The sequence below is a fragment of the Marinovum sp. 2_MG-2023 genome (assembly GCF_030548265.1).
Taxonomy (GTDB): Bacteria; Pseudomonadota; Alphaproteobacteria; order Rhodobacterales; family Rhodobacteraceae; genus Marinovum.
Genome location: NZ_JAUOSD010000010.1, coordinates 56,990 through 114,660, shown reverse-complemented (window position 1 = coordinate 114,660; position 57,671 = coordinate 56,990). Strand labels below are relative to the sequence as shown.

Genomic DNA, 57,671 nt, shown 5'->3' with positions numbered 1-57,671 from the left:
TCTTTCGCGATCCCATCGGCCGCTTTGCCAAAATCGAAGAAGACACCGATCCAAAGCATCTGTTGGTCAGCGATTACCAGACCTGGCTGGGCTGACCGCCCCGCATCCCGCGTGGGCGACAGATTAATTTGCCCGCGCGGGACCAGAAATCAGGCTGACACCAGCCGGACAGCAGATCAAAGATCCATCGCGTGCCCCGGATATCCGGGGCACAATTCGTTTTGGTCGGCAACGGTCGTTTGAGCCCGCAACAGCAGGGCCGCGAAACCGGAAATGGCCGATCAATGCGCAGATTGGTGCAGCATTTGGCCCAGCTGTTTGGCGGCATCGACCGCCGCCCTGCCCCGCAGCGGCCAGGTCTGGGTCAACCCCTCAAGGATCAAGAGAAACGCCGTGCCCGCATCCGTTTGCTGGCCGTCTTCGGCGCGCGCCAAGTCGCATACCTCCGCGGCACGTTGCGCCACCTCTGCCTTGTGACGGTCCAGCAAACCGCGCAGCGGAGCGCTGCCCGGATCCGCCGCGACAGCCGCATGAAAGAGACAGCCATGCGCCGTCTCGGTCGCCATCCAATCCCCCACACGACCAAAAATCGCGTCCAGCGCCCTCTGCGGATCTGACGGCAGCCCATCAAACACATGGACAAGATAACGGCGGTGGCGAAACTCCAGCGCCGCAAGCACCATTTCCGCGCGCGAAGGCGTGTATTTGTACAAGGTGCGCAGGCTGACGCCCGCAGCGTCGCGCAGGTCATCAACGCTCGGCTCGGCAAAGCCGCGGCTGGCAAAAGCGCGCTCTAGTCCTGCCGAGATCTTGCCCATCGTATCTGTCATGCTTGACCATGTAGAACGGGCGCTCTACATACGCAAGTAGAGCGATCATTCTACACTGGAGAAAACAGCAATGGCCCTTCCCGAAACAATGAACGCCGTTGTGCTGACCGGTCACGGCGGGCTGGAAAAGCTGGAATGGCGCGACGATATGCCGGTTCCCCGCCCCAACGCGGCAGAGGTGCTGATCCGCGTTGGCGCTTCTTCGGTGAACAATACGGATGTGAACACGCGCACCGGCTGGTATTCCAAATCCGTGCGGGGCGACACCGCCACAGCGGCCACTGATGGATATGGCGGCCTGTCGGATGGTGATGGCGGCTGGTCCGGGGCGCTCAGCTTTCCGCGCATTCAGGGTGCGGATTGCTGCGGAGAGATTGTGGCCGTCGGCGCGGACGTCAACAGCGCGCGTCTGGGCCAACGCGTGTTGGTGCGACCAATGCATCGCCCCAGAGGCGCGGAGCCCGACACGCTTGTCACCTTTGGATCGGAATTGAACGGCGGTTTCGCCGAATACACCTGTGTCGATGCCGACCATGCGGTGCAGATAAAAAGCCCCCGCACGGATGTCGAGCTTGCGTCTTTTCCCTGCGCTTTCTCCACCGCCGAGGGCATGATCCAGCGGGCGGCCCTGGGCGGCGAACGGGTGCTGATCACCGGGGCCTCTGGCGGGGTTGGTTCGGCGGCGGTGCAGCTGGCAAAACGGCGGGGGGCGCATGTCACGGCTGTGACCAGCACGGCCAAGATGGCGGCGCTGCGCGCGCTTGGGGCCGATGCCGTTCTGGACCGTGACGCTGCCCTGCCCGAAGATGCCTTTGACGTGGTGCTGGACCTTGTGGGCGGGGCACGCTGGTCCGAATTGCTGAATGCGCTGGTTGTCCGGGGGCGTTACGTGACCTCGGGGGCCATTGCCGGCCCGATTGTCGAGCTTGATCTCAGAACGCTCTATCTGAAGGATCTGACCCTGATCGGCAGCACCCGTCAGGCCCCGGACGTCTTCACCGATCTGATCCGCTATATCGAAGCGGGTGAAATCCAACCCATGATCGCAGAGACCTTCCCCCTGCGTGATCTGCGCGCCGCGCAAGAGGCATTTTTGGCCACGACACATCTGGGCAAGATCGGGATCAGGATTTCCCGCTGACGTCAGGCCCAAATTTGGCCCGAAATCTGGCCCTTGATTTGGCCTGTGTTTTAACCCCTGCTTCACCCAGCGGTCTGGCGGATCGCTCTATCCAGCGGCCCGGCATATCCCGGTTACAGCATATCACCGTCAAAGCTCGGCCGCGCCCGCAGGGCACGCACCCGCACCCGCTGCGCCGTTTCGATATGGGTGCGCATCGCGCTTTCGGCGCGCTGACCATCACGCGCCTTGATCGCCTCCAGAATGTCCATGTGTTCCCTGGCGGCTTTTTCAAACCGATCCGGTTCGGTCAGGGTGGTCGGGCCAAGGATCATCAGCGCCTTTTGCAGTGTCTTGATCGACCGTGACAGAAACCGGTTCTTGGCCGCATCCAGAATCGCGGCATGGAATTGCCGGTTCAGGACAAAGGCCTCTGGGCCATGTCCGACCTTGGCCAAGGCATTGTTCATATCAAAAAGCTCGTCGATTTCGATATCCGACGCGGCCCGCGCCGCCAGCCTTGCTGCTGTGCCTTCCAGCACCGCGCGCATTTCATACAGATCCATGACCTCGGCATAGTCGAGGGTTCGAATGCTGGCCCCCTGACGCGGGATATGTGTCACGATGCCGTCGGCCTCCAGCTGGCGAATGGCCTCGCGCACAGGGGTGCGGGACACGCCGAACTGTTCCGCCAGCTCGGTTTCGCGCAGCCGGTCACCGGGGCCGATACGGCCCGCGCGCAGCGCATCCAGCAACTTGATATAGGCGGCATTGCCCTGCGGGGCGCTGTCGTCATCGTTGGGCATTTCAGGTTCATCCATATTGCATACAGGTGGATACAAGCGTATGCATCACGGGTCAAGCCGCAGAGGAGACTCGTTTGCGCAAGGATCTGCACCACCCCGCCATCAGCCGCGGCACAACCGTCATTCTGGCCCTGGCCGGCACCGCATTGTTCTGGTGGCTGGACCTGCCGCTGCCCTATCTGTTTGGCCCGATGACATTCTGTCTTGTCGGGGCCTTGCTGCATGTGCCGCTAAAGGGGTTCGGCCAGGTTTCGATTGCGGCGCGCACAATTCTGGGGGTTGCCGTTGGTGCCTCGGTCACGCCGGACGTTCTGGCCGAACTGCCGCGCATGGCGCTTTCGGTCGCCTTGATCCCGGTGTTCATCTGTATGATCGCCCTTGTCGGCGTGCCCTTCTTTCGAAAGGTCTGGGGGTTCGACGCGCCAACCGCCTATTACGCCGCCATGCCCGGCGGATTGCAGGACATGGTGATTTTTGGCATCGAAGCGGGCGGCAATCCGCGTGCATTGTCGCTGGTGCACGCCACCCGCGTGCTGATCATCGTGGCGGTCGCACCGATCATCCTGACGCAATTATACGGCGCAACCCTGAGCAACCCGATAGGCGCACCAATGGCCAGCCTGCCGGTGCACGAACTGGTTCTCATGGCCCTTGCGGCCCTGGTCGGTTGGAAAGGTGGCGAAAGGATCGGGTTGTTCGGCGCATCCATCCTTGGGCCGATGATCGTCACTGCGGCGCTGTCGCTGTCGGGTGTGATCCACTTTCGCCCCCCGGCCGAGGCCATTCTGGTGGCGCAATTCCTGATTGGTTGCGGGATCGGGGTGCAATTCATCGGCGTCACATGGGCCGAAGCCACACGGGTGGTGGCGGCGGGGATCGCCTATGTTCTTTTGCTGGCGGTGCTGGCGGCCGGGTTCGCCGGTCTGGTCACGATGGCGGGCCTGGGGTTGCCGGTGCCGGCCTTCCTGGCATTCGCGCCGGGCGGACAGGCCGAAATGACCGTGCTGGCAATCGTGGCGGGGGCGGATCTTGGCTATGTGATCACGCATCACCTGACGCGCGTTGTCATCGTGATCATCGGCGCGCCACTGGCCGCGCGCCTTATGCGCCCCACTCCACAGGACGGATCACCGGACTGACCACAGCCCAAGCGATCCGCCAAAAGGCTCAGGCCGCCTGCGACCGCGCCCCGGGCATACGCCCCAATGCATCGACAAAGAAGGGCCGGAACCCCGCCGGGTGTTCGCTCATCGGGAAATGCCCCAGCTCGTCCATGACGGCAAGTGTCGCCCCGGGAATGGCGGCGGCGGTGCGCCGGGCATCTTCGGGCGTGCAGGTCAGATCATAGGCCCCGACGATCATATGCACCGGGGTGTTGTCGGTCTTTATCTGGCCCAGCCGGTCAATCAGGCTTTTGTCCTGGGTGTAAAAGCTCAGATCGCCGCGAAACACACCGGGGCCGCTTTGCATGAACATCCAAAGGGTGTTCCACCGCTCTTGATCGGGGGCAAAGGGCGAAATATTGGCTGACACCAGCGCCGCCCCCATTTCGCCACCATGGGCGTCGGGGCGGTGAAACCAGTCGATGTCATACCAGGCCGATTGAAAATCCGACGCCTCGATCGCGATGAAACCACTGAACCTGTCGCCATGCAGCGCCGCCAGTTGCAATGCAATCCGCCCACCCATCGAACAGCCCGCCAGCACCGGTTTTTCAAGCCCAAGCCCGTCGATCACCGCCAGAACGGTTTCGATATAGGCCCCTGTGGTCAAAAGATATTCTTCGGTTTCAAACCCCTCCGGCGGCAGGGATTTTCCATGCCAGGGCATGTCAAAGGCAATCAGCCGATGCGTGGCGGTGACCTCTGCATCGTTCATCAGATGCCGCCATTGGCGGCTGTCCGCGCCAGCGGTATGCAGACAGAGAACAGCCTGCCCCTGACCGGCTTCTTCAAAGTAAATCCGCCGGGGCGCGCCCGCGACATCAACGGTCAGATAGCGGCCTGTGATCGGTTCTATGCTCATGCGGTGACCCCTTCCTTGTGACGCGCCAGCGCCATGACGTCTTTGAAAAACCGCAGGTTCTTGACGAGGCACAGAATGTCGCCGTCGATCCGCCCGCGGCCGATTTTGACCAGACCAAAGATGTCATGAAACCCCGGTTCGGGCCGGGCGCACCAGAACCGGTGCAGGGCCTCTGCATCGGTGCGCAGGGCAAAACGCCAGGGCGTCTTGCGGCTGGGTCCGGGGGTGACATCAACCAGCCGGCCCCGATCAAAGCGCAGATAGAATTCATCGCTGTCGATCTCGATCAGCACGGTTTCCGAAAACAACCGCCCAAGCCGCATCAGGTGGGGTGTGTCGTTCAAACGGGCCTGAATATCTTGGAAAATGGCCAGCACTGGGGCCCTCCTTTGGCATAAGTGTCGCGCAAGGATGCCACGCCGGACCGGCCCGCGACCATGCCGGGGCGGGTATCGGGCAATACTCTGGCGGCGGATGAACCGCCGGAAATGCGGCGCCACCCGCCCAGATCCGAACCGGTCCCGCACCTGTCCCGCCGGGGTATCAAGCGATACCGGCGGCGGCATGGTCGCAGGCCATCAAATCCCCGAGGATGGATCGCAGGGAAACGCGGGGAGGCCCCCGCAACAATCAGACAGCACCATTTTGGAGGAGAGACCATGGGCATCGTCAATTATGAAAACATCACGGATGTGGTGACCGCCAGCCTTGGCAAATACGGCGACGTGACCGACCGCCAGCGCGAGATCATGACCTCGGCCATCAAACATATGCATGGCTTTTTCAAAGAGGTGAACCTCCAGCATGACGAGTTCATCGAAGGCTGCGAATTCCTGCGCCGTGCCGGGGCAACATGTGATGAAAACCGCCAGGAATTCATCCTGCTTGGCGACATCCTCGGCCTGGAGGTTCTGGCCGATATGCAATCCAACCGCGTGGAAGGCCCGGAAAGTGAATCCACCGTGCTGGGGCCGTTTTACCGCGAAAACCCGCCGGTGCTGCCCAAAGGCGCCTCCATCATCCAAAAGCATTTCGACAACGAGGAAACCGCCTTTTTCGAAGGTTACATCCGCGATGCCGAGGGCAAGGGCCTTGCCGGTGTGACCATCGACGTCTGGGAAGACGCGCCAAACGGGATCTATGAAAACCTTGACCCGGATCAGCCGGAATATAACCTGCGCGGCCGGTTCGAAACCGATGAAAATGGCCAATATGCCTTTGTCGCTGTGCGCCCCGTGCCCTATCCGATCCCCGACAATGAGACCGCCGGCGAATTGCTGCGGTTCATGGGCCACCATCCCTACCGCCCCGGACATATGCATTTCATCATTTCCAAACCCGGCTTTCGCCCCCTGATCAGCCAGATCTATGACGCCGACAGCGATTGGCTGGACAATGACAGCGTGTTCGCGGTCAAGGACAGCCTGATTGGCCGTTTCAAACCCGCCCCCAAGGAGCTTGGCACCGATCTGCATTTCGAATTCGACTTTGTGCTGAAGTCCGAAGCCGGTGAATGCGCGGTTGCCGCGGAATAGAACCACCACCCTCCCTGTTGGCCGGGTCTGATCCCGGTCCTGGCCCCCGTTGCTGCGGGGGCTTTTTTTATTCCGGCAAGCGGCTATGGTTTTCGCGGGGGGAAGACGCGCATGAACTTGAAACAAATGACCTATTTCATCGCCGTGGCAGAAGAGCTCAACTTTGGCCGGGCGGCGGAACGGCTGGATATGGCGCAACCGCCGCTCAGCCGTCAGATCAAACAGATCGAACAGGATCTTGGCGCAATCCTGTTCAATCGTGGCCGCAGTGCGATCACCCTGACCCAGGCCGGTCAGCGGCTGCTTGAACGCAGCAAATCAATTCTGAACCAGCTTGAGGATACCAAGCTGGAGGTGCGCAGGCTGGGCCAGGGGGCCGAGGGCCGGTTGCGGATCGGTTTTGTCGGCTCTGCCACGTTTGGAATTTTTCCCAATATCATCAAATCCTTCCGCAAAAATTTCCCCGAGGTGAACATGAGCCTCATTCCGATGAACAATGCCCAGCTGCACCGGGCCTTGGTCTCGCGCGAGCTTGACGTTGTGTTCGCCCGCCCGGCATTGAAGGATTCCGAATTTCTGACCCGCGAATTGATCGAGGAAAAGCTGATCCTGGCCTTGCCGGATGTCATCGAAACCGGCACCCGCACCGTGGCCAGGCTGGAACGTCTGGCGACCCATAATCTTATCCTGTACCCAGAGCGCCCCCGCCCCGGATATGCCGATTTCGTGCTGAATGCCTGTGAAGAGGCGGGGTTCCCGGTGCCGATGCGCATCTGGTGCAATGATTTGCAGACCGCGCTCAGCCTTGTTGCCGTCGGCGAAGGGGTGTGCATCGTGCCGCAATCGGTGTCCTCGGCGCCGCGCACCGGGATGAAGTTCCTGACAATCGAGCCCGAAATCGCCCGCACCAACCTGTCATTGAACTATCGTCTGGACGAACAGGGTGTGCACGTCCAGAACTTTGTAAAGATCGCGCAAAAAGTGGCGCGCAAGACATTCTGAGACCCGCCGCGCGCGCATCTCACATGGCAAATCGCAGGGCGAATTACAGGGCAAATCGCATGGCGAATGACTGGGCGAATGACAGGGCAAACAACTTGGCAAAAACCACGGGGCTCAAACCCCCAGCCATTTCTGTTGCGCGGCGGCATCTGCCCGGATCTCGGGCGCGCTGCCCTTCCAGACCACCTGGCCCTTGCTGACCACCGCGACATCATCGGCCAGCGACGTGGCAAAACCAAAGTTCTGTTCAACAAGGATCATCGACAGACCTTCGGCTTTCAGCGTTTGCAGCTTGTCATGGATCAGCTTGACGATGATCGGCGCCAGCCCCTCGGTCGGTTCGTCAAGAATAAGCAGACGTGGGTTCATCAACAACGCCCGCGCGATGGACAACATCTGTTGCTCCCCGCCCGACAATTGCATGCCGCCATTGTCCATCCGTTCCCCCAGACGCGGGAACAGGTCGATGGCCCGCTCCATCGTCCAGCCGTCTTTTGCACCCGCAAAACGCTTTGCCGCGATTTCAAGGTTCTCGCGCACCGTCAACGATGGAAAGATGTCGCGGGTTTCCGGCACATAGGCGATGCCGGATTTGGCAATGTCGAACGGACGTCCGGCGATGGGGCGGCCATCAAATGTGATGGTGCCGGATTTCGTCGGCAACAGCCCCATGATTGTCTTCAGCGTGGTGGATTTCCCGGCACCGTTGCGGCCAAGGATCGCCAGCACCCGGCCCTGTGCCGCCGTGACATTCATGCCGTACAGCACCTGGGTTTCGCCATAGCCAGAGTTCACCGATTTCAGATCAAGCATCTTCCCAGCTCCCCAGATAGATTTCCTTCAGAAGTTTCGATCCCCGCGCCGCTTCGGGTTGGCCGTCAAACACCACCTCGCCATAATTCAGCACCGTGATCGTATCCGCGACGTCAAACGCCAGATCCATGTCATGTTCGATGATCAACACCGTCAGATCACGCGGCAGATCGTTCAGCAGCCGGTGAAATCCCTTGGCCATTTCCGGCCCGACGCCGCTGGTGGGTTCATCCATCAACAGCACCTTGGGCCGGGTGGCCAATGCGACGCCAACCTCAAGCTGGCGGCGCACGCCATAGCTGATCTCCGACACCCTGGCCTGAAGATAGGGCAGCACCTGCACCTGATTGGCCACGTCCTGCACAATCTCTTGCACCTCTGGCCGGGCAAGGCTGTCGGACCAGATCCGGGTGGCATTTGACGTGTGGATCGCCGCCGCCAGCCCCAGGTTTTCCGCCACCGTCAGCCCATCGAACAATGTGTTTTTCTGATAGCTGCGCGACAGCCCCTGTCGCGTGCGTTTCGCCACCGGCAAATCCGTGACATCAACACCGGCCAGATGCACGCTGCCCTTGTCCGGTGTCAGCTCGCCGACCAATTGGTTGAACAACGTGGTCTTGCCCGCACCATTGGGGCCAAGGATCACCCGGCGCTCGCCGCGCTCCAGCTTGATCGAGACATCGCGCGTCACATGGACCGCGCCAAACCTCTTGTCGAGATTGCGTGTTTCAAGCATCGCTCCGGGCCTCCTCGGCTTGGGAAATATGCAGGGGGTCGGCGCTGCGCCGCGCGCCCCATTGCGCCGAACGCGCCTCGATCCAGCCAAAAATCCCGTTGGCGCGGCTCATCACCACGGCAATCAGGATGACGCCGACAACCAGATGCCAATAGGTGGTCAGCGCGCTGATTTCATGTTTGAGCACCACAAAGGCCGCCGCGCCCACCAAAGGCCCGACCAGCGTGCCCAACCCCCCAAGGATCACCACAACCAGCGCCTCGCCAGAGACCGTCCAGCTGAGCAGCCCCGGCGAAATATACATGATGTGCTGCGCCGCCAAAACGCCCGACAAACCGGCAATCATACCCGACAGACCAAAAACATCCGCCTTGACCCGCCACACCGTCAGCCCCAGGGCCCGCATCCGTTGTTCGTTGTGCATCACCCCGGTCATCGACCGGCCCAGCCCGGATTGCAGGATCACCACCGCCGCAGCATAAACCAGCGCCAGCGCCGCCAGACAGAACAACACAAAGGTCCGGCTGTCGTTCAGATCCAACCCAACAGCGCCCAGATCGGGCCGCACAATCCCACCCAACCCGTCGTCACCGCCAAAAATCGGCGCTTCGAACACATAGGAATAGGCCATCTGACCAAAGGCCAGGGTCGCCATGATGAAATAGATGCCATGGCTGCGGGCACAAATCGCGCCAATCACCCAGGCCGCCGCGCCACTGACAAGCACCGCGCCAACCATTGCAACCGGCGGCGCAAGCCCGCCCATGGTCGACAACAGCGCATAGCCATAGGCCCCGACCCCCATCAACGCACCATGGCCCAGCGACACCATGCCGCCAAACCCCGCAACCATGTCGAGCGCAAGCACCAGCATGGCCAGGATCAAAATCTCTGTCAGGATCTCAAGACCGAAATAATCGGCGGTAAACGCCTGAAACACAGCGGCCGAGGCCAAGAGACCAAGCGCCGCATATCGAAGAGCTGTGTGACGAAACATGGCTTATCCTTTCGCGGGAAACAGGCCTGTCGGCTTGATCACCAGGACGGCGGCCAGCAGGGCATAGATGAGAACAGAGGCCAGCTGTGGGGCCAGCACGGCACCAAATGTCTGGACGACGCCATAGATCAGCGACCCGGCAATTGCGCCTTTCAGCGACCCCAACCCGCCGATTACAATCACGATCAGCGTCGGGATCAGGATTTGCAGCCCCATCTCCGGCGTCACGCTAAGCAAGGGGGCCGCCACCGCACCGGCCAGACCGGCCAGGGCGCAGCCGACACAGAAAACCACAAAGAACAGCTTTTCAACATTGATGCCAAGACAGGCCGCCATCGCATCATTGTCGACCCCGGCCCGGATCATCGCGCCAATCTGGGTGCGGCCCAGGACAAAGGCCAGCGCAGCGAGAACCACCAGACCAAGCACAATGATAAAGACGCGATAGGTGGGATATTCGATCCCGAGAAAGGCAAGCCGCCCATCCAGCATCGCTGGCGCGTCCAGCACCTGGGGCAGATCACCCCAGAAAATGCGGGTCAGATCGAGCAGCGCAAATATCAGCCCGAAGGTCACCAGAACCTGTGCCATCGGCCCGGATTTGCGCATGCGTTTGATCAAACCCGAATACAGCAGCACCCCAACCCCGGCCACCGCAACAGGGGCCAGCAGGAACGCCAACCAAAAGCCGCCATAGGCCGCTAGCCAGGCCGCGAAATAGGCACCAAGCGCATAAAGCGCACCATGGGCCAGATTGACGAAATGCATCAGCCCGAAAATCACGGTCAGACCAATGGACAGCAAAAACAACAGCATGGACAGCTGAAGCGCATTCAACGCCTGCAACGTCCAGAAACCAAGATCAATTGCCATTTGTAACCTCCTCCCGAGGGGTGGGTGGGCCCGACCGCACATGGCCGGGCCGATTTGGCTTAATTGCTGATGGCGGGCATCGCACAGCCGTTGACCGGATCGGCCTCGGCCGGCAATTGCGCCAGGACACGTTGGGTCAGGCCGGTGTCGCCAGCGACGGTTTCATAGACATAGATCGGCTGGACCACATTGTTGGTCGCGGGATCAATCGACATCTGGCCGCGCGGCCCGTCAAAGCTGACACCGCGCAGCGCCGCCGCCAATGTCGCCCGGTCATTTGCGCCGGTTTTGCTGGCCTCGACCAGCGCCCGCGCCGCATCATAGCCATGTACCGCGAATTCCGACGGGACGCGCCCAGTCTTGGCCACAAAGGCAGCGACGAATTCCGCATTGGCCGGGCTGTCGATGGTCGGCACGTAATGCAGCGCGGTGATCACACCCTCGGCCGCCGGACCTTCGGCATTGACGTAAAGCGGCGAGGTCAGAAAACCCGCCCCATACAGCGGCAGATCGGCCTTCAGCCCGAAACTGTCGTATTGTTTGACAAAGGAAATCGCCTCGCCCCCGGCGTAAAACACATAAACCGCATCCGCGCCGCTGGCCTTGGCCTGCGCCAGATAGGGGCCGAAATCCTGGGTCTTCTGGAACGGGGTAAACTCTTGCCCGACGATTTCCCCGCCCGCAGCGGTGAAGGTTTCGACAAAGCCGTCGATCATCTGACGGCCCGCGGCGTAATCCGGGGCCAGCGTGTAGACCTTGTTGATGCCCTGCGCCTGCATCCAGGTGCCCATGGGCCGATTGACCTGACCGTTGGAAAACGACATCCGCGTGATAAAGGGCGAACAATCCATGCCGGTGGCCGCATCATTGCCGGCATTGGCCACGATCAGCGGCACACCCGCACCATGCACCATGTCGCGCACCGCGCCCAACACGCCAGAGCTGACAATACCCGCCATCACATCAACTTTGTCTTGCAGGATCAGCTTCTTGGCCTTGCCAAGCGCCACCGGCGGCTTGACCTCGGTATCCTGCGACACCACGGAAAAGGCCGCCTCGGTCTCGGCGCCAAAGTGATCAAGCCCCAGGGTGAACCCCGCTTCGATTTCATTGCCAAGCGCCGCATAGACGCCGGAAAACGGCAGCAACAGGCCGACCTTGATGTCATCGGCCGCCGCAGCAGGCATAGCAATACCGGTGGCAAGCCCAAGGGCCGCCAGAATGGTGCGTTTCATGTTGTTTCCTCCAGTTGGTGTAAAAGACCCCTCCTCAGGGCCTATCCAAGATCGCCCCCGCCCACCGGCACCGTGACGCCGGTCAGGTAAGACGCATCATCCGATGCCAGAAACAGGATCGGACCTGCCTGTTCATCGAGCGTTCCATAACGTTTCATGAAAGAGGACTGGATCGTCTGGTCGACGATGGTCTGATACCAATCCGCGGGCTGTTCGACCGCCGCATTTGCATTGCGCGGCACGACGCGGGGCGGGGCCTCGGTTCCGCCCGGTGCGGTGGCCACAACGCGAATGCCGCATTCGGCCACTTCCCAGGCAAGGCTGGCGGTGATGGCGTTCACCCCGCCCTTGGCCGCCGCATAGGGCACCCGGTTCAGACCCCGCGTCGCGATGGACGACACATTGACGATCACGCCGCTTTCGCGCGGCAGCATGTGGTCGATGGCAGCACGACAGCAATACAGCGTCGGGAAAAGCGAGCGCCGGACCTCGGCGTCGATCTCCTTGGGCGCGTAATGGGCAAACGGCTTGGCCCAGATCGTGCCGCCGACATTATTGACCAGAATGTCGATCCGCCCCCAAAGGTCGACGGCCTTGGCCATCGCCTTTTCACAGCCGCTCCAGGTTTCCAGATTGACCGAGATCGCCTCGGCCACACCACCGGCGCCCCGGATCGCCTTGACCACGTCCTTGCGCGCGGGGGACCGGTCGACAATCAGCACCCGGGCGCCTTCGGCGGCGGCGCGTTCCGCCACCTGACGGCCAATGCCCTGTGCTGCGCCGGTCACCACCATGACCTTGTCCGTGAACCGGGCGCTCATGCCGCTTCTGCCGCCGCTTCGGTGGGGTTGAACTTTTCAAAATGAAAGCTGGCCGGTGTGACCCCCAGCTTCGCCATATGCCCCCGCACCGCATCGACCATCGGCGGCGGTCCGCAGAGATAGACATCAACATCGCCTTCATGCAGATCACCCGCCGTCAGGTGATCGGTCACGAACCCCTTGCGGTCATGCGCATCCTCGTCTGCGGCCAGCACGGTGATCACCCGAACACTGCCGATCTGTTCCGCCAGCGCCTGAACCCGGTCCAACGCGACCAGATCCGCGGCACGCGTCACCGCATAATACAGCGTGATCGGCTGATCGCTGCCGTGTTCAGCCAACTGTTCCAGCATCGACAGGAACGGCGCAAGCCCGGTGCCACCCGCCAGCCACACCTGTGGTCGCACCATCGGGCGCAGGTAAAATGCCCCCATCGGCCCGGTCAGGGTGACGGCATCGCCCGGTTTGGCCTGTTGGCCCAGATAGGTCGACATCACCCCGCCCGGCAGGTTGCGGATCAGGAATGTGCCCTCGTCCGACCCCGGCGCAGAGGAAAAGGAATAAGACCGCTGCGCATCCGTGCCCGGCACCGAAATATTGACGTATTGCCCCGGCAAAAACCCGATCGGCCTGGCCAGTTTGACGCGCAGTCCAAAGGACGTTTCCGACAGGTGATCAACGGCCACGACCTCGGCTTCGATGGCTTCTGGCGCGGTCTTGCAAACCGCAGAAGAGGCCGGCACGCTGACCACGCAATCGCTTTGCGGCATCATCTGACATGTCAGAACATACCCTTCTGCCGCCTCATCCGCTGTCATCGCTTCGTCGAGATAGAATTCAAGCTCGTATTCCCCCCTTTCCGCCCGACATTTGCAGGTGCCACAGACGCCATCCCGGCAATCCATCGGAATGTTGATCTTTTGGCGAAAGGCGGCTTCGGTCACCATTTCATCATCGTCACATTGAATGACGCGGGTCACGCCATCCTCGAAATTCAGGGCAACGTTATAGGTTGTCATGGCATGCTCCTCCCCTGCCCGCGCAACCTGACAGAGCTGCGCGGTGGTCGTGTTCGGTTGATGTCGCGGCGATCAGATGTGGTAGACGTCGATCACATGATGGATGCGGTCGTTTTTCAGCACGACCTTCTTTGACGTGATCAGCGGCGTGGGCCCGGTGGTGTCGAGCGTGTAATACGACGTCCCCCAATGGGCATCGGTCTTGCCATAGCGATAGTTCAGATTGTGCCAGTTGAACCGCAGCTTGACGGTGCCGTTTTCCTGGCTCAGCACCTCGATATTGGCGAGATTATGCGAGGTGCGCGGTTCCGGCAGCGAGGTGGCCGAAGACCGGTCGGTCTGGATACGAAACACCCGATCCTCGATCCCGGATTTGTTGGGATAATAGATCAGCGACATTTCGTTCTGTGGATCTTCGGTCAGCTTGTCCTCATCGTCCCAGGCCGGCATCCAGAACGGGCAATCGGCGTGATAAAACGTCAGCCAGCGGTCCCATTCGCGGTCATCCAGCGCGCGGGCCTCGGCATAGAGAAAGGCCTGAATTTCGTCGAAACCCAGCGTGGTTGCGGGGCGTTCAAGTGTTTGGGTTGTCATCTGTGTGTCCTCCTCACTCAGCGGCCATCTGTGCGTCCGGCGCGGTTTCGCGTTCTTTGGCGATGGCGCGGGCCATGCGTTCGGACCATTGGCTGTGCTGGATCACAAACAGACCTTCATCTTCGGTGCGTGCGCCCGACAGGATCGGATTGATCCCCAGCGCCTTGGCGTCTTCGTCCGGGCCGGTGATCCACTGCGTGGCCCCGCGACAGATGTCGTTCCATTTGGCATGGGCGCCGCCGGCATAGCCGCGTTGGGTGGCGCGGAATTCCTCGGTGTCATCGGGGGTTGCCATGCCAGAGGCGTTAAAGAAATCCTCATACTGGCGGATGCGCAACGACCGGGCCTCCTGACTTTCGCCCTTGGGCGCGATGCAATAGATCGTGACCTCGGTCTTGTCGACGCTGATCGGGCGGAACACCCTGATCTGGCTGGAAAATTGATCCATCAAAAAGACATTGGGATAAAGGCAGAGGTTGCGCAGCACGCCAACCATCCATTCGGCTTTGGTCTGGCCGTATTGTTCGGTCCATTCGTCCAAACGCGGGTAATTCGGGCGGTTCGTCGGGTCCGACCAGGTGGTCCAGAGCAGCAGATGACCGTTCACATAGGAATGAAATCCGCCCTTCTGTTTCGCCCATTTCGACGCATCTGTAGCCTTGATCTGATCTTCCTTGCCATCCGCCGTGCGGTGGGCGGTGGTGGCGACATAGTTCCAATGCACCGCCGAAACGTGATAGCCATCCGCACCATTTTCGGCCTGCAATTTCCAATTGCCGTCAAAGGTATAGGTCGACGCTCCGCGCAGCACCTCCATCCCCTCGTCCGACTGATCCACAATCATGTCGATCATCTTGCAGGCTTCGCCGAGGTAGTCCTCAAGCGGTTCGACATCGCCATTAAGCGATCCAAACAGAAACCCGCGATAGTTCTGGAACTTCGCCACCCGCGTCAGGTCGTGACTGCCGTCCTTGTTGAACTGCTCCGGGTATCCGGCCCCCTTGGGGTCTTTGACCTTCAACAGCTTGCCGGTGTTGGAAAAGGTCCAGCCATGGAACGGGCAGGTAAAGGTTTTCTGATTGCGTTTCTTGAACCGGCACAGCATCGCGCCCCGGTGCGAACAGGCATTGACCAGCGCGTGCAATTCACCATCCTTGTCGCGGGTGATCACCACCGGCGTGCGGCCCATATGCAGGGTGAAATAATCGCCCGGCTCGGGGATCTGGCTTTCATGCGCCATATAGATCCAGTTGCCCTCAAAGACGTGTTTCATCTCCAGCTCGAACAGCTCTTCGTCGGTGAACATGTCGCGGCGGGCGCGGAACACGCCGTTTTCGGGGTCGTCCTGAACGATACCGTCAAGCCGGCCTTCAAGCGCGTCAAGATTGGATTGGGTGAACATTTTCGGGTCTCCTCCTTTGGGCCGGTCACATCGGACCGGACAAATGCGTGTCAGCGGCGTCTCAGGCGCCAACAGCGGTTTTCAGCGGTGTTCTGCGGTCGCGGCGAAAATGCGCGATCTTGTCCGGGTCCAGCGTGACGCCAATGCCGTGGCCCGTGGGCAGCTCGACACAGAAATCGCGATAGACGATGGGCGTGGCCAGAATGTCCTCGGTCAACAACAGTGGCCCAAAAAGCTCTGTCCCCCATTCCAGCGTCGTGACCGTCGAAAACAGCTGCAATGCGGCGGCGGTACTGAGACCGGTTTCCAACATGGTCCCGGCATAAAGCGCGATCCCGGCCGCCTGACCGATGGCAATCACCTCCGACGCCCGTTTCAGACCGCCGGATTGCGCAATCTTGACCGCGAAAACATCCGCCGCGCGCCGCCCTGCGACGGTCAGCGCATCCTCTGGCCCGTTCAGCGCCTCATCCGCCATGACGGCGATTTCGTAACTGCGCACAAGCTCGGCCTGGGCCTTCAGATAGCGGGCCTGCACCGGCTGTTCGACCAGCTCACAACCGACCTCCTGCAGGCCCTTCAACCCCCAGCGCGCCTCCTGCATCGACCAGGCCTGATTGATGTCGACACGGATGCTGGCATCTTCGCCAAGCGCCTGTTTGATCCGCGCCACATGGGCAATATCCTCGCGCACGGGGCGTTTGCCGATCTTCAGCTTGAAAATATTGTGCCGCCGCGCCGCGATCATCTGTTGCGCTTCGGCAATGTCAGTGTCGCTATCGCCCGAGGCCAGGGTCCAGGCCACCGGCAATTTTGTCGTCACCGCACCGCCGAACAACGTCGCCACCGGCACGCCAAGCCGCCTGCCCAATCCATCCCACAGGGCGATTTCGATTGCCGTCTTGGCAATCCGGTTGCCGCGCACCAGCTTGTCCATGCGTTGGATCGCGCCATTGACCAGATCGCCGTCGCATCCCACAAGCGCCGGCGCCAGATAGGTATCAATCGCCGAGCGGATGCTTTCGGGGCTTTCCGGCCCATAGCTGAGGCCGCCAATGGTGGTGCCCTCGCCCAGACCTTCGGACCCATCAGAGAACCTGATCCGAACCAGAACGGCGGTCTGGACCCGCATCGTGGCCATCGACAGCACATGGCCGCGAATGGTGGGAATATCGAGGATCATTGTCTCGATGTCGTCAATCTTGGGCACGCTCATCACCGCAACTGGTTGTTTCTATCGCAGCCAAGATTGCGCTTTTTCAGACGCTTGTGTCGATGATGCGGCGGGTCTCGGGTGATACCTTGGGGCGGCATGACGGGACAAAGACCCGCTGTGATCCGGGGTTTTGCGGGGCGGTCATGGGGTTGAATCCATCGGTCCGGGGCCGCGTCGCCGATCCAGATGGACCGCGCGCAAGACCGCGCACTGGGCTGGACACTGGGCCGGACACTGGGCCGTGCATTCACCGTCGCAGTAGGGCTGATAGGTGTCTGAAATCAATATACCTTTTCAGGATCGTGAAGGCCCCGACTTAACCAATGATCAACGCTGTTCCCGTTGCAGAAATGCGGTGATCGTCTCGTGGCCCGCCGGGTCGATCATCGTTTCACCATCCGCAACCAGATCGGCCAAGGACTGGGCCCGCAGGGCATCGCGCCAGACCGCTTCTGCCGACAACATCCGCGATTTGATGAAGCAATCTGACTTGTAGGCACAGGGGTCCGCGCTTTTGCCACAGCCCCGCTGGCGGATCTCGCGACAGACAAAGGACGGGCCCGGCCCGTCGATGGCCTCGACAATATCAAGCAACGTGATGTCCCCGGCCGGACGTGCCAACCGATAGCCGCCGCGGGGGCCGGGAATGGCCGCAACCACCCCCCGTGCCGCCAGCAAACGCATGTGTTTGAGCAGATAGGATTCCGACACGCCGTGAAATTCCGCCAGACTTTTGCCCGGAAGCGCCCGGTCTTTGTCAACGCCGGTCAGCAGCAACATGCAGTGCAACGCCGTTTCCACACCATCGCTCAACCGCCGCATTGCACTTACCTCGCATACATCTTACGCCTATCATGGATATAAACTATCCATGATTCGCAAACAACCCCGAAAGGACCCCAGATGACCCCCCGCATGAACATTGCCGCCCTCGCACCGGACCTCTTTCGCAGCATATTGGATCTGGACCGGATGATCCGGGAAAGCGGCCTCGACAGCCAATTGCTGCATCTGGTGAAGCTGCGCGCCTCGCAGATCAATGGATGCGCCTATTGTGTCGACCTGCACTCTGCCGAGGCCCTGGCCGATGGCATTCCCCCGCAAAAGCTGCATCTTCTGGCGGTCTGGCGTGAATCTTCGTTGTTTTCGGAACAAGAGCGCGCCGCGCTGCAATGGACCGAAAGCCTGACCCATATCGCAGACACCGGTGCGCCCGATGGGGATTTTGATGCTGTCAAAGCGGTGTTTTCCGAAAGCGAGGTCGGCAAACTGACCGTGGCCATCGGGGCCATAAACATGCTGAACCGGATGGGGGTCGCGGCGCGGCTTGAACACCCGACCCGGTAACGCGGCCCGGTAACCCGGCCTATCTAACCGCCTCCCCCCCGCGCCATGACGGCGACGGCGGTTCTTGTCCGACGGCTTGTTTTTTCGCTTGCGTCTGTTGATCAACAAACAAAAGACTATCTCGGGATACCGGGGCAGGCCGTCGGACGATATGCGAAATCCGTCAATGGATCGTTTGATCCTGACGACGGGGTCGATGCCCCCTTTCGCCCCTTTGAAAAGGCCAGACTGAAATGACAGATTACTCGTACTTCAAAATCGACGCCAACCTGATCGGTGGCGAGTGGCGCGGCCCAAGTGGATCGGACGGGATAGAGGTCACCAACCCGGCCACCGGCGAATTGATCGGGACGGTGCCCAAATTCGGCGCCGCGGAAACCAAGGAGGCCATTGATGCCGCCGCCAGCGCCTTTCCCGCGTTTTCCGCCCTCGACCTGAACACACGGGTCGGGTTACTGCGCAAATTGCACGATGCTCTGATGGATCATCAAGAAGCCCTGGCAGAGTTGCTGACACTCGAACAGGGCAAGCCGATGGCAGAATCGCGCGGCGAAATTGCGATTGGCGCGGCCTATATCCAGTGGTTTGCCGAGGAAATCCGCCGCACCAAAGGCGAAATCGTCCCCTCGTCCGTCAATGGGCGTCAATTGCTGGTCACCCATCATCCGGTCGGTGTTGTCGCCGCGATTACCCCGTGGAATTTTCCGTCTTCCATGCTGGCGCGCAAGCTGGGCCCTGCGCTGGCGGCGGGATGTACGACGGTTGTCAAACCCGCATCCCTCACGCCTTATTCCGCATTGGCCTGGGGTCGACTGGCCGAAGACGTCGGTTTTGCGCCCGGTGTCATCAATATCGTCACCGGATCGGCGCGCGACATCGGCAACACGATCATGGCCGATCCCAAGGTGCGCAAAGTCACCTTCACCGGCTCTACCGAGGTGGGCAAGGAGCTGATCCGGCAATCTGCGGAAACCGTGAAAAAGATTTCCATGGAACTTGGCGGCAACGCGCCGTTTGTGGTGTTTGATGATGCCGATCTGGACCGCGCGGTCGCGGGCGCAATGATCGCGAAATACCGCAATTCCGGGCAAACCTGTGTCTGCGCCAACAGAATCTATGTCCAATCCGGCATCTACGACGCATTCGTGACACGGCTGGCCGAGGCCACCAGCGCCTTGAAGGTCGGCAATGGTCGCGACGATGGCGTGGAACAGGGGCCCTTGGTGGATCAGGCGGCGTTCAAAAAGATCAAAAGCCTGGTTGACGATGCCACCGGTCTGGGCGCCAAGGTCATTGTCGGCGGCAAGGGCCATCCATTGGGCGGAAACTGGTTTGAGCCGACAGTGATGACCGGGATTACCCCGGACATGCAGATCGCCCACGAAGAAATCTTCGGGCCGATCTCGGCGGTGTTCAAATTCGACACCGAAGACGAACTTGTGGCGGCGGCCAATGACACCGACTTTGGCCTTGCGGCTTATGTCTATACCCAGGATCTGGGCCGGGCCTTTCGCATGAATGCCCAGCTGCAATATGGCATGATCGGGATCAACGAGGGGCTGATCACCACGGTCGAAGCGCCGTTTGGCGGTCTGAAAAGCAGTGGCATCGGCAAAGAGGGCGGCAGCCAGGGCATCGCGGATTATCTCGATACCAAATACGTCTGTATCGGCGGCCTGTAAGCTCTGCCCCCCACCGGGTTCAGACCGGGTGGGGGGCGCAACCGTTTCTGTCGGCGCTTGACCGGATCACCCATCGCCTAGGCGAGGACAGCCTCCCAAGCGGCGCGGGTGGTGGCGAATTCATTCGGAATCCTGACGGTCAAGGCATCCGCCTTGTCGCGCTCGCCGGTCTTGCAGGCCCGTTCAATGTCGCTGAACAACATCTGCATCCCGGTGGCCCCCATCATCCCGCACATGCCCGCCAATTCATGGCTGGCCGATTGCATCTGAGCGTAATCCCCCTGATCGCGGGCCACTTCGAGCTTGGCCATCAAATCCTGTGCATCGCGACAACAGGCATCAAACCGTTCGCGCAGCTGATCATGCCCCAACAACTCCAGCAAATCCGAAACCTGTTCGGGATCGAGCAATGGTTGACCCGACGTTCCCGGATCAGTGCCCGAATCCGTGCCCGACTCAGCGGCGGGATCATCCGATTGACCTTGGCCCGCATCCACGGCGCGATACTTCTTCTGCACACATTCCTGCAAAGCCTTGCGATTGACCGGTTTCAGCAGGAAACCAGACATGCCCGCCTTGCGAAAACCCTCTTGTTCCTGCGGCATCGCCTGGGCGGTAAACGCCACGATCGGGGTGGTCTGGTTCGGCCCGGCGGCGGCGCGAATCCGGCGGGTGGCCTGGGTGCCGCTGATGTCGGGCATGGAAATATCCATCAGGATCAGATCAAAAGGCTGCTCTGCCGCCATGTCGATCGCCATTTGCCCGCCATCGGCTGTGGTCACCTTATGCGAGGACAGTTCAAGCATCTTGCGCAGCAGATCCCGGTTGATGTTGTTGTCATCGACCACCAAAATCCGTTTCGGGCGCGTTGTGGATGCGGATTGCAGCGGATCGGCCTTTTTGACCTGGCTGTCGACCGTGACCTCGCGCAGCGGCAGTTCGACAATGAACGTGCTGCCCGCGCCCAATTCAGATTCGCATTCAATTGTGCCCCCCAGCTGCTCCACAAAGCGGCGCACAATGCCAAGCCCAAGCCCCGTGCCGCCGGTGCGGCGTTCATAACGGCTGTCGAGCGAGACAAAATCCTCGAAAATCCGTTTCTGATCCCCGGGTGCGATGCCGATCCCGGTATCGCTGACCTCAAACCGCAGCATCCCCTGACCGGGTTGATCGCCTGACGGGGTGTAATGGGCAAACAGCGACACCGCCCCATGTGAGGAAAACTTGATCGCATTGCTCAGAAGGTTGGTCAAAATCTGTTGAATTGCGCGCGGCGAGGTCAGGAAATGCCGATTCTCCAACCCCTTCTGTTGCAGATCAAACGCAACTTCGCCATTTCTGGCCATGGGTTTCAGCATGGCCACCATGCTCGAGGTCAGCGCCGCGATATCACAGGCGGAGGGCGCGAATTCCTCTTCGCTCTCGCTGCGTTCGATGGCCAGAACATCATTGATATGCGACATCAGGATATCGCCGGAAAACAGCGCGGTTTTCAGATGTTCGCGTTGCTCCTTGCAAAGCGGGCTTTCGTCCAGAAGATAAAGCGACGACAACACCCCGTTCAGCGGCGTGCGCATTTCATGGCTCATCATGGCAAAGAAACGCGACCGTTCCTTGTACGCCTGCAGGGCTGCATCGCGCGCCTGAATGATCTCTTGCTCGCGGCGTTTGTCGCCGGTCACGTCCCGAATATAAGAGATAAAGATCGGCCCATCGCGTGTCTGCGCCGTGGACGAGGTGAATTGACCGGGGAACTCTGTGCCATCGGCGCGGAGCATGTTCATTTCCTGGCGGCCCTGGTCCAGAAACTGGGTTTTTTCGGTGTCGAGATAGGCCTGCAAATCCCGTGTCAGCGCGTCATGGCTGCTGGCCGGGGTCAACAGTTCCAGACCGTTGCGCCCCAGCACGTCCTCTGCGCTGTAGCCAAAGATCTTTTCGGCGGAGCTGTTGAAATCAATCACCCGCTGGCGATGATCCGTCACCACAATGGCGTCAAACGATCCGTTCAGAACAGCGGTCAGCTGCTGATGCTTTTCCTCCGCCGAAATGGATGCGATCTGCAAGGACGCGGTGCGGCGTATCAAAAAGACGATGGACATGATCAGGACAATCGTCGTGACCACAATCAGGCCCAACATGGCCTCTAGCAGCCAGATGATCCTTTTGCGTTCCAGCGTTGTTGCGTCACTCACCCCGCGAATCGTTCCCAGCGCAATGAATCGGGGGGATGCTTCCTGGGTCGCCAGCTCTGAGCCGAGAAAATCCAATTGCGCGGCCAATTCCGCGTCTGATCCGTCGATGACCGGGATCAACCTGTCCAGCAGCGCCTGCATTTCAGCCAGCCGCTCGCTTGCCTCGGGTTCCAGCGTCTCTGGCCGGATCAATGGCAGACGGCTGTAAAAGACATCGAACCGTTTGCGCAGATTTCCCAGATCCGGCGTTTCTGCGTGTTTTTCCTTTTCTATGGCCGACGTCAGCTTGAGGTATTCAATCTCAAGCTGGGCCGCCCGCCACGAGACCTGATCCTGCTGCGCGACGGCAATCGCGCGCACATAGTCACGTACAAAAAACGACAGCCCAACCGTCAGCGCCAATGCAAGCACGGCCAGCAATCCAATGGAAAGCTGGCCGCGTCTTGAAATGCGTTCCGTGCCAAAAATCGACATGCGCCCCTAAACCTGCACTATGGTACCAGCACAATGTGACCTGCGCGGCGTTATTTGGCGATGTTAAGCCGGTCCATCTGCCAAATCGAGCGCGAATAAACCAGTTCCGTCTGAAAGTCGGCGGAATCGTCATAGGGGTAGATCAGCCAGAGCGGGCCTTTGGTCCGGCGTGACATCGTATCACCGTTCTGGTAGTAGGCCACAATCGGCGCAGTCTCGCCCAGCTCTTCAACCGGAATATCAACGGCATAGTCATTGATCGCTTGCACATTGGCCACGCCTTCGGTGACGCCCAATTCATTCAGCAACGCGCTCAGCGGCACACCTTCGAACACCTGCTCACCTTCGGTCCAGATGGTTTCGGTGGTAACCGTTAGCACCGGCAATTCCTGAAGCTGGGCAATGGTAAAGGACCGGGACATGCCATCAACCGTGGTTGTCAGCACGATTTCATCATCGGCATGGGCGACAGTGGCAAGCACCGCAAGAAGCACGCCGATCATTTGAGAAAAAACACGCATCTGTTATCCTTAGCTTACGTTGGGTTCTTTAGCACAATAGCCGCAAATAAAGGTGCTGGCTTTTGGGATTCAGGTTACTAGACTATACTAAAGTGTAGAAAGTATTGCCGCTGGGCCCACTCTGGGGATTGGAAAGGCGGCGCTTTTCGGCCAAGCTGCGTCCGGACACCGGCCCCAGACCTGCGCTGGGCTTGAAGAGCAAGACGAAGGAAGCAAACAACAATGGCCCTCAGAGTGCTGATTGCAGACGATCATGACATGGTTCGCGACACCTTCACCATGTATCTTGAATCCAGTGGCACGGCCCAGACGACGCCAGCGGGATCGCTGGACGAAGCATTGAAGCTGATGCAGCAAAAGGGGCCATTTGATCTGGTTCTGCTGGATTACACCATGCCGGGCATGAAGGGGCTGGAGGGGCTGCAAGCCGCATTGAAGATCAGCGGCGGCAATCCCGTCGGCATGATTTCGGGCACCGGCACCCGCCTGATCGCGCAACAGGCGCTTGATATGGGGGCGGCCGGGTTCCTGCCGAAATCAATGCCGGCCAAAACCCTGGTCAACGCCGTCCGCTTCATGGCGATGGGCGAAATATATGCCCCGGTCGATTTCATGTCCGGCAAGGATGACCCGGATGAAACCGATTTCGAAAAAGATCTGTCAGATCGTGAAAAGCAGGCGCTGCGCGGATTGATGGCGGCGAAGTCGAACAAGGAAATCGCGCTCGAGCTCGATTTGCAGGAGGTCACGATCAAACTGCACGTCAAGACATTGTGCCGCAAGATCGGGGCCAAGAACCGCACAGATGCGGCCATCATGGCCCGCGACGCAGGATTCGTCTGACCCGTCACACCCTTTACTGCGATTTATTCCCAAGACGGCGAAGCATTCCTTCGCCGTCTTTTTCTTTGCGCGCCATCTTCCTTGCGCGCCATCTGCTTTGCGCGCCCTCTGTTTTGCGCGCTATCTGCTTTGCGCCCTGTCTTCCTTGCGTGCCAAATTCCTTGCACGCCGCCATTCTGCCCTGATCCATCCGGCAACACGGCCCTGCACCCATCTCCACAAGAAGTAGCGGGCATTCCGAACTGGGTACCCCGCGTATACCGAAGGTTAGTCGCCTAGCTTTGCGCGGCTTGAATTAGCCATTCGCCACAGCATTTCGCCCTCCTTTTTCCGGCATTTCGATGAGGCAGCTCGGGTCAACACCCCAGCGCACTCTCAACCGCCGGTCCAGCCCCGGCTTATAAGGAAACGAACATGTCTTATTCTATCGTACGTGTCAGCCAGGCTTTGGTCGCCGGCCTGACGTTCAGCCTTGCCGCAAGCGCGGTTTCGGCCGAAGCACTTGAAAGCAATTTCTCTTACCGCATCGTCGAAATCGACGCCGCCGGCGCAGAGGTCCTGGTCGAACGCGACTCGGTCAAGCCCGGTGAAATCATTCATTACGAATTGCGCCACGAAAACAAAACCGACGGCGAAATGGCCGGTCTGGTTGTGGCAGCCCCGGTGCCAGAAGGCGTCACTGTCTCCTTGGACGGCCAGCATAGCTCGGTTCCTGCCGTCTTCGAGGTCAAGGCAGAACTGGACCCGGAAAACGAAGGTTTGGAATGGTCCACCCTTCCTGCAATGCGCAAGGTCGCCGACGCAAACGGCGCCCTGCAAGAAGAACCGCTGCCCGAGAGCGACATCGTTGCCGTGCGCTGGAGCTTCTCCGAAGCGCTCGACGCAGGTGAGATCGCCCTCAACAGCTACCGGGTGCAGGTGAACTGACCACAGGTCGTGATCCGAAAAACCAATCCAATCTTTCAATGACACCGGGTCAGCCATCAGCAGCTTGACCCACCAGTTTCAGGAATATTACCGTGACTTATCAATCCACAATTCTGCGCACATCCAGCGCTGTAGCAATCTGCGCGGCTCTTGCATCCTCGGCCCAGGCCGCCCCAGAGGCCGGTTCGGTCATCGGCAACCAAGCTGTTGCATCCTATGTCAACGCCGCCGGTGACACGATCACCGTAACCTCGAACACGGTTGAAACCGTGGTACAACAAGTTGCCGGCGTCACATTGACCTCGGACAACACCGAAAACGTCGCCCCGGGCGGCAAGGCCTTCCTGCCGCACATCATCACCAACGTTGGTAACGGCCCGGACGCCTATGACCTCTCGGCCATCGAAAATGACTCTGGTGCGCTCGAAACCTCGCAGCTTGTCTTTTACCCGGATGCCAACATGGATGGCGTCGCCGACAGCGCGACACCGCTGACCGAAACCCCGGTTCTGGCCCAGGGCGAACAGTTCGGCGTCGTGATCGAGGCCACAGTGCCATCGACCAACGCAGCCGGTGCAACCGACACAATCACCGTGACCACCACATCGCAGCTGAACGGCAGCATTCTGGCGACAAACACAGACACACTGACAGTGTCGAACGACGCGATTATCGAACTGGTCAAATCGATGGTTGCAGATGCCTCCTCGGGTGGTGATCCCAACATCATTGATCCCGGCGATACCGTCACTGTGACACTGACCTACTCTTCGACCGGTCTTGTCGCGGCGAACAACTATACCGTCACCGACGTTCTCGACGCAGGTTTTGACTATGTTCCGGGCACCGCCGTATGGTCCGACGCCGCAGGCACGCTGGACGACGACAACGGGTCGACCGTGGTTGACGCAACCAACGGCAATGGCGAAGAAATCGCTTGGGATTACGACGACAACCAGACCGTCAACTTCAACATCACATCGGTCGGCTCGGGCCGTTCCGGCAGCGTGACCTTCCAGGCGCGGATCGCATCGACGGCAAATGCCGGCATCCTGACCAACGTCGCAAACCAGAACGTCAACGGCGTGGACTTCCCGCCATCGAACACCGCTTCGGTGACCGTCGAAAGCCAATTCTCGGTTTCTATCGCAGACACCGCAATCAATGCGGATGGCTCGCCCAACGGTGCGGTTTTCTCGGCCACAGACGATGATGCGGCGCAAAACGATGTCGTGACCGAATCCGGCGATGTGTTCCAGGGCGCAACGATCCGTCAGGAATTCGTGTTGACCAACAACTCGAACCAAGCTGACAGCCTGGCAGTGGACTTCTCCAACGTTGACTATCCTGCTGGCACCACCTTCCGCATTGTTGGCGCCGACGGCATCACGCCGGTGATCGGATCGGTTGGCCCGCTGGCCATCGGTGAAAGCACCAAAGTCACCTTGCTGGCAACCCTGCCGACAGATGTCACCCCGACACCTGCTGGATCGACCAACTACACCGCAACCATGACTGTGACTTCGGATGCTTCGGGTGTGTCCGACATTTCGACCGCCGAATTCACCGGCGCGGTTCTGGCGGCCTCGGTTGATCTGGAAAACAACGTTGCCGGTCTCGAAGGCGACGGCGCAGCCCCAACCAATGGCGGTGCTCCCTGGATCACCAACACCACCGATCCGGCACAGCCGACCACGTTCGACATGGTTGTGCAAAACAACGGCCCGGTTTCCGACAGCTACAACCTGTCGCTGGCCCAAGCCATACCTCCAGGTTGGACCGTGGAAATTCGTGACGCCGCTGGCACGCTTGTGACCAACACCGGCACGATCCCTGCGGGTGCCTCGGATACCTTCACCGTCACCGTCATTCCTGCGGCTGATGCGCCCCCCGCTGACACGCCGATCGACATCCGCGTCGAAAGCTCGGTCTCGGGTCAATCCGACCGCATCGTCAACCAGGTGACCGTGAACGAGATCTACGACGTCAAGATCCTTGAAGATCAAAGCGTTCAGGCCTCACCCGGTGGCGTTGTGGACATGCTGCACACCATCACCAACGAAGGTAACGTTGCCGTCACCGAAGGCGCAATCCTGCAAACCGGCCTGACCAACTTCTCCGGTGCGATCTTCTGGGACGAAAACGACAACGGTATTCTGGATGCTTCTGATCCGGTTATCGACAACTTCAACGACCTGACCGACGGTATCGCGGCGGGCACCAACGGTCTGGCTCCGGGTGACACCATCTCTGTCATCTATCGGGTTCAGACACCTTCCACCGCAACCGCAGGTGTTTCCGAAATCGGGACCCTGGAACTGGCAACTTCGTTGAACGGCGGTACAGCCACCGATGCGGATACCGCAGACAACACCAACGAAGACCGGATTGTCATCATTGCCGGCGACGTGACACTGACCAAGTATCAGTACATCGACGCCAACTGTGACGGCGCCGTCGGGACCTTTACCAAGACCCGTCAACCGGTCGAACCCGGCCAGTGCATTCGCTACATGATCGAAGCTGAAAACACCGGCAGCTTCGAAGCAGCGGACGTCACAATCTCGGATGCGGCACCCGCCTACACTACGGTCACCAATTGCGGTGGATTGTGCGCCGAAACGCTGTTCCCGGCTGGCAGCACTGCGACGATCACGTCCAGCTCCGTCTCCAGCGACCATGGAACGGTTCTGCCTGGTGGCGTCGCACGGCTCGAATTCACCGTAGCGGTAGACAACTAAGTCTACCCACCTGGGCCCCTGCCTTCGGGTGGGGGCCCTTTTTTCCCTCAGATTTCTCTACTGCTTACACCGCTGCGGATCACACAGGATCCGCTTTCCCATTCCCCCAGACATCCAGGAGCGAAACTGATGCGCAGTTTTATTCGCTTGGCTGGCAAGAATGTAGCTCGGTTCATTACCATCGCCGCCCTGTCTTTTTGCCTCCTTTCAACAGCCGGACCCGTGACCGCCCAGCAGTCCGCCGCCGGCACCATCATTCGCAACATTGCCCAGATCACCTATTTCGACACCGGTCTCGGCATTTTTGTGACGCTTGATTCCAATGCCGTCGAGGCCCGCGTCAGCGTGGTTCCGGCACTTGAGGTTTCCGGGCGCGAAAGACTGCTGCTGTCACGTGGCGCAATTGATCAGTTCAGCTTCGAGATTGCCAATACCGGCAACGTGCTGCTGGACGTGACGCCGGTCATCTCGATTTCGGGGGACACGTCGCAACTCATGAACCCGAAACTTTTCATCGACCTGAATGGCAATGGCATTGTGGATGCAAACGAACCCGAAATGTCCGCAGACGACACCATCGAGATTGCCGCAGGCAAGGCGATCGACTTGATCTATGCCTTCCAGGCCGCTCCCGGCGCCCAACCGGGCGACAGCTTTGATGTCACCCTGACCGCCATCGGCCAACAGCGTGCGGCGGGTAATCGCATTGCCAATGCACCGATCAGCGGTGTTGGCATCGGTCGCGCCGAAATCGTGGCCGCCACCCTGGAAATCGAAAAATCCCAAGCTATTCAACCCGATACCGACTTTTCGAACGTTCTCTATACCCTGCGCCTGCGCAACAACTCTGACAGATCTGTCACTGGATATTCCGACATCGGCGGCACGCCCCTGCGCATCGACGGCGCGGCTGCGACCGGAATTCTGCTGCAAGACGCCATTCCCCTGAACGCCCGTTTCGTCCAGATGGACCGGTGGGGCGGGATGACCGCGCTTTATCATCGTGCGGGCGATGGCACATTTGATTTCACCACCACCGCCCCTGCCGATCTGGGCGAAATCGACGCTGTGGCATTTTTCCTCGCCGGGGATTTCCCGATGGGCCGCTCCGAAGATGTCGCCTTTACCGTGGCTGTGGATGCTGTCCTCGGCGCGGTCGAAATCGAAAACACCGCCCAGAGCTTCCTGCCGAATTCTTCCGGCATCTCGGATCTGTTTTCCAACACCGTCAGCACAGAGCTGCGGCGCGGCGAAACCGGCACCCTGGCGTTTATCGACCCGGTATCGGGTGGGGCCGAAGTGACCACCGGCGCGCTGGACAGCAATCTGGTGACCCGGCTGACCTCTGGCGGGTGCAATCTCTCTTCCGGTATCGACACGGTGGAAATCACACTGCAAAGCCTGCAAACCGGCGATGTGGAAACCACAACCGCGCGCGAAACCGGCCCCAATACCGGCATCTTCGTGATCGCCGCTTTGCCCGTGACCGAAATGGCCAATCCCCGTGCACAGGACGGCGTCATGGCCTCTGGCCGTGGGGACACCGTGCGCGCCATGGCGCGCTGCGGCGGCCAGACACTTGAGGCCACCCTCATCATCGCCCCCGGCAACTTTGTCTTCGACGCGATCAACAATGATCCGGTCGAAGGTGTGGCCGTGGCACTGATTGACGCCGCCACCGGGTTCGAAGTGGCACGCCTTGTCACCGATGCCCGCGGCTATTTCGCCTTTGGCGACATCGACGCCGGGCGCTACAGCTATGACATCGTGGACGCGCCAGAGTGGAGCTTCCCGACCGTGCGTCTCGCTTTTGGCGGCTTCGGGCGGATCATCACCGACGCGGCCTTTGGCGGCAATTTTGCCCATAGCGGCGGTCTGCTGATGAATTCCGACATCCCGCTTGACCCGTTTTACGGCGCACCGCTTGCGCTGGAAAAACAGGCCGACCGCGACCGCGTGATGCAGGGCGAATTTGTCACCTATACGCTGAAAGTCACCAACAACATGCGTCAGGCATTGGTCGGGGCAGAGATCTTTGACCGCCCGCCGTATGGCATGGTGCTTGTGCCCGGTTCGGTGCGGTTGGATGGCGACGCCATCGACGATCCGCGCCGCGACCGCGAAGGCGATCTGGTGTTCACGCTTGGCAACCTTCTGCCGCTGGACGTGGTCGAAATGAGCTATGTCATGTCCGTTGGGGCCGCCACCCGCGAGGGTGACCTGGAAAACACCGCCCTGCTGACCGGTCGTCAGGCCGGCACCGGCACCGTGATGCAATCCGCCCCGGCACGCGCCGTGGTACGGCTGGACAATTCCGGCGGGGTCTTTGCCCGTCAGGGGACGGTGCTGGGCACTGTGTTCATGGATTGCAACGGCAACGGCATTCAGGATCAGGACGACGGCCAGCCACATGAACCCGGCATTCCCGGTGTGCGGATTGTCACGCAGGAAGGGCTGTTTGTGGTCACCGATCACAATGGCAAATACTCCCTGCCCGGCCTGCGCCCGATCACCCATGCCTTTCAGGTTCAGGCCGCCACTCTGCCGGTTGGAACCAAGGTGGCTGTGACCCGCACCAATGACTTGCGTCGGGGCGGATCGCGGATCGTACCACTGCGCCGGGGCGAGCTGCGGAGCGAAAATTTCGCCACCGTCAGCTGCACCCCCGAAGCCATGGCCGAAGTTGCCGCCCGTCAGGCGCATTTCGCAGCCAACACCGGACCAGACAGCCTGAACGCGGCGGACATGCCGATCGAAGGTCTGCGCAATCCCAAACGCTCAACCCGGACAGAGGCCGGCGCTGCAACCACAACCCAACTGACGCCTGCAATGCTGGCGGCGGATCAGGACTCTGACGCCGCCAATGGCGCCGCCGATCGTCCTGCCGCGCTTGGCTCCAAGGCCCGCGCCAGCCGCCGTCCGTTGGAATCCCTGGTGAAATCGCTTGATCCAGAGCCCGGCTTTCTCGACATCGAGGATGGCGAAACCCTGGACCGGCGCACGCAAAGCATTCGGATCAAGGCCAAGGCCGACCTGACACTGGGTCTGTTGGTCAATGGCCGCGCTCTGGGCGCTGACCGTGTGGGCGAACAAACAAGCTGGGCCCCGCGCAACGTTCAGGCGGCGGAATTCGTGGCTGTAAAGCTGCGTCCGGGCAAGAACACGCTCTCGATTGTGGGGCGCGATGGCTTTGGCATCGAACGTCTACGTCACGACATCACGGTCACCGCCCCCGGTGACCCGGCCCGGATCGAAATCACCGTCCCGGCCGAGGCCAGCGCCGACCCGGTCAATGTACTGCCGGTGGTGGTGCGTATCCTCGACGTGCGCGGTCTGCCGGTTCCGGCCTCTGCCACCGTGACACTGGGGTCTGACCGTGGGCTGTGGGATGTGACCGACATCCGCCCCGGCACCCCCGGCGTTCAGGCCTTCATCGACAACGGCGAGGCCACATTCGGCCTGATCCCGCCACAGGTGTCCGGCCCGGACCTGATCACCGTAACCAGCGGTTTCGCCAAGGCCGAGGCCCGCGTCACCTTTACCCCCAACCTGGAGGAACGTGTCATGATCGGCGTGGTCGAAGGTGCATTGTCGCTTGGCGGCAAAAAGACCGGCACACTACTGTCCAAGGATCAGTTCAACTCATTCGAGGACACCACCACCGGTCTGCGCGGTGATCTGTACCTCAAGGGTGCGATCCGGGGCGATGCCCTGCTGACGCTGCGCTACAGCTCGGATCAGGACACCGAAGACCGTCTGTTCCGCGACATCCGGGGCGATGACTACTATCCCGTCTATGGCGACAATTCCGAACGCGGCTGGGACGCGCAATCGTCTTCCAACCTTTATATCAAAGTCGAAAAAGGCCGCTCTTACGTCCTTTACGGCGATATCGCGATCCAGCCTGAATCCTCGGCTTTCAAACTGGGGGGCATGCAGCGCGTGGCCACCGGCGCCAAGGCCCATTGGGAAGATGACCGCGTGTCGGTCACCGTGTTTGCCGCCCGCACCGCACAGGAGCAACAGATCACCGAATTCACCGGGCGTGGTGTGTCGGGGCCGTATGATCTGAACCTTTCGGGCTATGTGACCGGCTCTGAGCGGGTTGAAATCCTGGTCCGTGACGAAGACGGCGGCGACATCCTGTCGACCACCACTCTGCGCCGCGGCACCGATTACATTCTGGATTTCTTTCGCGACACCATCACCTTTGACGATCCGGTGCGCCAGTTCGATGCAGATGGCAATCCGGTGTCTGTCCGGGTGACCTATGAAGTCGAAAAGGACGATGCGGAACGCTACTGGCTTTATGGCGGCGAGGTGAATTACGCCGCCGGGGACCGCACCAGCGTCGGCATTCGCGCCGTGCACGCCGATGCCCCCATCGGAAACCCGGCCCGCGAGCGTCTGCAATCGGCATATGTGCGTCATGAAACTCTGGCTGGTGGCACCTTCGAAGCCGAAATCGCGCGCTCCGAGAATTCGGAAAGCGAAAGCGACATGGCGGTGCGGCTGTCCTATGACATCCAGACCGAAAAACAACGTCTCAGCTTCGAAGCCATCCACACCGGCGACGACTTCATGGCGGGCGGTCTGGCACGTCCCGGCACCACCCAGGTGCGGCTGTCCTATGGTCTGGAGATCAATTCCAAAAGCGATCTGGACCTGTCTGCCGAATATGTCCGCGATCGTCTGAACGACAGCGAAAAGACCACGCTGGACGCCACCTATGCGCATCGCTTCAGCGAAGCATTCCAGGGGCATATCGGGCTGGAACTGGCCCGCACCACGCGCGACGGCTCTACCAACGATCAGGCCGCTCTGCTTCTGGGGGGCAACTGGACACCAAAAGACCGCCCCGGCGTGTCGGTGCGCAGCGAATTGCGCCTGCCCTTTGCCGGGGACGACCGCGATCCGGCGCAGCTGACGCTTGGCATGTACCGCGAGGCCAAGCCCGGCTGGCGTGTCCAGAACGAGATCGAGCTGACCTTTGACGACGGCGTCCTGATGACCCGAAGCCGCTATGGCATGGAATATCAGCTGAACGAATGGCTGTCGGGTTCGACCGAATTCAGCCAGGCGCCGGGGGATGTCGAAGAAACCTGGCACCAGGGTGTGGCAGCCGTCTGGGAGATCGACGATCTGACCACCCTGCGCGCCGATCTGGAACATTCGCGTGGTGTCGACACGGGCGATGATTGGCTGACCAGCATCGCACTGGGGGCAAAGTGGAAGAACGTCGATGAAACCTTTGTCGGGGATGCCGATGTCGATGCAACATTCGAAGAGGACGGCAATACCTATTATGCCTCTCTCGGCATGGCGACAGAGGTCACAGAGGACTGGACCATTCTGGGCCGGACCCGCGTCGCGATGGATCAGCGCAACGGTGAAAACCACCTGCGTGCCCGTACCCGCATCGGCGCATCCTATCGTCCGGTCAAGGATCCGCGCCTTGACGTGCTGGCTTGGTACGAACATCGGCTTGAACGCAAACATGGCCGGACCGAAACCCATATGTGGTCCGTCGATGCCAGCTATGAAGCCAACGAAGACCTGCGTCTGAATGCAAAATACGCCGGTCAGCACCAAAGCCTGGAAAACGAAAACGTCTCGACATCGACCACCACCCAATTGGTGCAGGCCGGGGCCTATCTCGATCTGGCGGACGACCGGGTTCAGGTCGGGGTGAACGCCAGCCAGATTTGGGACAACCGTGGCAATGCCACCACCGGGCTGGGCGTCGAACTGGGGTTCTCTCCGGCGCCGGGCACCTTGTTGGCGATTGGCTATAACGCGGTCGACGGGCGCGTGGCCGGTATGTCTAACGTCTATCAGGAGGGTGTTTACCTTCGTTTCAACCTGCTTCTCGATGACAGCCTTTGGGACCGGCTGGACGGATTTCTTGGCAACTGATTGAACCCGAGCGTTGCCAAGAACGGGCCACACCTGCGAAGCGCATCCGCAGGTGTGGCCCACTTTTTGCCCTGAGGGCAGAACAGACCACACAGCCAAAACCGGGCTGGCGCGCCGCGCACCGGGATTCGGCTGAACCGAACAAGGATCGCGGTCCGCTCTCTGGATGGACAGCGGCCTATACCTTTGCGGTCCTCGCTGCCTGTTTGCGCACCCCAAGTTGTGGTGGCCAAATTTTATGGTGCTTCCACTCACTTGGTTCAGGAGCACGAAAAAATGGAAATGAAATCAATTGCCTTAGTCATGGGGCTGGCGACGACTGCGCTTGCCGGCACCGCCCAGGGTCAACAGACACAGTTCAGCATCGACGATCTTGTCAACGTTGGCTCCATCGAATTCGGGTTAAGCCGCGACAGCCGCGCCAACAGCATCACGCTGAATTTGCCCACCGAACGGGTGGCCGCCGCCGATATTGATGCCGGCGCCTTGTCCGGGGCCAGCGCAACCCCGTTTGTCTCTTCCCGTTCCGGCGATCAGGCCGCCCGGCTCAGAGATCTGATTGCCCATGCAGAAGCCGGATCTGCCGGCTATGATGCCGTCCAGCATGGCGCGCGCCGCTTGCCGCCAAAACGGCCAACCGACATGACCGTCGGCGAAATCTTTGCCTGGATCAAGGCCACCCCGGGCCAGCCGCATGCCATTGGCCGGTATCAGTTCATTCCAAAGACATTGCGCGGTCTTTTGCGTCGCTCCGGCGTCGGGCCACAACAGCGGTTTTCACCGGCCCTGCAGGATCATCTTGCCAATCTTTTGCTGGAAGATGCCGGTTTCGCCAAGTTCAAGGCCGGGCGCATTTCGGATGTAAAGTTCATGTATAACCTCGCCGGCATCTGGGCCGGGCTGCCCCTGCCCTCGGGCCGGTCGCGATATCACGGTTATGCCGGCAACAGCGCAACCATCAAATGGAGCAGCTACAAAGCCGAAATGGCCCGCATCTTCCCGCGCTGACAGATGCGCGCAACCCGCGCCGATACCGTGTCCGATGGCGGGCACGGCTGTACACCCTGCCTTGGCCCTGCTGCCCCCCGCACGGCAAATCCACCCCCAAAGGGCCAGGGGTCAAAGCCCGCGGTCGATCCCCGAAGCTTGGGTTGCAAAACCCGCAGGCCTGTGGGACGCAGGCCCGGTCACATCAATGACCGCAGCGGGCCCCACAATGTCAGACACGGATTTTACGCCAAAAGCGCCTGTTGACACCGGGCCCGATCCCCGGCTCGAAGTGTCCGACCTGCGCGTGATCGTGGCGGTTGCCGAGGCCGGCAGCTTTTCCGGCGCCGCCCAGGCGATTGGGATGAGCCAACCGGGTGTGTCGCTGCGCATCGCCCGGCTGGAAGAGCGGCTTGGCCTGAAATTGTTCCAGCGCCGCAAACCAATGACCCTGACCGACACCGGGTTCCGCATTTTCAATCAGGCCCGCACCGCGCTTTTGCATTTTGACAAAGTCCTGCAAAGCGTCGACGAATTGAAAAGCGGCCAGGGCGGGCTTCTGCGTGTTGGCTTCAGCGTGCCGCAGGTGGCCATGCCGATCCTGCGGCGATTTGTGACCCGGTTCCCGGATGTCACCATCAAACTGCAACAACGCAACAGCCATTCCCTGCTGGAAGATGTCGCCCGGATGAGCGTCGATGTCGGCATTCTGACCTGGCCCGACGCCGATCAGATCTCAAACGAACATGTGGTTCTGGCACAGCAGGAACTGGTGCTGGTGCACAACGCCGCCATGATGTCGCTGGGCGCGGGACCGATTGACCGCGCGGCCCTGTCTGAACACCGGATTGTGGTGCAAAAACAACCCTCTATGACCCGCACCGTGGTCGACCGGCTTTTCGAAGCCAACGCCATGATGCCAAAACATCTGTTCGAAGCGCCACGGCGCGAAGCGGTGATCGAAGCGGCGGCTGCCGGGCTGGGGGCGGGGCTTGTCTTTGCCTCTGAAATGCCGCCCGACGGGCGTTTGCAACAGACCCGGCTGGACCTGATCCAACCGGGGGCCAAGCTTTTGCTGGTCATCGCTGACGGCGCGCGGGGCATTCCCGCGGTATCGCATTTTCTGGACATTGCCGCCGAACCGGGCTGATTGCCCGCGTTCCTGCCCCCCCTGCAACCCTAATACACCATACCTGCCTGCCCAAGTCTGAGCAGCGCAGATTATTCCGGTCATTCGGGCGAACTGTCATATCCGCTTCATAAACATCTGTAATTGGATGCGCATGGAGAATAGCGAAATGAAATACAAAGATGCAATGCTGCGGCCCTTTCAGGCAAAAGGCACCTTCCTGCGTGGCAATCTACACGGACATTCGACCAATTCGGACGGTGCGCTGACGGTCGAAGACGTCTGTGCCCATTATCAGGCGGCGGGATATGATTTTATCGCCGTGACCGACCATTTCCGGGAAAAATACGGCTATCCCATCACGGACAGCCGCGCCAGCCGCAGCGCCACATTCACCACCCTGATCGGGGCAGAGCTGCACGGGCCACAAACCTCGCGCGGGGAACCCTGGCACATCCTTGCGGTCGGTCTGCCCGATGACTTTGCCGTGCCGCCAGCGGATGAAACCGGCCCGGATCTGGCCCGCCGCGCCCGCGCCGCCGGGGCCTTTGTGGCGATTGCCCATCCGCATTGGTATCAATTACAACTGGAAGACGGATTGGCGCTCGACGCCGCCCATGCGGTGGAAATCTACAACCACACCTGCTGGATGAATTCCGACCGGGGTGACGGTCTGGTGATGTACGAGGCCCTGCTCTGCGAAAACCGCCAGCTTTTGGCCATCGCCACCGATGACAGCCATTTCAAACGCCCCGACAGCGGCGGCGGCTGGGTCATGGTGCGCGCTGAAAGCAATACCCCCGACGCCCTGCTGGCTGCGCTGCATGACGGGGCGTTCTATTCCAGCCAGGGCCCCGAAATCCATGACGTGGCTCGCGACGGCGACGAATTGGTCATTTCCTGCTCTGCGGCCAGCTCGATCCTGTTGGTCGGCCCCTACGCCAAGGGCGTGCGCCTGCATGGCACCGCCCTGACCGAGGGGCGGCTATCGCTGGCGAAATTCTTCGGCTCCTGGTGCCGCCTGGTGATTACCGATGCGGCGGGCCGGCGCGCCTGGACACATCCGCTCTGGCTGGATGGGTCCGACAGCACCGCCAAGACCTGACGCAAAGAAAATTCAAACCCTGATTTGAAAGGACGACTTATGTTGATGTCTCGTCGAAACACGCTGGCGGGCCTTGCGGGCCTGTCTGCGCTGATCCTTGGCTTTGGCCTGATCGGTGCAGAGACCCAGGCGCAACAGGCCGATGCACGGCCCGATCTGGTGGTCGCGGTGCCGAAACTGGCGCGCGGGCTGGAACCGGGCAAAAACGGCGGCAATGTCGATGTGCGGGTGATCCACTCGGTCTTTGACACGTTGATCCGCCGCGATTTCGTCGCCCAGGCCGAGACCGGCAAAACCACGCTGGTGCCCGGGCTTGCCACGTCATGGGAACGCATCAGCCCCACCGAAATGGTGTTGCAGCTGCGCGATGATGTCACCTGGCACGACGGCAGCGCATTCACCGCCGAAGATGTGGCGTTCAGCTTTGGTCAGGAACGTGTCTATGGCGAAAATGCCCCGGTGCGCGGTGTTGCCTCGACGCTGGCGGAATTGGAAAGCGTCGACATCCTTGGCCCGCATGAGGTCAAGCTGACCTGGGCTTCGCCCGATTATCTGATGCCGCACCGGTTGGCCAACAAAGGCGCGTGGATCGTTCAGAAAGCCGCCTATGAGGCGCATCGCGATGACACGCTGCCGACATCCGAATGGATGGCCAAGGCCGTCGATGACGTGATCTGGGCGCCGGTTGGCACCGGGCCTTACCGGTTTGACGGCTATACCGCCGGTGAAAGCCTGCGGTTGGTCGCCAATGACGATTATTTCATGGGCGCGCCTGCGGCCGCCACAATCACCTTTCTTGAGGTGCCAGAGGTCGCGGCCCGCATCGCCGGTCTGGTCAGCGGTGAATTCGACATGTCCGCCGATATTCCGCCAGATCAACTGCCGGTGCTGGAACGCTATGACGATCTGCAAATTGCGCCCGTGGTGCGTGAAAACACCCATGTTGTGGTGTTCAACACCACCCATCCGAAACTGGCCGATCCGCGCATTCGTCAGGCGCTCAGCCTTGGGATCGACCGCAAGGCATTGGTCGCATCCGTCTGGCGCGGGCTGTCGATGACCCCCAAAGGTCCCCAGCTCTCTGCCTTCAACGACATGTACCTTGATGACCTGCCAGAGTTCGCCTTTGACCCGGATCGCGCCCGTGCCTTGCTGGCCGAAGCCGGTTTTGACGGCAGCCCGATCACCCTGCGCTATATCCCCGGCTACTACACGCTTGGTTCCGAAGCGGTGCAGATCCTTCAGGCGATGTGGGCCGAAATCGGCGTCACAATCGAGCTGATGCCAATGGAAAACTGGAAGGCGATGCGCGACGCCGACACCATGCTTTATACATGGTCCAACACCTATCGTTTCCCCGATCCGCTGGGTCAGTTGACGCTGGCCTATGGGCCGCGCTCCGCCATTCAGACGCGCTATGGCTATTGGCAGAGCGACCGGTTCAACGCATTGGCCGCCGAGCTGGAAAGCACCATTGATCTGGACGCCCGCCGCGCCGCATTCCGCGAAGCCGCTGAAATCTATCTGTCGGAAGTGCCCAGCACATTCCTTTACAATCCGGCCGACATCTATGCGATCCGCAACGGCATCTCCTACACGCCAACCCCCCAGTTTTTCGAGGATTTCCGCCCCGACAACCTCAAAATCCTCGGGACGCAATAGACGCGATGTCGATACATGACGTAAAACCGTTCCCTGTTGGGGACATGATGGGGGGCGCTGCGGCGCCCCTCTTGCAGGTCCGAGGGCTGACCGTTTCTGTGCCGTCGCAACGCGGCCCCGTCACGGTGGTGGACGGCGTCGATCTCGACATCGGCGATGGTGAAACCCTTTGCCTTGTTGGCGAAAGCGCCTCTGGCAAGAGCCTGACAGCGCTCAGTCTCTTGGGGCTTCAGGGTGATCGGATCACGTCCCGTGGTGCCATTCATTTCGGTGGTCGTGACCTGATGACATTGGATGAACGCGCGATGGCGGCGCTGCGCGGGCGCGAAATCGCAATGATCTTTCAAGAGGCCGTGCCGGCCCTGAACCCGATCCACCGGATCGGGCGGCAATTGACCGAGGCCCTGATGCAGGACGGCACCATGGGCCGCCGCGCAGCGCGCCAGCGGTCCAAAGAGCTAATGCAGCAGGTGGGCATTCGCGATGCCTCGGCCCGGCTTGCGGCCTTTCCCCACCAGTTTTCCGGCGGCATGGCCCAGCGGGTGATGATCGCCATGGCGCTGGCACAGGCCCCCGCGCTGCTGATTGCGGATGAGCCGACCACCGCGCTGGATGTGACCATTCAGGCCCAGATCCTTGATCTGTTGGCCGATCTGCGCCAGCAACAGGGGCTGGCCATGTTGCTGATCACCCATGACATGGGGGTTGTGGCGGAAACGGCGGACCGTGTGGCGGTGATGTATGCCGGTCGGATCGTCGAAACCGCGCCGGTGCATGCCCTGTTTGCCGCCCCGGCGCATCCCTATACCGCCGCGCTTCTGGCCGCGCGTCCCGGGTTTGACGACCATGCCGCACCAACACCAATTGGGGGCGAGCCGCCCGATCCCGGCAACCGCCCCGCTGGATGTGCCTTTGCGCCGCGCTGTGCCCGCGCAACCGATCTTTGCCAAAGCATCGCCCCAACCACGCGTCATCTCGGCAACCGCAGCTTTGCCTGTCACCATCCGCATATGGTCGCCGCATGACCAGTGCCGCACCCATCCTGGAGGCCCGAAACCTCTGTCGCCGCTATCCGGGACCGCGCCGCTGGCCCTTGGGCCCGCGCAGCCATCAGCACGCGGTCAGCGCGGTCAATCTCTCGGTCGCACCGGGCGAGATCCTTGGCCTGATCGGCGAAAGCGGCTCGGGCAAAAGCACCATCGGGCGGCTGATGCTGGGGTTGGAACGCCCCGACACAGGTCAGGTCCTGGTCGATGGTCACCCGATGCCCCAGCGCGCCGATCCCGCATGGCGACAGTTGCGGCGGCAGTTGCAGGTGGTGTTTCAGGATCCCCATGGCGCATTGGACCCGCGCAAACGCATTCTGGATCAGGTCACGGAGCCGCTGGATATTTTTGCCGAAGGCACCGCCGCCGGCCGCCAGCGCCGCGCCCAGGAGATGCTGGCGCGTGTGGGCCTGCGCCCCTCGGTATTCACCCGGTTCCCCAATGCCCTGAGCGGCGGCCAGAAACAGCGGGTGGTCATTGCCCGCGCGCTGATGCTGTCGCCCCGGTTCCTGTTGTGTGACGAGCCGATTTCGGCGCTGGATGTCAGTGTCGGCGCCCAGATCACCGCGCTTCTGGCCGACCTGCACCGCGATCACGGCATGGCCATGCTGGTGGTCAGTCACGATCTGTCGATGGTGCGCAGTTTCGTGCATCGGGTGGCCGTGCTGTTTGCCGGTCGGGTGGTCGAAGAGGCCAATGTTGCCACACTGTTTGCCGCGCCGCGCCACCCCTATACCCGGATGTTGATTGACGCGGTGCCGATCGCCGATCCGACCCGCCGCCGCCCGCGCCAGTTGCCCCTCCCGATGCCGCCCCCAGCACAACCGGCAATACTGGGCGCTGTTACTGGCGGCTGTGCCTTTGCCGCGCGATGCCCCCACCGACAGGCCCTGTGCCTGCAAAAGATGCCAATCCTGCAAGACATGAATGACGCCCGCCCCGGCCACCGCACCGCCTGTCATTTCCCGAACCCAAAAGGGGCAGCACAATGATGCGCTTGCTGTTGAACCGCCTGTTCCGGGGCGTGTTGACGATCTGGGGCGTGCTGACATTCGTGTTTATCATGCTGCGCCTGTCCGGCGATCCACTGGATGCGTTGCTGGGCGACGAAGCCACGCCCGAAATGATCGCCTATTACACCCGGCTCTATGGCTTTGATCAGCCAATCTGGCAGCAATATGCAAATTATTTCACCGGGTTGTGGCAGGGCAACTGGGGGATCTCATACCGCGACGGCCGCGATGCCTTTGCCGTGGTGATGGAACGCATTCCCGCAACGCTCTATCTCGGACTGTCGGCTTTTGTCTTCAGCCTGATCCTTGGGGTGCCGCTTGGCATTCTGGCGGCCCGGCACCGCAACAGCGCGATTGACCGCTTTGCCATGGGGTTGGCGGTTCTGGGTTTTGCGCTTCCCAACTTCTTTCTGGGCATCCTGATGCTGCTGTTGTTCACCATGACCTGGCAGATCCTGCCCAGCTCGGGCGCCGGCAGTCTTGCGCATTATATCATGCCGGTGATCACCCTTGGCACCTCGGGCGCGGGCAGCATCGCGCGCTTTACCCGCTCCGCCATGCTGGAGGTGATGAACCGCCCCTATATGCGCACCGCCCGCGCCAAGGGGCTTTTGCCGGGCGCGCGCCTGCGCCGTCACGCGCTGCCGAATGCGGCCATTCCGGTGGTGACGATTTTGGGCTTCCGGCTGGGCGACATGATTGCCGGATCGGTGGTTGTGGAAACGGTGTTTGCCTGGCCCGGCGTCGGGCGGTTGCTGGTCAATTCGGTCACCGCACGGGAACTGGCCATCGTGCAGGCCATCGTCGTTCTGGTCACCTGCACAATGGTGATCGCCAACCTGATGGTGGATCTGCTCTATGGCTGGCTCGACCCACGCCAGCGCGATGCAAAGGCAGACGACAATGGCTGAAACCTCGCTACGATCCACCCCCTTTGTGGTGCGCCTGTCGCTGGCCTGTCTCGCGGTCTTTGTGCTGGGCGGGCTGTTCGCGGGCTGGATTGCGCCACATGATCCGGCCGCACAAAACCTGATGCAGCGCCTCGCGCCGCCGGTCTTTCTTGGCGGGGATTGGACCTATCCGCTGGGCACCGATGCGTTGGGCCGCGACATTTTCAGCCGCATGTTGTTCGCCACCCGGATGAGCCTTGGCGTCGCGCTGTTGGGCACACTGATCGGGGCGGTGATCGGCACCTTCCTTGGCTTTGTCGCGGCACAGCAAAACCGCGTCACAAGCGGTGTGATCATGGCGCTGGTCGATGCCCAGGCCGCCCTGCCGTTTCAGATCTTGGTGCTTGCGGCGCTGGCACTGTTTGGCAATGCGCTCTGGCTGTTTGTCGCGCTGGTGGGAATTGCCGGTTGGGAAACCTATGCCCGGTTGATCCGGGGCGCGGTCCTGTCGGCGCGCACCGAAACCTATGTGCAGGCGCTAGAGGCCACCGGCGCAAGCGCCTGGCGCATCCATGGCCGGCATATCCTGCCCAATGTCGCCAATATCCTGATCATTCAGATCAGCCTCAACTTCCCCTCAACCATCCTGCTGGAAACCTCGCTCAGCTTTCTGGGATTGGGCATTCAGCCGCCCTTGACCAGCCTGGGCGAAATGCTGGGATCCGGCCGCGACCATCTGTTGCTGGCGTGGTGGATTGCGGTGGTGCCGGGGGCGGCGATTTTCCTGATCACCCTGTCGATGAGCCTGGTGGGTGACTGGCTGCGCGATCTGTTGGATCCAGACAGTTAAGGTCAAAACCCCGCCCCCCCGCGCGGGGGCGGGGTTACCGGGCGACGTCCGGCCAAAGCAGTTTCAGATCGTCTCTGTCACCTTGTTCAATCCCGCCGGCGCATCGGCATTTTCCCCAAGATGGCGCGCCAGCGTTTCGGTAAACCGGTAAAACGCGATGATCTGGACCAGCGGCATCAACAGCGGATGCCCCACCCCAGGCACCGGCAGGGCGGTGGTTTCCTTCCCATCCGCCGAAATGGTCAGCGCCGTGGCCCCCTTGTCGCGCATCGCCCGTGCCGCCGCCGTGACCGATTGCGTCGATGCATCCGCCGGATCAAACACCAGCGCCGCGAATTTCCGATCCGCCAGCACCACCGGCCCATGCAGCACCTCAGCCGAGGAAAACACCTCGGCGTGAATGCGACAGGTCTCTTTTAATTTCAGCGCAGATTCCGCCGCAATGGCCAATCCCGGCCCGCGTCCGACGGTAAACACCGATCCGGCCCGCGCCAGCGCCAATTCCGCCACCGTCCAATCGCAATCCAGCGCGCCCCGCGCCGTCTCGGGAAAGGCCCGCAATGCGCCTTCCAGCGCCTTGTCTCCGGTGAAGCCGGCCACAAAGCCCAGAATGGCAAACAACGATCCGACAAAGGATTTGGTCGCCGCAACCGCCTTTTCCGGCCCGGCCAAGATCGGCAGAACGCTGTCGGCCCCGGCCCCGACCGGGCTGTCGGTGACATTCACGATGGCCAGCGTCCTTGCCCCGCCCCGGCTGGCGGCCTGTTGCAGGGCGACCAAATCCGGGCTGCCGCCAGATTGCGAAATCGCGACACAGATGAAATCCTCCAATTTCAACGGCGTATCATAGACCGAGGCCACCGAAGGCCCGATGGACGCCACCGGCAGACCGGTGGAAATCTCCATCACATATTTGAAAAATGTCGCCGCATGGTCCGACGTGCCGCGCGCGCAGGTGACAAACCCACGTGGATTTGTCGCCGCCGCTTCGCGCCCGGCCGTGAGGTAAAGATCAAGCCCCTCAACAATCTGGCGCGCCAGAACATCCGGGATCTCATGGATCTCACGCGCCATGATGGTTTGAATTTCACGGTTCATATCAGGCAACTCCGGTGATCATAGAGACGATTTCATTCTTGTCGGTCTTGGCGGTTTCGCGAATGCCGATCTGTTCCCCGCGGCGCAGCACACAGATGCGATCCGACAGTTTGAACACCTGATCCAGACTATGGCTGATAATCAGGATAGCAAGGTTCTTGGCCTTGAGATTGGCAATCAATTCCTCGACCCGCGCGGTTTCGGCCACGCCAAGCGCGGCGGTGGGTTCATCCAGCAGGATCAGCTTGCTCGCCCAATGGGTGGCGCGGGCAATTGCGATGCCCTGACGCTGGCCACCGCTGAGGTCGCGAATGGTCGAACTGGCCGATGGAATGCGCACATCCAGCTCATCAACCAGCGTTTGCGATTCTTGCCGCATCCGCGCCTTGTCCAGCAGACCAAAGGGCGGTTTGGTCAATTCCCGGCCCAGAAACATGTTCATGTAGACCGGCTGTTGATCGGCCAGCGCCAGATCCTGATAGACCACTTCGATGCCCTTGCTGCGGGCTGAACTGGCGTCGGCAAAACTGGTGGTTTCCCCGTCCAGCCGGATCGTGCCCGAGGTCGGCGTATAAACCCCCGACACAATCTTGATCAGGGTGGATTTACCGGCGCCATTGTCCCCGACAAGCGCGACAATTTCCCCCGCCCGCAGATCCAGCGAAAAATCCTGAATCGCCACCACCCCGCCAAAGGCCATGTGAATATTCTTTAACGACAGAACCTCAGCTTCAGCAGTCATGACAGCGCCCTTTCTGGCCAATCGACGCGCTGGCCGAAGATGTTTTCAATGGATGTGACGCGGGGCGCACCGGTGGAAATGCCCGACACCCCGACGATATTGGCGCGGGTGACAAAGGCCTGACCGCGAAAGCCGAACACCACGGTGTCACCGGTTTTCGGTTTGGCCGGCCCGGTGGCGTCGATCATGCCGTAATAGTCGATTGCCGAATAATCCGGGATTTCGACCGGGGCCAACGCCGTCGCCGCGCTTGTCGGCTCTGATGACACCAGCGCATGCACCTCGTATTTCGGGAACACCGGATCAATATACAGTCCGCCCCCAAAGCAAAACGCATTGCCGCCATGGTGGTGTGACACTTCGGTCAGATAGAGCACCGCCGGATCTTCCGGCAGATCCTCGACCGCATGCAAGGGCGTGGTGCCATGCAGGGCATTGCCGGGTTCACATTGCGTCGCCCCGGCCTCGGCCAGAGCCGACAAAAGCACGGTTGAATTGGTGCCCGGCGCGTTGATTTCAATGTCACCGCGCCCCGCCGCCGCCAGCGCCTCGGATGTGGTGGCAAGGGTGGTCAGGTTCGGGGTTGGCCTCACCTTGCGCCGTTCCAGATCGAACAACAGCGCGGGGAATGTGGTGATCCCGGCAAACCGCCCACCGTCCAGCGCATCCATCTGCTCCGCCACGGCGCAAATATCGCTTGCGGCAAACCCGCCTTCATGGCCGCGATAAAACGTATCGCCCTCGGTCTGGACCCGCGCCAACAGGTTCTGCACCCGCCCGGCCCGCGCCGCCGCCTCTGCCGCCTCGCGCGCCTTGTCATCGGAAAACACCGTCCAGTAATCGGGCCGCAATTGCGCCGCCGCGAAATCGGCATCCCCGCCCGGCACCTGCACCAGATGGCCCAAATGCCCGGTCTTCAGCCCCGCCCGGTGACAGGCAATCGCGCATTCCATATCCACCGCCACCGACCGATCAATCCCGCCGCGCATCACCGCCTGACAAAACCCGGAATGGCGCCCGACCTGTTTGGTCATGGCAAAGGTTTTCAGCCCGTGTTTCGCCGCCTCGGTGGTAAAGATCCGCGCATTGGCCTCGACCGCATCCAGATCCAGCACATAGGAATTCGGCGGGATCGCCCCCGATTGATGCAGGGCCATCGCAGCTTCGACAAAGCCCGGATTGCGGCGCATCAGAACATCCAGAAACATGAATTCGCTCCTCGCTTAGCGGTTGGCATCGCGGAGAGAGACCGCAACAGCCAACAGAATAATCAAACCCCGAACGATCATCTGATCGGACACTTTCAGGTTCATCAGGATCAGACCGTTGTTCAGCATCCCCATCATAAGAGAGCCAACCAGCGCCCCGATCACCGACCCCTTGCCGCCATTCAACAGCGTGCCCCCGACAATCACCGCGGCAATCACCGTCATCAGATCGCTTTCGCCCAGGGTATATTTCGCCGCCTGCAACCGCCCGGCATAGAGCAGACCCGCCAACCCGGCACAGCCGCCGCAAATGGTCAGCACATAAAACCGCACCCGCGCCACGCTGATCCCGGACACCTGTGCCGCACGCGGGTTGTCGCCGGTGGCCAGCACATGCGCGCCGAATTTCGTATGGCGACAGACCAGATGCCCGATGCCGATGCCAATCACCGTCCAGATCACCAGCGACGGGATCGAAAACAATTTGCCCGACCCAAACAGACCGGTGAATGTCTCGTTCATCACCGGGATCGAACGCAGGTCGGTCATCGACCGGGCAATCCCGGCAAACAGCCCCATGGTCGCCAGCGTCACCAGAAACGACGGCAGCTTGAGATAGGCCACCAGAACGCCGTTCAGCGCGCCAATCGCCACCCCCGCACCCAGCCCGGCAATCACCCCGACCGCCAGCCCGAAACTCTGCATCGCAACAGCGGCCGACAGCGCGGCAACCGCCACGATGGAACCGAAACTCAGGTCGATCTCACCCGCCGACAGGGCAAACACCAGACCGATTGCCATGATGGTCGCCGGCGCGGTTTGCAGCACGATATTGGTCAGATTGCGCTGGGTCAGAAAACCGTCGTCATAAAGCGTCGCCGCGAAAAACAAGAAGATCGCAAGGAAACCGATATAGACAACCATCTGTTTGAAATCCAAACCGGCAAGGCCGAATTTCCGAAGGGTCATAGTGGACATTTGGACACCCGTGTTCTGGGTCGGCACCGGCGATTGCGCCCCGTGCCAATGATTTCACGTCAATTGATCCGGCCCGGCACGACCTGGGATGATTGCGCCGGACCGATCACGATTTACTTGCTGGTTACGCTGGCCGGGGCTTCGATATGCAGCGATTGCATCCAGCCCTCTGCCACATTGTCGGCGGTCACGGTCACCGCCGGGGCGACGACAAAGGCCGGCACATCCATGTCCAGCAGATCCAAAATACCGGCCGCCGCCATCGCACGACCCAGCTCATAGGCTTCGTCGGCAACAAGCGCCGCGACATTGCCACCGCGCACCATGTCCAGCGCCACAGGCTCCGACAGATCCAGCGTCACCAGTTTGGTGGTCTTGTTGCCATTGGCGCGCAGCGCGGCCAACACACCTTCGGCGGGGCCGGCCCATGTCACATAGATGCCGCCAATATCGGGGTTGCGCAGCAACATGGCGTTGGCAATCTCTTCGGCGCGGGCCGGATCGCTGATCCCCTGTTCCGCGACAATCGAAATATCGGGATAATCGTTTTCAATCGTGGTCTTGAACGCATTGTCGCGCTGGTTGGTCACATAATAGGCCGCATCGTGATAGATCCAGCCAACGGTCCCGGCATTGCCCATCGCCGCCGCCAGCGCATCCGCCGCCTGTTTGCCCATCTGGAACAGATCGTCGGTGACAATCGCCGCGTAATCATCGGGATGGCTATACCCCGCCGGCAGGTTCGACAGGAACACCAGCTTCACGCCATCGGCCTTGGCCTCTTGGAACGCCGCCGCCGATGTCACCGGGTCAAGCGGCAGGGACAGGATGATATCGGGCGATTTCACCATCGCGGTTTCAATATCGCTGCGCTGTTTCGCGGCGTCGAAACCGGCGCTGGTGGTGGCCACGACCTCGATCCCGAAGCGGGCGAATTCATCGGTCGCACCGCCCGTCACCGCATTCACGAAATCCGATTGATCGTGCCACAACAGCGCCGCCTTATAGCCGCCGGCCCGCAGCGCCGCGGCGCTGGTTTCGGGCACAACAATTTCCGACGTTGGCGTGGCCGCCTCGCCTTGGGGGCCAACCGTTTCTGCCATCGCCGGAACCGCCGCCAGCGCCAGAACCGCGCCAAACACATTGTTTTTTATGATATTTTTCATTTGCTTTCTCCTGTTGGGATCGTCTCTTGGGTGCCGCAATAGCGCACCATGAAAAGCGCAAAGGCGCGGATCGCGGCCAGGTATTCGTCGACATTCACCCGTTCGTGGAACGTATGCGCGACGCTGATGTCACCCGGCGCGCAATAGATCGCCGGACAGCCAATTTCATTCACCAGGAACGGCGCCTCTGACCAATAGGGCGCGCCGCTCATCGGGGTGGGTGTGCCGCGCACCTCGGCCACGCAATCCGCCAGCGCCCGCGCGCCGGGATGATCGGGATCAATTTCCACCGGCGAGCCGCCAAAAACGTGGTCGCGCCCGGCGGGATAGCTGATGTCGATGCGGATGCCCTCGGATACCGGTGCCGCCTTGACCGCCGCTTCGAACCCGGCCACCGCATCATCAAGCGTTTCGCCGGGGCGTAGTTTTCGGATCAGCGACAGGCCACAATCGCCCGGCACCGCGATATATCCGCCGCCCTTGATTTCGGTCACAAGGATGTCGGACGGCCCCACCAGCGGATGCGCGCCCGCGGCTGTCAGCTCTGCGCCATGGGCCCAGATCGCCGACAGGATCGCATGTGTGGCCTTGAGCGCATCAACCCCGTCCTCGGGCGTGCCGAAATAGGCCGATTTGCCGGTCACTTTGATATCTGCGATGAAAAACCCGATCTGGGCGGTGTAGACCTCCAGCTTCGTTGGCTCGACATAGACCGCGAAATCGGGTTTTGCGATCTCTCCGGCGGCAACCCGTTGCACCAGATCTTTGGCCCCTGCACTGACACCTGTGCCCGGCTCGCCGCTTTCCTCATCCCCGATAAAGGCAAAACTGACCGTCCCGGCAAGCGTTACCCCCGCCATATCCAACAGCCGCAGCGCCGCCAGCGACGCGCATATCCCGGCCTTGAGGTCACAGGCCCCGCGCCCCCAGACCTCACCCGCGATCACCGGCGCGGCAAAGGGATCTTCCTGCGGTTGCCCCTGCCAGTTTTCGGCCCAGCCCCGCACATGCACAGTGTCGGTATGGCCCACAAACATCAGGTTCGGGCCCGCCCCCGCACGCGCGCCCCAGGTATTGGGCCGCCCGGCAAGGAAGTCCCCCGATCCGGGGTTCAGATCCAACTCCGCCATCACGCCGCTCAGAAAGCTGGCAAATCCGGCCTCATGTCCGGTCACGCTTTCGCAACCAATCGCCCGCTGCAACAACGCCACATCCGCCGCGCCGTCCTGGGCCGCGACCAGCCGGGATTTCAGATCACTGTCGCTCATGCCACGCCCTCGTGAAACTTGGCCAGATCCGGCGCCGGCACCACAATCGCCCCACCGGGCAACCCGCCGGAAAACAGCGCAATGTTCAGCCGCGACAGGGCAATCGACGTGCCCCCCGCCAGCGCCGCATGATTGCCAAGCACCGAAGATTCCACCGGAATATTGCGCGGGAAACAGCGGCGGATTTCCGGTTCAATCAACCTGATCAACTCGTCTCTGGCCCCTATGGAGCCACCAATCACCACACAGGCCGGATCGACCACCGCCGCAATGGCGGCAATCGCCCGCGCGATATAGCGCGCCGCACGTGCCAGCACCTCTTTCGCGTCAGCGTCGCCCTGCAATGCCGCTTCAAACACCTGCGGCACGGTTTTGGCCACGCCGGTCAATTCCTGATAATGTTCGATGATCGCGCTGGTCGCGGTCTTGCGTTCCAATGCCCCAACCGTCAGGCTTTTGGCCTCAAACGGATCGGCCCCGAACGGCAAATAGCCGATTTCGCCCGCCGCCCCGGTGGCACCGCGCACTAATTGCCCGCCAATGACCAGCCCCGCGCCGATCCCGGTGCCAATCGACAGATAGACCAGATCGTCCTTTTCACCCTGATGGGTCATCCAATGTTCGCCAAGCGCGGCAAGGTTCACATCGTTTTCGACCAGAACCTCGATCCCCAACCGGTCCTGCAACAGCGCCGGGAAATTGATGCTGTCGATGCCGCTGATGTTGGGCGCCAGATTGATATGGCCGGTCGCCGCGTCCAGCACCCCCGGCACGCCAACAACCGCAACCCGGACCTTTTCCGGCAAACAGCCGTATTTCGACGCCGCCGCAAGGATCAGCCGCCCGATCTGGTCAATCACCGCCGTGCCGCCGCTCTGAACCGTGGGTTCGGCGATTTCCACCACCACCGCGCCCGACAGATTGCACAGCGCGACCCGCACCTTTGTGCCGCCCAGATCCACGCTGGCCACCAGCGCCGCCTCGGGCACGATTTCATAGACTACCGCGCGCCGCCCGACGTTGCCCTCGGTGCGCCCGACCGTCTGAACCCAGCCGTCGGATTCAAGACTGGCAACAACCTCGGACACCGTCTGTTTCGACAGGCCGGTCATCTTGGCCACACTGGCCCGCGAGATCGGCCCATAGGTGGTGATCGCCTGAACGACTGAACTCATCGACATGCGTCGTGAAATGTTTGTCGGGTCCGTCATGGCTCATTCCTATTAATTCGTCTAGTTACCGAACTAATAGATTCGACAAAGATCTGTCAAACCTTTTCTGCGGCAAACCCTAGGTGATTTTCCGCCATACTGCGCCGATGGGATCAAAGGACCGCGCAGAACCAACAGCAAAATGGCCCGGCTCACGCAAGAGCCAGGCAGGAATTTCCATCAGAATTATCAGTGGTTTATCGACGCATCACCCGCGCCACGGCTATTCCGCCGCGCGGTGCATCCCGGCGTCAATCTGGCCAATCCCGCCAGCGCCGCCCATCACCGCCACCGCACGCGCGCCACAGTCATTTCCCAGCTCCAAACAGGCCAAAAGCGCGCGACCCTGCCGCCAGGCGACCACAAAACCGGCGGCAAATGCATCCCCTGCCCCGGTCGGATCAACCACCTCTGTGGGGCGCGCGGCGGCCTCGACCCGCGCGCCATCCACCAGCGCAAAGGCCCCGTCGCCACCGCATTTCACCGCCACCAGCGGCGGTTTTTCCATCACCAGACCGCTGTCGCACAGCGCCTGCCATTCCGCCTGATTGGGCAAAAACACATCGACCGCTTCGATCAAATGCGCCACCTCTGCCCCGCGCGCCATAAGCCCGTCATCCCAACCGCAATCCAGCGACAGCGTCCACCCCGCATCCCGCGCCAGATCAATCAGCCAGGGATCTTCCTCCAGCGTTTTCAACTCGCCGATATGCAAATGCCCGACCTGCGGCAAAACCGCAGGATCAAACCGCGCACAGGCCGCGCCAACCCGATGGGTGACAAAAGCCCGGTCATCGGCCAGCGACAGCGCCATGGTGATCTGCGGCGCATCGCCGGGCCGGGCCGCCGTGCAAAAGTCGATATTGATGCCAATGGCGCGCAGCCGCTCGGTCAATGGCCCGCCAAACGGCGCGGCGGGCAGGGTCGCAATCAAATGCGTACGCTGCCCCAGCGCCACCAGGGTCGCCGCCGAATTGGCCGCGCCGCCCCCGGGATGCAGGCTCAGCCCGTCGGAAAAGATCTCGGTCCCGAGGCTGGGCAACCGGTCCAGCCCGGCAAAGACCAGATCCGCGTAAACCCGCCCAACACATAGTATTTCTGGCCGGTCGGTCACGTGCGCGGGCCCCATGAAAGTGCCACACCGCTGTCGGCATCAAACAGATGCAGATCTTCCTGCGCCGCGATCAACCGCACGGTGTCGCCCACCTTGGGCGGATGTCGGCCATCGGCCTTGGCCACAACCTCGCCGCCTGCCGTGTCAATATGGACAAGCGTTTCCGGCCCCAGCGGCTCACAGACCGCGACCGTGCCCGCGACCAGCCCCTCGCCATCCGTCAGGTGAAGATCATCGGGCCGCACACCCAAAGTCACGGCGCGTTTGCCGAAATCCGCACCCAGCGGCATGGCAATACTGCCCCCCGCATTGGTCCGCACCCCGTCCGGCCCGGCCTCGGCCGCCAGCATGTTCATCGACGGCGCGCCGATGAACCCGGCAACAAAGGCATTGGCCGGACGGCGATAGACCTCTTCCGGGGTGCCGACCTGCTGGATATGACCGCCATCCATGATGACAATCCGGTCCGCCATGGTCATCGCCTCGACCTGATCATGGGTGACAAAAATGATCGTGGTGCCGACGCGTTGGTGCAACTTCTTGATCTCTAGCCGCATTTGCGTGCGCAATTGCGCATCCAGGTTCGACAGCGGCTCGTCAAACAGAAACACCGACGGATCGCGCACCATCGCGCGGCCAATCGCCACCCGCTGACGCTGGCCGCCCGACAATTGCGACGGTTTGCGCGCCAACAGATCGGTCATCCCCAACAGGGCCGCAACCTCGTCAATGCGCGCTTCTTTATCTGCCTTGGGCAGACCGGAACTGCGCAGACCAAACCCGATATTCTTGCGCACCGTCATATGCGGATAGATGGCGTAATTCTGGAACACCATTGCGATGTTGCGTTCCTTGGGCTCAAGGTTGTTAACCACCGTGCCGCCGATATGGATCTCGCCCGATGTGACCTCTTCCAGCCCGGCAATCATGCGCAGGGTGGTGGATTTGCCACAGCCCGACGGGCCGACAAACACCACGAATTCCCCATCGGCCACCCCCAGGTTGATGCCATGCAGCACCTCGGTCTTGCCATAGGCTTTGGTCAGTTGATGAAGGCTAAGTTCGGCCATTCAGGTCTCCTTCAAATCTAGAAATGCCGAAGCAAGCGTATCCTGTGCCGCACTGTGGCGGGCGCACCGGGCGGCACGCGCCCCGGTCAACCGGCCCAGCGTGGCGCGATATTCGGTCAAGGCCGCATCCATTGCGGCCGGTGCGGGACCGCCGGGGCGATCACGCTGGTCAATGAAATTGCGCGCCGACACCGCGGTGCCAAAGGCCCCTTGCGTCAGTGCCGGCTCACGGCCCGCAACCTCGGCAAAGGCGGCGGAAAACGCATCGAACCCGTCGCGCAACGGCACGCCCCGCCCGATCACCGCCCGCGCGGTGGTGGCCGCGATCTCATGCGCCTGGCGAAAGGTCAGCCCCTCTTGCCGCACCAGCGTATCCGCCAGTTCGGTGATGGTGATACAGGCCGCATCGGTGTTCTGTGCCACCCGGTCGGCGTTGATACTGCACGCGGGCAGGAACGCGGTCAAAAGCGCAATCATCCGCCCGCCATGGTCAAACACGCCATATCCCGCCTGCTGCACCTCGCCTTCGCTGTCGTTCATGTCGGTGAAGGGCGTGTTGTGCATGGTGTTGACGATGGCATCACAGCGCCCCGCCGCCACCGACGCCATATGGCGCATATGTTCAATTGGCACCGGGTTGCGTTTCTGCGGCATGATCGAGCTGATCTGCACCAGCGCATTTGGCACATAAAGCTGGCCAACCTCAAACGCCGACCAGAACGCCATGTCCTGCACCACCCGGCCCAGATGCACAAACACCAGCTTCAGCGCAGAATAAAGCGCCGTGACATAATCGACCGAGGCAATGCAGCCATAGGAATTCAGCAACGGCGCCTCAAACCCCAGCAAATCCGCCACCCGGCCCCGATCAATCGGGAAACCGCTGGTGGTGATCGCCGCCGCGCCCATCGGGCAATGTTCCAGCCCCTCTGCCGCCGCTTCAACCCGCGCAATATCGCGCAACAGCACCTCGATCACCGCGCCAAGGTAATGACCGAATGTCGACGGTTGCGCCGGTTGCCCGTGGGTATAGGCGACAATCATCGTGTCCCGCTCTGCCTCTGCCTTGGCAATCAGCGCATCGGCCAACCCGTGCAGCGCCGCCAGCATCGCATCCGTGCGACGGCGCAGCCCCAGCTTGAACAGCGTGTGATCCATATCGTTGCGCGACCGCGCCGTATGAAGCGCCCCGCCCAGATCACCCAGCCGATCGCGCAACATCGCCTCGACCAGAAAGAAATAATCCTCATGTTCCCCGGTATATTGCAGCGCCTCGATATCGACCTCGGCCTCGATATCCGCCAGCGCCCCGGCCAACGCCCGTGCGTCGCCCGGCGGCAAAATCCCGGTCTCGGCCAGCATCACCAGATGCGCGCGGTTGATCGCCGCCATATGCCCCGCGAAATGGGTTTTCACCCCATCAAACAGCGGCGCAAGCACCGTGTCGCGATAGGTCGGATCGGGAAAAACACTTGTATCCGTCATCCTTTAAGCCCCGCCATGACAACCCCGCGAATAATGAACCGCTGGAACACCAGAAACACGATCAGCGTCGGAATGGTCGAAATCGCCGCCCCGGTCATGATCAATTCCCAGGCGACATCGGCCTCGTCCCCGAACCCCGAAAGCCCCACCGGCACGGTGTACATTTCGACCGAATTGGTCACGATCAGCGGCCACAGGAACGCGGTCCAATTGCCCAGAAAGACAAAGATCGCCAGCGCCGCCAAGGCCGGTTTGACCAGCGGCATCGCCACCGTCCACCAGATCTGCAACTCGTTCAGCCCGTCAATCCGCGCCGCTTCGATGAAATCATCCGGCACGCTTTCGAAAAACTGCTTCATCAAAAAGGTACCAAAGGCGGTCATCAAACCGGGGAACATGATCCCCCAATAGCTGTCCAACCACCCCAGACTCTGGCTCATCAGATACCAGGGGATGACCAGCATTTCGGTCGGGATCATCAGCGTCGACAGGATGGCGATAAACACGATCTGCCGCCCCGGAAACTTGAACTTGCACAGGGTATATCCCACCAGACTGTCAAACAGCACGTTGGAAATCGTGGTCACCGTCGCAATGATGATCGAATTCACGAACCACCAGTAAAACCGCCCGTCTTCCAGCACATAGGTGTAATTCTCGATCGTCGGCTCTTCGGGGATCAGATTGATGTTATAAACCTCATGCGGCCATTTCAGCGAGGTCGAGATCATGTAAACGATGGGCATCACCATCGCGATCCCGCCCAGAAACAGCAGCAGCCAGCGGATGATCTGCCCCATATTGGCCGGGCGGCGCGGCGGTTTCGCCAATGCGGCCTCGGTCGTGGGGCGCTGTGATGCGGGCATGTCGACGGCGCTCATCTGTCGCTCCTCAAAATCCAAAGTTGCAGCAGGCTGACCACCAGCAGGATCAGGAACAACACCACCGTCTGCGCCGAGGCATATCCCATGTCGAAACTGTTGAACGCGGTGTCATAGATCATCAGCACCAACGGTTTGGTCGAATTCAACGGCCCGCCGGGATTGTTGGTGGTCATGTTGAACACATGATCGAAAATCCGCAGGAACCCGATCGAGGAAAACACCACGATGAACACAATCGTCGGCCGCAGCAGCGGCAGGGTGATCTGCGTCAGCACCGTCCACCAGCCAACACCGTCGATCTTGGCCGCCTCATAGTAGCTGACCGGAATCGACCGCAGCCCCGCCATGAAAATGATCACCTGAAACCCAAGCCCCGCCCAGACCGCCGGCGCCAGAACCGAGGGCAATGCATTGGTGATCGAGCCCAGGAAATTGATCTGCGGAATGCCGAAACCGGCCAGGATATTGTTGAACAGGCCAATCGGCACGTCCTGATAAAACCACCGCCAGACCCAGGCCATCGCCACCGCGGATGTCATGAACGGCAGGAAGTACAACATGCGCAAGAACCCATGCGCAAACCGCACCCGGTCCAGATGATAGGCAATGATGAAGCTCAGGATCAGCGAAATCGGCGTGCCGATCAGCAGATAGGCAAAGGTGTTGCGAAACACCTTCCAGAACACCGCATCATGCCACAGCTTCTGATAATTCTCGATCCCAACCCAGGTCCGCGACCCCAGAAGGTTCCAGTCCTGAAACGAAATCAGAAACGCGGTGCCGGTCGGATAAAACCGGATCACCACATAAAACAGCACGGGAATGGCCAAAAAGCCCCAGGCCCAGACGATCTGTTTCTGACGAATAGAAAGGTTTCGATACATCGTCATGGTCGGCGCTATCCCCCCGCTGTCGATATTGATTCAGTTGATTTGACATGGCGCAGGCGCCATAGGACGCGGCCCGAGGGGGGCGTTCCCCCCCCGGACCACAGGGGAATTATTCGTAATATTCGTCCAGGATGGCCTGCTCTGCCGCCGCCGCTTCGGCGATGCTGTCCGCCACGCTCTGATCGGTCAGGAACACCCGCTCGACCATTTCCACCATCTGCTGGCGTTGTGCGCTTTCATTGGCGAATTTGGTGGTATGGGCATAGGCAAGCCCGCGAATGAAGGGGCCGAACACCTCGTCATTGGCATTGGCGTCGGTCATGCCGACCGATGGTTTCGCGGGCAATTCGCCCACCACATCCAGCCAGACCTGCATCGCCTCATCCGAGGTCAGATAGGTCATCAGCTTCTTCGCCGCCTCAAGCTTTTCGCCCTCGGCCTTGGACGTGATGCCATTGACCCAATAAGAGGAATAGTTCGACCGCTCGCCTTCGGCATTGGCCGGCAATTCCGCCACACCCCATTTCAGACCCCGCACCGTGTCCAGCGCGCCGATACGGAACGATCCGTCGATATGCATACAGGCGCGGCTTGCCTTGAACGCGGCTTGTGGTTCATCCATGAACCCGGACTGCGTCACACCGTGATCGCGCGACAGGCCGATATAGAAATCCAGCGCCTTTTGCCCGGCTTCGTCGTCATAGGTCACTTTGGTGTAATCTTCGCCATAAGGCTCGCCGCCCATCTGCCGCACCAGCACTTCGCGGAACCAATGGTGATCCTGCGCGGTCATGCCGGTGGTGAACCCGACCTGTGTCAGATTGCCCGCGCCATCGCGTTTGGTACAGGCTTTGGCCACTTCGACCAATTCCTCCAGCGTTTCGGGCGGGCCTTCGATCCCGGCCTCGTCAAACAGCCGTTCGTTATAGAACAGCGCCAGCGACCGCACCGCCGTGGGCAGCGCATAATACTGGCCGTCCTTTTTCATCGCCTGCACCATGGGGAAGAATTCCGCATCCACCACGGCAGGATCAAATGTGTCGGTCGGCAGCGGCTGGATCAAACCGGCCTCGATATAGTCGTTCAGCCAGCCATAAAACAATTGCACCACATCCGGGCCTTCACCGGCGGGGATCGCTGCGGCGACCTTGGTGCGGTAATCCGCATAGGGGAAATGCGACATTTTCACAGTGATGTCGGGGTTCGCCGCTTCGAAATTCTCGATCAGCTGGTCCATCGCCGTGACCCGCGCCTCAAAGAAATACTGCCAATATTCGATCTCGACCGCATGGGCCGCAGTCGAAAACAGCCCCGCCGCAACGGTCATGCCGCCATAGACCATCTGTCTCAGCTTGTTTGTCATTGGTCGTCTCCCTGAATGTAGTTTTTCTGACATTCTTATGAATTGTTCCTCAGGATTAACTCAACTTGATTGAGCACTCAAGATATTTGAGTTATTAAGAGGTCATGCAAATAATTCCGCCCAAATCTCAGGCACCGGCCCAGCGCAGCCCCAAGGGGGCGAATGCCGAACGGTCCCGCAACCTGAACCGTCAAAACGTTCTGGGCCGCATTCATGCCGCCGGCGCCCGTGGCAGAGCAGAGCTGGCCCGCGATCTGGGCCTGTCTACACAGGCGGTTTCAAACATAATTTCCGACCTGATGGCCGAGGGTCTGGTGCGCGAAATGGGCACGCGTGCCGGCGCGCGTGGCCTGCCTGCGGTGCTCTACGGGCTGGACCCGGTCGGGGGGTTTGCACTGGGGGTGGAAATCCGGCCAGATGCGTTTTTCATCGCCTTGGTCGATCTTGCAGGGCACCAGATTGTCGCCAGCCGCAGCACAATTTCCGATCCCCGCCCGGATCAGGTCGCCCGGGCGATTCGCACCCGGCGCGATGCCCTGATCGCCAAGGCCGGCATCGCCCCGGACCGGTTGATCGGCACCGGTATCGTCATGCCCGGCCCCTTTGGCCGCACCGGCCTGTCCGGTCTGTCGGCGGATCTTCCCGGATGGGAAGACACCGATCCCGGCACGCTTCTGTCCGAGGCGCTGGAAGGTCCGGTTGAAATCGCCAATGACGCCAATGCCGCCGCCATGGCCGAACGGCTTGGCGGGGTGGCGCAGGGCGTCGGCAGTTTTGCCTATCTCTATTTCGGCACCGGTCTGGGGCTTGGCATCATTCACAATGGCCAATTGGTCACCGGCGCC

50 protein-coding genes (2 of these 50 running past the window's edge) are annotated in these 57,671 nt (G+C 61.0%); 20 read left to right on the top strand and 30 right to left on the bottom strand.

The window, feature by feature from the left end; all coding sequences use genetic code 11:
- Window positions 1-95, top strand: partial view of a D-lyxose/D-mannose family sugar isomerase gene (locus Q4577_RS13090; RefSeq protein ID WP_244690516.1) — the 3' end only. It extends 592 nt beyond the left edge of the window; only the last 95 of its 687 coding nucleotides appear in the window; the start codon falls outside the window, past its left edge; its stop codon occupies window positions 93-95.
- Window positions 96-281: 186 nt separating this feature from the next.
- On the opposite strand, the gene Q4577_RS13085 is transcribed toward Q4577_RS13090, so the two are convergent.
- Window positions 282-830, bottom strand: coding sequence for a TetR/AcrR family transcriptional regulator (locus Q4577_RS13085; RefSeq protein WP_303469671.1), 549 nt, complete (start codon window positions 828-830; stop codon window positions 282-284).
- 70 nt (window positions 831-900) lie between these two features.
- Between Q4577_RS13085 and Q4577_RS13080 the strand changes: the two genes are divergently transcribed.
- Window positions 901-1,971 (top strand): alcohol dehydrogenase family protein, encoded by a 1,071-nt coding sequence (locus tag Q4577_RS13080; RefSeq protein WP_303469670.1) that lies wholly within the window; start codon window positions 901-903, stop codon window positions 1,969-1,971.
- A gap of 113 nt (window positions 1,972-2,084) precedes the next feature.
- On the opposite strand, the gene Q4577_RS13075 is transcribed toward Q4577_RS13080, so the two are convergent.
- Complete coding sequence (locus Q4577_RS13075) at window positions 2,085-2,756, bottom strand: GntR family transcriptional regulator (RefSeq protein ID WP_303469668.1); 672 nt, start codon at window positions 2,754-2,756, stop codon at window positions 2,085-2,087.
- A 74-nt stretch (window positions 2,757-2,830) separates the two neighbouring features.
- On the opposite strand from Q4577_RS13075, the gene Q4577_RS13070 reads away from it, so the two are divergent.
- Entirely contained in the window at window positions 2,831-3,895 is a 1,065-nt protein-coding gene (locus Q4577_RS13070; RefSeq protein WP_303469666.1) for an AbrB family transcriptional regulator, read from the top strand.
- 28 nt (window positions 3,896-3,923) lie between these two features.
- Here the strand turns inward: Q4577_RS13070 and Q4577_RS13065 are convergent, their stop codons facing one another.
- Window positions 3,924-4,781: an alpha/beta fold hydrolase gene (locus tag Q4577_RS13065; protein ID WP_303469664.1), complete on the bottom strand. Its 858-nt coding sequence runs from the start codon at window positions 4,779-4,781 to the stop codon at window positions 3,924-3,926.
- The gene (locus Q4577_RS13060; protein WP_303469662.1) at window positions 4,778-5,158 is read right to left on the bottom strand and encodes a hypothetical protein; all 381 of its coding nucleotides are present in this window, start codon (window positions 5,156-5,158) and stop codon (window positions 4,778-4,780) included. The genes Q4577_RS13065 and Q4577_RS13060 overlap by 4 nt, the downstream gene beginning before the upstream one ends.
- A 282-nt stretch (window positions 5,159-5,440) precedes the next feature.
- Here Q4577_RS13060 and Q4577_RS13055 point away from each other — a divergent pair, with 282 nt between their 5' ends.
- Together Q4577_RS13055 and Q4577_RS13050 are read left to right on the top strand one after the other, a co-directional pair.
- Window positions 5,441-6,316 (top strand): dioxygenase, encoded by an 876-nt coding sequence (locus Q4577_RS13055; RefSeq protein ID WP_303469661.1) that lies wholly within the window; start codon window positions 5,441-5,443, stop codon window positions 6,314-6,316.
- A 111-nt stretch (window positions 6,317-6,427) separates the two neighbouring features.
- A complete protein-coding gene (locus Q4577_RS13050) occupies window positions 6,428-7,318 on the top strand; it encodes a LysR family transcriptional regulator (protein ID WP_244690500.1) in 891 nt (296 codons plus the stop codon).
- Between the two features lie 114 nt (window positions 7,319-7,432).
- Here Q4577_RS13050 and Q4577_RS13045 read toward each other — a convergent pair whose 3' ends face one another.
- The 11 genes from Q4577_RS13045 to Q4577_RS12995 all read right to left on the bottom strand — a co-directional run bounded on the left by Q4577_RS13045 (window position 7,433) and on the right by Q4577_RS12995 (window position 17,846).
- Window positions 7,433-8,131, bottom strand: a complete 699-nt coding sequence (locus tag Q4577_RS13045; RefSeq protein WP_303469660.1) for an ABC transporter ATP-binding protein — start codon at window positions 8,129-8,131, stop codon at window positions 7,433-7,435.
- A complete protein-coding gene (locus Q4577_RS13040; protein WP_244690495.1) occupies window positions 8,124-8,867 on the bottom strand; it encodes an ABC transporter ATP-binding protein in 744 nt (247 codons plus the stop codon). The genes Q4577_RS13045 and Q4577_RS13040 overlap by 8 nt, the downstream gene beginning before the upstream one ends.
- The gene (locus Q4577_RS13035) at window positions 8,860-9,864 is read right to left on the bottom strand and encodes a branched-chain amino acid ABC transporter permease (protein WP_303469658.1); all 1,005 of its coding nucleotides are present in this window, start codon (window positions 9,862-9,864) and stop codon (window positions 8,860-8,862) included. The genes Q4577_RS13040 and Q4577_RS13035 overlap by 8 nt, the downstream gene beginning before the upstream one ends.
- A gap of 3 nt (window positions 9,865-9,867) precedes the next feature.
- Complete coding sequence (locus Q4577_RS13030) at window positions 9,868-10,737, bottom strand: branched-chain amino acid ABC transporter permease (protein ID WP_303469656.1); 870 nt, start codon at window positions 10,735-10,737, stop codon at window positions 9,868-9,870.
- Window positions 10,738-10,796: 59 nt separating this feature from the next.
- Window positions 10,797-11,972, bottom strand: coding sequence for an ABC transporter substrate-binding protein (locus tag Q4577_RS13025; RefSeq protein WP_303469654.1), 1,176 nt, complete (start codon window positions 11,970-11,972; stop codon window positions 10,797-10,799).
- Window positions 11,973-12,013: 41 nt separating this feature from the next.
- Window positions 12,014-12,793: a benzoate diol dehydrogenase BenD gene (gene benD, locus Q4577_RS13020; RefSeq protein WP_303469652.1), complete on the bottom strand. Its 780-nt coding sequence runs from the start codon at window positions 12,791-12,793 to the stop codon at window positions 12,014-12,016.
- On the bottom strand, window positions 12,790-13,812 hold the full coding sequence (gene benC, locus Q4577_RS13015) for a benzoate 1,2-dioxygenase electron transfer component BenC (protein ID WP_303469650.1): 1,023 nt from the start codon (window positions 13,810-13,812) through the stop codon (window positions 12,790-12,792). Before benC ends, benD begins: the two co-directional genes overlap by 4 nt.
- Window positions 13,813-13,884: 72 nt before the next feature.
- Complete coding sequence (gene benB, locus Q4577_RS13010; protein ID WP_303469649.1) at window positions 13,885-14,406, bottom strand: benzoate 1,2-dioxygenase small subunit; 522 nt, start codon at window positions 14,404-14,406, stop codon at window positions 13,885-13,887.
- 13 nt (window positions 14,407-14,419) lie between these two features.
- The gene (gene benA / locus Q4577_RS13005; RefSeq protein WP_303469648.1) at window positions 14,420-15,808 is read right to left on the bottom strand and encodes a benzoate 1,2-dioxygenase large subunit; all 1,389 of its coding nucleotides are present in this window, start codon (window positions 15,806-15,808) and stop codon (window positions 14,420-14,422) included.
- Between the two features lie 61 nt (window positions 15,809-15,869).
- Entirely contained in the window at window positions 15,870-17,024 is a 1,155-nt protein-coding gene (locus Q4577_RS13000) for a muconate cycloisomerase family protein (protein ID WP_303469647.1), read from the bottom strand.
- 327 nt (window positions 17,025-17,351) lie between these two features.
- The gene (locus Q4577_RS12995) at window positions 17,352-17,846 is read right to left on the bottom strand and encodes an Rrf2 family transcriptional regulator (protein WP_303469646.1); all 495 of its coding nucleotides are present in this window, start codon (window positions 17,844-17,846) and stop codon (window positions 17,352-17,354) included.
- 81 nt (window positions 17,847-17,927) lie between these two features.
- Here Q4577_RS12995 and Q4577_RS12990 point away from each other — a divergent pair, with 81 nt between their 5' ends.
- Together Q4577_RS12990 and Q4577_RS12985 are read left to right on the top strand one after the other, a co-directional pair.
- Window positions 17,928-18,371: a carboxymuconolactone decarboxylase family protein gene (locus Q4577_RS12990; protein ID WP_303469645.1), complete on the top strand. Its 444-nt coding sequence runs from the start codon at window positions 17,928-17,930 to the stop codon at window positions 18,369-18,371.
- 233 nt (window positions 18,372-18,604) lie between these two features.
- Window positions 18,605-20,053 carry an NAD-dependent succinate-semialdehyde dehydrogenase gene (locus tag Q4577_RS12985; protein WP_303469644.1) on the top strand — a complete coding sequence of 483 codons (1,449 nt, stop codon included), beginning with the start codon at window positions 18,605-18,607 and terminating at the stop codon, window positions 20,051-20,053.
- A gap of 77 nt (window positions 20,054-20,130) precedes the next feature.
- Here Q4577_RS12985 and Q4577_RS12980 read toward each other — a convergent pair whose 3' ends face one another.
- Window positions 20,131-22,719 carry an ATP-binding protein gene (locus Q4577_RS12980; protein WP_303469643.1) on the bottom strand — a complete coding sequence of 863 codons (2,589 nt, stop codon included), beginning with the start codon at window positions 22,717-22,719 and terminating at the stop codon, window positions 20,131-20,133.
- A 50-nt stretch (window positions 22,720-22,769) separates the two neighbouring features.
- Window positions 22,770-23,240 carry a molybdopterin-dependent oxidoreductase gene (locus Q4577_RS12975; RefSeq protein ID WP_303469642.1) on the bottom strand — a complete coding sequence of 157 codons (471 nt, stop codon included), beginning with the start codon at window positions 23,238-23,240 and terminating at the stop codon, window positions 22,770-22,772.
- 222 nt (window positions 23,241-23,462) lie between these two features.
- Between Q4577_RS12975 and Q4577_RS12970 the strand changes: the two genes are divergently transcribed.
- The 12 genes from Q4577_RS12970 to Q4577_RS12915 all read left to right on the top strand — a co-directional run bounded on the left by Q4577_RS12970 (window position 23,463) and on the right by Q4577_RS12915 (window position 42,349).
- Entirely contained in the window at window positions 23,463-24,083 is a 621-nt protein-coding gene (locus tag Q4577_RS12970; protein ID WP_244690464.1) for a response regulator transcription factor, read from the top strand.
- 414 nt (window positions 24,084-24,497) lie between these two features.
- Complete coding sequence (locus Q4577_RS12965; protein WP_303469640.1) at window positions 24,498-25,010, top strand: hypothetical protein; 513 nt, start codon at window positions 24,498-24,500, stop codon at window positions 25,008-25,010.
- Between the two features lie 92 nt (window positions 25,011-25,102).
- Complete coding sequence (locus Q4577_RS12960; RefSeq protein WP_303469639.1) at window positions 25,103-27,751, top strand: NEW3 domain-containing protein; 2,649 nt, start codon at window positions 25,103-25,105, stop codon at window positions 27,749-27,751.
- Between the two features lie 222 nt (window positions 27,752-27,973).
- Entirely contained in the window at window positions 27,974-33,667 is a 5,694-nt protein-coding gene (locus Q4577_RS12955) for a hypothetical protein (protein WP_303469638.1), read from the top strand.
- Between the two features lie 276 nt (window positions 33,668-33,943).
- Window positions 33,944-34,675, top strand: coding sequence for a hypothetical protein (locus tag Q4577_RS12950; RefSeq protein ID WP_303469636.1), 732 nt, complete (start codon window positions 33,944-33,946; stop codon window positions 34,673-34,675).
- A gap of 208 nt (window positions 34,676-34,883) precedes the next feature.
- The gene (locus Q4577_RS12945) at window positions 34,884-35,804 is read left to right on the top strand and encodes a LysR family transcriptional regulator (RefSeq protein ID WP_303469635.1); all 921 of its coding nucleotides are present in this window, start codon (window positions 34,884-34,886) and stop codon (window positions 35,802-35,804) included.
- A 148-nt stretch (window positions 35,805-35,952) separates the two neighbouring features.
- Window positions 35,953-36,888: a CehA/McbA family metallohydrolase gene (locus Q4577_RS12940; protein WP_303469633.1), complete on the top strand. Its 936-nt coding sequence runs from the start codon at window positions 35,953-35,955 to the stop codon at window positions 36,886-36,888.
- Between the two features lie 45 nt (window positions 36,889-36,933).
- Window positions 36,934-38,550 carry an ABC transporter substrate-binding protein gene (locus tag Q4577_RS12935; RefSeq protein WP_303469632.1) on the top strand — a complete coding sequence of 539 codons (1,617 nt, stop codon included), beginning with the start codon at window positions 36,934-36,936 and terminating at the stop codon, window positions 38,548-38,550.
- A gap of 5 nt (window positions 38,551-38,555) precedes the next feature.
- A complete protein-coding gene (locus Q4577_RS12930; protein WP_303469630.1) occupies window positions 38,556-39,575 on the top strand; it encodes an ABC transporter ATP-binding protein in 1,020 nt (339 codons plus the stop codon).
- On the top strand, window positions 39,572-40,588 hold the full coding sequence (locus tag Q4577_RS12925; RefSeq protein ID WP_303469628.1) for an oligopeptide/dipeptide ABC transporter ATP-binding protein: 1,017 nt from the start codon (window positions 39,572-39,574) through the stop codon (window positions 40,586-40,588). Before Q4577_RS12930 ends, Q4577_RS12925 begins: the two co-directional genes overlap by 4 nt.
- Window positions 40,585-41,520, top strand: a complete 936-nt coding sequence (locus Q4577_RS12920) for an ABC transporter permease (RefSeq protein WP_303469627.1) — start codon at window positions 40,585-40,587, stop codon at window positions 41,518-41,520. The genes Q4577_RS12925 and Q4577_RS12920 overlap by 4 nt, the downstream gene beginning before the upstream one ends.
- Window positions 41,513-42,349, top strand: coding sequence for an ABC transporter permease (locus Q4577_RS12915; RefSeq protein WP_244690447.1), 837 nt, complete (start codon window positions 41,513-41,515; stop codon window positions 42,347-42,349). Before Q4577_RS12920 ends, Q4577_RS12915 begins: the two co-directional genes overlap by 8 nt.
- A gap of 63 nt (window positions 42,350-42,412) precedes the next feature.
- Here Q4577_RS12915 and Q4577_RS12910 read toward each other — a convergent pair whose 3' ends face one another.
- The 13 genes from Q4577_RS12910 to Q4577_RS12850 form a co-directional block, all read right to left on the bottom strand.
- Window positions 42,413-43,447 (bottom strand): SIS domain-containing protein, encoded by a 1,035-nt coding sequence (locus Q4577_RS12910; RefSeq protein WP_303469626.1) that lies wholly within the window; start codon window positions 43,445-43,447, stop codon window positions 42,413-42,415.
- Between the two features lies 1 nt (window position 43,448).
- A complete protein-coding gene (locus tag Q4577_RS12905; protein ID WP_303469625.1) occupies window positions 43,449-44,189 on the bottom strand; it encodes an ATP-binding cassette domain-containing protein in 741 nt (246 codons plus the stop codon).
- On the bottom strand, window positions 44,186-45,397 hold the full coding sequence (locus Q4577_RS12900; protein WP_303469624.1) for an alanine racemase: 1,212 nt from the start codon (window positions 45,395-45,397) through the stop codon (window positions 44,186-44,188). Before Q4577_RS12900 ends, Q4577_RS12905 begins: the two co-directional genes overlap by 4 nt.
- 15 nt (window positions 45,398-45,412) lie before the next feature.
- Window positions 45,413-46,375, bottom strand: coding sequence for an ABC transporter permease (locus Q4577_RS12895; RefSeq protein WP_303469623.1), 963 nt, complete (start codon window positions 46,373-46,375; stop codon window positions 45,413-45,415).
- A gap of 113 nt (window positions 46,376-46,488) precedes the next feature.
- Complete coding sequence (locus tag Q4577_RS12890) at window positions 46,489-47,541, bottom strand: substrate-binding domain-containing protein (RefSeq protein ID WP_303469622.1); 1,053 nt, start codon at window positions 47,539-47,541, stop codon at window positions 46,489-46,491.
- Window positions 47,538-48,809: a M20 family metallopeptidase gene (locus Q4577_RS12885; protein ID WP_303469621.1), complete on the bottom strand. Its 1,272-nt coding sequence runs from the start codon at window positions 48,807-48,809 to the stop codon at window positions 47,538-47,540. The genes Q4577_RS12890 and Q4577_RS12885 overlap by 4 nt, the downstream gene beginning before the upstream one ends.
- Window positions 48,806-50,020, bottom strand: a complete 1,215-nt coding sequence (locus tag Q4577_RS12880; protein WP_303469620.1) for an ROK family transcriptional regulator — start codon at window positions 50,018-50,020, stop codon at window positions 48,806-48,808. Before Q4577_RS12880 ends, Q4577_RS12885 begins: the two co-directional genes overlap by 4 nt.
- A gap of 223 nt (window positions 50,021-50,243) precedes the next feature.
- Entirely contained in the window at window positions 50,244-51,134 is an 891-nt protein-coding gene (locus Q4577_RS12875) for a carbohydrate kinase family protein (RefSeq protein ID WP_303469618.1), read from the bottom strand.
- Complete coding sequence (locus tag Q4577_RS12870; RefSeq protein WP_303469617.1) at window positions 51,131-52,204, bottom strand: ABC transporter ATP-binding protein; 1,074 nt, start codon at window positions 52,202-52,204, stop codon at window positions 51,131-51,133. The genes Q4577_RS12875 and Q4577_RS12870 overlap by 4 nt, the downstream gene beginning before the upstream one ends.
- Window positions 52,205-53,689: an argininosuccinate lyase gene (argH, locus tag Q4577_RS12865; protein WP_303469616.1), complete on the bottom strand. Its 1,485-nt coding sequence runs from the start codon at window positions 53,687-53,689 to the stop codon at window positions 52,205-52,207.
- Window positions 53,686-54,570 carry a carbohydrate ABC transporter permease gene (locus Q4577_RS12860; RefSeq protein ID WP_244690875.1) on the bottom strand — a complete coding sequence of 295 codons (885 nt, stop codon included), beginning with the start codon at window positions 54,568-54,570 and terminating at the stop codon, window positions 53,686-53,688. The genes argH and Q4577_RS12860 overlap by 4 nt, the downstream gene beginning before the upstream one ends.
- The gene (locus Q4577_RS12855) at window positions 54,567-55,463 is read right to left on the bottom strand and encodes a carbohydrate ABC transporter permease (RefSeq protein ID WP_244690874.1); all 897 of its coding nucleotides are present in this window, start codon (window positions 55,461-55,463) and stop codon (window positions 54,567-54,569) included. Before Q4577_RS12855 ends, Q4577_RS12860 begins: the two co-directional genes overlap by 4 nt.
- Before the next feature lie 109 nt (window positions 55,464-55,572).
- Entirely contained in the window at window positions 55,573-56,826 is a 1,254-nt protein-coding gene (locus Q4577_RS12850) for an extracellular solute-binding protein (protein WP_303469613.1), read from the bottom strand.
- 104 nt (window positions 56,827-56,930) lie between these two features.
- Here Q4577_RS12850 and Q4577_RS12845 point away from each other — a divergent pair, with 104 nt between their 5' ends.
- On the top strand, window positions 56,931-57,671 hold the 5' portion of the coding sequence (locus tag Q4577_RS12845) for an ROK family transcriptional regulator (RefSeq protein ID WP_303469612.1). The gene runs 444 nt beyond the window's last position; 741 of the gene's 1,185 nt are visible here — the first part of the coding sequence; the start codon lies at window positions 56,931-56,933; its stop codon lies off the right edge, out of view.

Excerpts from the sequence above, each read along its gene's own strand:
- Q4577_RS13085 (WP_303469671.1), bottom strand. The coding sequence starts at position 830 with ATGACAGATACGATGGGCAAGATCTCGGCAGGACTAGAGCGCGCTTTT.
- Q4577_RS13080 (WP_303469670.1), top strand. The coding sequence starts at position 901 with ATGGCCCTTCCCGAAACAATGAACGCCGTTGTGCTGACCGGTCACGGC.
- Q4577_RS13075 (WP_303469668.1), bottom strand. The coding sequence starts at position 2,756 with ATGCCCAACGATGACGACAGCGCCCCGCAGGGCAATGCCGCCTATATC.
- Q4577_RS13065 (WP_303469664.1), bottom strand. The coding sequence starts at position 4,781 with ATGAGCATAGAACCGATCACAGGCCGCTATCTGACCGTTGATGTCGCG.
- Q4577_RS13055 (WP_303469661.1), top strand. The coding sequence starts at position 5,441 with ATGGGCATCGTCAATTATGAAAACATCACGGATGTGGTGACCGCCAGC.
- Q4577_RS13050 (WP_244690500.1), top strand. The coding sequence starts at position 6,428 with ATGAACTTGAAACAAATGACCTATTTCATCGCCGTGGCAGAAGAGCTC.
- Q4577_RS13045 (WP_303469660.1), bottom strand. The coding sequence starts at position 8,131 with ATGCTTGATCTGAAATCGGTGAACTCTGGCTATGGCGAAACCCAGGTG.
- Q4577_RS13040 (WP_244690495.1), bottom strand. The coding sequence starts at position 8,867 with ATGCTTGAAACACGCAATCTCGACAAGAGGTTTGGCGCGGTCCATGTG.
- Q4577_RS13035 (WP_303469658.1), bottom strand. The coding sequence starts at position 9,864 with ATGTTTCGTCACACAGCTCTTCGATATGCGGCGCTTGGTCTCTTGGCC.
- Q4577_RS13030 (WP_303469656.1), bottom strand. The coding sequence starts at position 10,737 with ATGGCAATTGATCTTGGTTTCTGGACGTTGCAGGCGTTGAATGCGCTT.
- Q4577_RS13025 (WP_303469654.1), bottom strand. The coding sequence starts at position 11,972 with ATGAAACGCACCATTCTGGCGGCCCTTGGGCTTGCCACCGGTATTGCT.
- benD (WP_303469652.1), bottom strand. The coding sequence starts at position 12,793 with ATGAGCGCCCGGTTCACGGACAAGGTCATGGTGGTGACCGGCGCAGCA.
- benC (WP_303469650.1), bottom strand. The coding sequence starts at position 13,812 with ATGACAACCTATAACGTTGCCCTGAATTTCGAGGATGGCGTGACCCGC.
- benB (WP_303469649.1), bottom strand. The coding sequence starts at position 14,406 with ATGACAACCCAAACACTTGAACGCCCCGCAACCACGCTGGGTTTCGAC.
- benA (WP_303469648.1), bottom strand. The coding sequence starts at position 15,808 with ATGTTCACCCAATCCAATCTTGACGCGCTTGAAGGCCGGCTTGACGGT.
- Q4577_RS13000 (WP_303469647.1), bottom strand. The coding sequence starts at position 17,024 with ATGAGCGTGCCCAAGATTGACGACATCGAGACAATGATCCTCGATATT.
- Q4577_RS12995 (WP_303469646.1), bottom strand. The coding sequence starts at position 17,846 with ATGCGGCGGTTGAGCGATGGTGTGGAAACGGCGTTGCACTGCATGTTG.
- Q4577_RS12990 (WP_303469645.1), top strand. The coding sequence starts at position 17,928 with ATGACCCCCCGCATGAACATTGCCGCCCTCGCACCGGACCTCTTTCGC.
- Q4577_RS12985 (WP_303469644.1), top strand. The coding sequence starts at position 18,605 with ATGACAGATTACTCGTACTTCAAAATCGACGCCAACCTGATCGGTGGC.
- Q4577_RS12980 (WP_303469643.1), bottom strand. The coding sequence starts at position 22,719 with ATGTCGATTTTTGGCACGGAACGCATTTCAAGACGCGGCCAGCTTTCC.
- Q4577_RS12975 (WP_303469642.1), bottom strand. The coding sequence starts at position 23,240 with ATGCGTGTTTTTTCTCAAATGATCGGCGTGCTTCTTGCGGTGCTTGCC.
- Q4577_RS12970 (WP_244690464.1), top strand. The coding sequence starts at position 23,463 with ATGGCCCTCAGAGTGCTGATTGCAGACGATCATGACATGGTTCGCGAC.
- Q4577_RS12965 (WP_303469640.1), top strand. The coding sequence starts at position 24,498 with ATGTCTTATTCTATCGTACGTGTCAGCCAGGCTTTGGTCGCCGGCCTG.
- Q4577_RS12950 (WP_303469636.1), top strand. The coding sequence starts at position 33,944 with ATGGAAATGAAATCAATTGCCTTAGTCATGGGGCTGGCGACGACTGCG.
- Q4577_RS12945 (WP_303469635.1), top strand. The coding sequence starts at position 34,884 with ATGTCAGACACGGATTTTACGCCAAAAGCGCCTGTTGACACCGGGCCC.
- Q4577_RS12940 (WP_303469633.1), top strand. The coding sequence starts at position 35,953 with ATGAAATACAAAGATGCAATGCTGCGGCCCTTTCAGGCAAAAGGCACC.
- Q4577_RS12935 (WP_303469632.1), top strand. The coding sequence starts at position 36,934 with ATGTCTCGTCGAAACACGCTGGCGGGCCTTGCGGGCCTGTCTGCGCTG.
- Q4577_RS12930 (WP_303469630.1), top strand. The coding sequence starts at position 38,556 with ATGTCGATACATGACGTAAAACCGTTCCCTGTTGGGGACATGATGGGG.
- Q4577_RS12925 (WP_303469628.1), top strand. The coding sequence starts at position 39,572 with ATGACCAGTGCCGCACCCATCCTGGAGGCCCGAAACCTCTGTCGCCGC.
- Q4577_RS12920 (WP_303469627.1), top strand. The coding sequence starts at position 40,585 with ATGATGCGCTTGCTGTTGAACCGCCTGTTCCGGGGCGTGTTGACGATC.
- Q4577_RS12915 (WP_244690447.1), top strand. The coding sequence starts at position 41,513 with ATGGCTGAAACCTCGCTACGATCCACCCCCTTTGTGGTGCGCCTGTCG.
- Q4577_RS12910 (WP_303469626.1), bottom strand. The coding sequence starts at position 43,447 with ATGAACCGTGAAATTCAAACCATCATGGCGCGTGAGATCCATGAGATC.
- Q4577_RS12905 (WP_303469625.1), bottom strand. The coding sequence starts at position 44,189 with ATGACTGCTGAAGCTGAGGTTCTGTCGTTAAAGAATATTCACATGGCC.
- Q4577_RS12900 (WP_303469624.1), bottom strand. The coding sequence starts at position 45,397 with ATGTTTCTGGATGTTCTGATGCGCCGCAATCCGGGCTTTGTCGAAGCT.
- Q4577_RS12895 (WP_303469623.1), bottom strand. The coding sequence starts at position 46,375 with ATGTCCACTATGACCCTTCGGAAATTCGGCCTTGCCGGTTTGGATTTC.
- Q4577_RS12890 (WP_303469622.1), bottom strand. The coding sequence starts at position 47,541 with ATGAAAAATATCATAAAAAACAATGTGTTTGGCGCGGTTCTGGCGCTG.
- Q4577_RS12885 (WP_303469621.1), bottom strand. The coding sequence starts at position 48,809 with ATGAGCGACAGTGATCTGAAATCCCGGCTGGTCGCGGCCCAGGACGGC.
- Q4577_RS12880 (WP_303469620.1), bottom strand. The coding sequence starts at position 50,020 with ATGACGGACCCGACAAACATTTCACGACGCATGTCGATGAGTTCAGTC.
- Q4577_RS12870 (WP_303469617.1), bottom strand. The coding sequence starts at position 52,204 with ATGGCCGAACTTAGCCTTCATCAACTGACCAAAGCCTATGGCAAGACC.
- argH (WP_303469616.1), bottom strand. The coding sequence starts at position 53,689 with ATGACGGATACAAGTGTTTTTCCCGATCCGACCTATCGCGACACGGTG.
- Q4577_RS12860 (WP_244690875.1), bottom strand. The coding sequence starts at position 54,570 with ATGAGCGCCGTCGACATGCCCGCATCACAGCGCCCCACGACCGAGGCC.
- Q4577_RS12855 (WP_244690874.1), bottom strand. The coding sequence starts at position 55,463 with ATGACGATGTATCGAAACCTTTCTATTCGTCAGAAACAGATCGTCTGG.
- Q4577_RS12850 (WP_303469613.1), bottom strand. The coding sequence starts at position 56,826 with ATGACAAACAAGCTGAGACAGATGGTCTATGGCGGCATGACCGTTGCG.